The following is a 57,318-nucleotide window of genomic DNA, read 5'->3' as shown; positions in this document are numbered from 1 at the left end:
GAGCCGGGAGGCGCGCCGATGAGCCGGGCGGCGGCCGCGCCGCTCGCGGCCTACGTGCTGCACAGCTGGGACTGGAGCGAGACCAGCCTGATCGTCGAGCTGTTCACGCGCGAGCGCGGCCGCGTCGTCGTCGCCGCCAAGGGCGCCAAGCGCCCGACCTCGCAGCTGCGCCCGGTGCTGCTGCCGTTCCAGCGCATCGCCGTGCAGCTCGGCCGCACGCCGGCCGACGAGGCCGCCGAGATCCACACGCTGCGCACCGCCGAGTGGGGCGGCGGCGTGCCGCCGGTGCCGGCCGCGGCGATGTTCTCGGCCTTCTACTGCAACGAGCTGCTGATGAAGCTGCTGGCGCGCCAGGATGCGTACCCGCAGCTCTTCGACGCCTACGCCGAGACGCTGGCCGCGCTGGCCGCCGACGAGGCGTCGGCGCTGCGCGCCTTCGAGCTCGTGCTGCTGCGCGAGACCGGTCTGCTGCCCGAGCTGGGCAGCGAGACGCTGACGCTCGCGCCGCTGGCGGCCGCGCGCCGCTACGCCCTGCACCCCGAGGCCGGTCTCGTCGCCGATGCTGACGGCCTGCCGGGTGCCGACTGGGTGCGCCTCGAGGCCGCTCTGCTCGCCCACCATGGCGGCGCGCTGCGCGCCGCCTGTGCCCCGGTGAGCACCCCGCTGCGCGCCGCGCTGCGCGGGGTGCTTCACTATCATCTCGGCCATGCCCGGCTGCGCTCGCGCCAGGTCTTCCAGGACGTGCAGAAGCTCGTCGACACCGCTTCCCGATGAATCCTCTCGTCGCTCCCGAGGCCGCCGCCGGCGGCCTGACCAAGCTCTCGGTCAACGTCAACAAGGTCGCGCTGCTGCGCAACACCCGCCATCTCGGCATCCCGAGCGTGGTGCGCGCGGCCACGCTGTGCCTGCAGGCCGGTGCCGACGGCATCACCGTGCACCCGCGCCCTGACGAGCGCCACATCCGCGGCCATGACGTGCACGACCTGGCCGCGCTGCTGCGCGACTGGCCGCAGGCCGAATACAACATCGAGGGCAACCCGTTCCACAACCTGATGGCCTACGTGCGCGAGCTGCGCCCGCAGCAGGTGACCTTCGTGCCCGACAGCGAGGCCCAGTTCACCTCCGACCACGGCTGGAACCTGCCCGAGGACGCAGAGCGCCTGCGCCCGGTGATCGCCGAGGCGCATTCGTTCGGCGTGCGCGTGAGCCTGTTCATGGACCCGATCCCCGAGGCCATGGCCATCGCGCGCGAGATCGGTGCCGACCGCGTCGAGCTCTACACCGAGCCCTACGCCGCCGCCTGGGGCACGCCCCGGCAGGCCGAGGTTCTCGAGCGTTTCGCCGCCGCCGGCCGTGCGGCGCTGGCCGCCGGGCTGCAGCTCAACGCCGGCCACGACCTGAACTGCGACAACCTGCCCGACTTCCTGCGCGCCGTGCCGGGCGTGCAGGAGGTGTCGATCGGCCACGCGCTGATCGCCGACGCGCTGGAGCTGGGCCTGCCGGAGACGGTGCGGGCCTACCAGCGCGCGATCCGCTCGGCGAGCCACGGCGTGCCGGCGTGATCTACGGCATCGGCACCGACATCTGCGACATCCGCCGCATCGAGGCGACGCTGGCGCGCCGCGGCGAGCGTTTCGCCGAGAAGGTGCTGGGCGACGACGAGCTGCGCATCTTCCGCGCCCGGCGCGCGCGTGCCGAGGTGCGCGGCATCGCCTTCCTGGCGACGCGCTTCTCGGCCAAGGAGGCCTTCTCCAAGGCCGTCGGCCTGGGCATCCGCATGCCGATGACCTGGCGTGCCTGCCAGATCCTCAACGAACCCAGCGGCAAACCTTTCGTGCGGCTGTCCGGTGAACTGGCCGCGTGGTTCGCCGCGCGCGGCCTGGTCGCCCACGTCACCGTCACCGACGAGAGCGACTACGCCGCGTCCTTCGTCGTCGTCGAACGCGCCGCGGCCCCCACCGAACCCGAGGAGCTTCCGTGAGCTTTCATGCCCCCGTCGTGCTGGACATCGCCGGCACCACGCTCAACGACGACGACCGCCGCCGCATCCGCCATCCGCTGGCCGGTGGGCTGATCCTCTTCGCGCGCAACTGGGCCGACCGGCGCCAGCTCGTCGAGCTGACCGCCGAGATCAAGTCGCTGCGCGAGGACCTGCTGATCTGCGTCGACCACGAAGGCGGGCGCGTGCAGCGCTTCCGCAGCGACGGCTTCACCCACCTGCCGCCGATGCGCGCCTTCGGCGAGCTGTGGATGCAGGATGCGATGCGCGCCACCGCGGCGGCCACCGCTGCCGGCTACGTGCTGGCCAGCGAGCTGCGCGCCTGCGGCGTCGACTTCAGCTTCACGCCGGTGCTCGACCTCGACCACGGCCCCAGCCAGGTCATCGGCGACCGCGCCTTCCACCGCGACGCGCGGGTCGCGGCGCTGCTGGCCAAGAGTCTGATGCACGGCCTGCTGCAGGCCGGCATGGCGTCCTGCGGCAAACACTTCCCCGGCCACGGTTTCGTCAAGGCCGACTCGCATCTGGCGCTGCCGGTGGACCGGCGTTCGCTGAAAGCCATCCTGGCCGACGACGCCCAGCCCTACGACTGGCTGGCCGGCAGCCTGAACGCGGTGATGCCGGCGCACGTGGTCTACCCCAAGGTCGACGCGCTGCCGGCGGGTTTCTCGCGGCGCTGGCTGCAGGAGATCCTGCGCGAGCGGCTGGGCTTCGACGGCGCCGTCTTCAGCGACGACCTCAGCATGGAAGGCGCCAAGGGCGTCGGCTCGACGCTGGACGCGGCGCTGCTGGCGCTGGGCGCCGGCTGCGACCTGGTGCTGCTGTGCAACCAGTCGACGGTCGACGGCGGCGCGCCGGTCGACGCGCTGCTCGAAGGGCTGGATCGGGCGGCCGCGGCCGGGCTGTGGACGCCGTCGGCAGACTCCGAACGCCGCCGCCAGGCGCTGCTGCCGCAGCAACTGCCGCTGGGCTGGGACGATCTGATGCACGCGCCGGCCTACCGCCGGGCGCTCGAACAGCTGCCCTGAAACGGCGACGGCCGCGTCGTGCGGCCGGAAATTCGCGAATCCGGGGTCAGGTCTCGCGAGACCTGACCCCGTCGAGCAGCGGCTCGCCCGCCGAAGCGGGAAGTCCGGGGAAGTCCGGGAAGTCCGGGGTCAGGTCTCGGGAGACCTGACCCCGTCGAGCACGCGGGAGACCTGACCCCGTCGAGCGGTGGCTCGCCCGCCGAAGCGGGGCAGGTGCCGTGCCGGCCCGGTCCGGATCAGCCCGCGGCGGTGCCGGCCTCGCGGCGCTTGATCGCCGCGCCCAGGCGCTCGGCCTGGGCCATCGCGCTCAAGCCGAGCAGCAGGTGCAGCAGCTGCATCGTCCAGTGGTACTCGCCTGGCACCAGCCGCAGCTGGAAGATGCCGAAGGCGACGACGACCACACCCCAGTTGAAGGCCAGCACGGCCAGCTTGGGCGCGGCACGGAAGCCGGTGAACACCAGCGCCCACAGCGCGAGCACGAACACCGTGCCGCCGATCATGTGCAGCTGCAGCACCGGGCCGAGGCCGAAGGCATGGGCGGCGCCGAGCACCAGCGTCAGGGCACCCGCGAGGCGGGCGAGCATCAGGGCGATCTTGGTCATCTGAGGGGAAGCGGACAGAACGGGAAGTCGAGGACGGCGGTGGCCGGCACGCCCGGCGCGGCCCCGCCACGAAAGAGGGCCGCAGGCCTCACGGCCGGCGGCCCTCGTCCGAGGCCGGCGGGTCAGGCGCCGTGCTCGAACGGCAGCTTCAGCTGCGACAGGTCCTTGCGCGTCTCGACGAGCACCAGCGGGCCTTCGTCGACGACGACGACCGGCTTCGGTTCACGCGGCACGTGCACCGGCTTCGGCTCGGCGGCAATCGCCTCCTGCGCGGCGCGCACCTTGTCGGCGTCGGACTGCACCCACTGCAGGCCGGCGTCGGCGGCCAGCGCGCTCAGCGCCTCGGTCGGCAGCGCATACGGCTCGATGCGCGGCGCAGCCGGCGGCTGCGGTGCCGGCACGGCTTCGGCGACCGGGATCTCCGGCAGCTCGGCGACGGCTTCGGCCGGGGCCGGCGGCGTCACCACGGCGTCGTCGCCGATGGCGGCGTCGGCTGCGGTCGCCTCGGGCGCCACGGCCTCGCCTTCGCGGCGCTCGCGGCGATAACGGTCGCGGCCGCGACCACGGCGGCGGCCGCCTTCACGTTCACCTTCGGGCTCGCCTTCGCGCTCGTGGGCTTCGGGGAACACGCCTTCGGGCGCCGAGGCTTCGTCGACGACGGCCGGCGCGGCTTCGGCGGCCACCGGGGCGGCCTCGTCGGCCGGCGCGGCGCTGCCGTCGGCCAGCACGGTCTCCTCGATCCGGCCTTCGCCGTTGCCACGGCCGCCACGGCGGCGGCGGCGGCGGCCGCCTTCACGCGTCTCGGCGTTCTCGGCGACCGGCGCACCGTCGGCCGGCGCCAGCGCCTCGGCGGCGGCCGGCACCAGCGCGGCGGCTGCGGTGCTCTCTTCGGCACGCGGGGCGCGTTCGGCACGCGGGCCGCGGTTGCCGCGTTCACCGCGTTCACCGCGCTCGCTGCGTTCACCGCGTTCGGCACGCGGCTCGCGCGTCTCGGCGCCGGCGTCCTGCGCATCGCGACGGCCGTCACGGCGGTTCTCGCCGCGGCCTTCACGTCCTTCGCGAGCCTCCTGGCGGCCTTCGGGGCGGCCGTTGCGGTTGCGCTCGCCACGTTCGCCGCGTTCGCTGCGTTCACCACGCTCGCCGCGTTCGCCGCGGCCACCGCGGCGGCCGCCTTCACGCTTGTCCGGCGTCGCGGGCGACGCCTCGGCGGCCGGAGCCGGCGCGGCCGGTGCCGCGGCCGGCGTCGGCTCGGGCATCGTGAACATGCGCTTGATCCAGCCGAAGAAGCCGCCGCTGGCGGGCGCCGCGGCCGGGGCCGCCGGTGCTGGGGCAGGCGCCGGGGCCTGCGGTGCGGGCGTCGGCACGGCCGGCTTCACCGGCGCGGGGGCCGGCGCCGGCGGTGCCGGCTGGTCGGGCAGCACGCCCTTGATCACCGGTTCCTGCTTGCTGCGGCCCTTGTCGTTGGCGTCGCGACGGCGCGTGATGCCGACTTCCTCGTCCGGCTCCTCGACCATCGTGTAGCTGGCCTGCAGGTTCTCCAGGCGCGGGTCGTCGTGGCGCAGGCGCTCGAGCTTGTAGTTCGGCGTCTCCAGGTGCTTGTTCGGCACCAGGATGACCGTGACACGCTGCTTGAGCTCGATCTTGGTGATCTCGGTGCGCTTCTCGTTGAGCAGGAAGGAGGTCACTTCCACCGGCACCTGCACGTGCACGGCGGCGGTGTTCTCCTTCATCGCCTCTTCCTGGACCATGCGCAGGATCTGCAGCGCCGAGCTCTCGGTGTCGCGGATGTGGCCGGTGCCGTTGCAGCGCGGGCAGGTGATGTGGTTGCCTTCGGACAGCGCCGGGCGCAGCCGCTGGCGGGAGAGCTCCAGCAGGCCGAACTTGCTGATCGAGCTGAACTGCACGCGGGCGCGGTCGGTGCGCAGCGCGTCGCGCAGGCGCTGTTCGACCTCGCGGCGGTTCTTGCTCTCCTCCATGTCGATGAAGTCGACGACGATCAGGCCGCCCAGGTCGCGCAGCCGCATCTGGCGCGCGATCTCGTCGGCGGCTTCGAGGTTGGTGCGGAACGCGGTTTCCTCGATGTCGCTGCCGCGCGTCGAACGCGCCGAGTTCACGTCCACCGAGACCAGGGCCTCGGTGTGGTCGATGACGATCGCGCCGCCCGACGGCAGGTTCACCGTGCGGCTGAACGCGGTCTCGATCTGGTGCTCGATCTGGAAGCGGCTGAACAGCGGCGCGTCGTCACGGTAGCGCTTCACACGCGAGGCCGACTCCGGCATCACGTGGTTCATGAACTGCTGCGCCTGATCGTAGATGTCGTCGGTGTCGATCAGGATCTCGCCGATGTCCGCGGTGAAGTAGTCGCGGATCGCGCGGATGACGAGCGAGCTCTCCTGGTAGATCAGGAAGGCGCCCTTGCCGGCCTTGGAGGCGCCGTCGATGGCGTCCCAGAGCTTGAGCATGTAGTTCAGGTCCCACTGCAGCTCGGCGGCCGAGCGGCCGATGCCGGCGGTGCGCGCGATCAGGCTCATGCCCTTGGGGTACTGCAGCTGCTCGAGGTTCTCCTTGAGCTCCTCGCGGTCCTCGCCCTCGATGCGCCGGCTGACGCCGCCGCCCTTCGGGTTGTTGGGCATCAGCACGAGGTAGCGGCCGGCGAGGCTGACGAAGGTCGTCAGCGCGGCGCCCTTGTTGCCGCGTTCTTCCTTCTCGACCTGGACCAGCAGCTCCTGGCCTTCCTTGACGACGTCCTGGATGCGCGCGTTCTTGAGCTCGACGCCGTCCTTGAAGTAGTTGCGCGAGATTTCCTTGAACGGCAGGAAGCCGTGGCGGTCCTCGCCGTAGTCGACGAAGCAGGCTTCGAGCGACGGTTCGACGCGGGTGATCACCGCCTTGTAGATGTTGCCCTTGCGCTGTTCGCGGCCTTCGAGTTCGGTCTCGAAGTCGAGCAGTTTCTGCCCGTCGACGATCGCCAGGCGCCGCTCTTCGGGCTGCGTGGCGTTGATCAGCATGCGTTTCATCGATTCTCCCGGCGCACGTCCCGCGGGGGCGGGACGCACGCGACTCCCGCGTGCCGCTCGAGCGGCACGCGCTGCCTCGTTCGATGCAGGAGAAACGCGGAAGAACCGACTGGCGCGAAGTGCCCTGGACTGCGTTCGAACCGCGCTGAGAGAAACAGCGACGGATCAGCGGCGCAGCGTTGGCGCGTGCGTTCCGAAGGCGGCTGCCCGGGCCGGCGACGCTCCGTCGCACCGCATGTGGCGCGGCGACGCCATCGCGCCGGCCGCGCCGGCGTCTTGCCGGGGCCTCGGGGCGATAGCGAGGAGGATTGTCATGAACGGCACGTCAGCGCTGGGGTCCTGTCGGACGCGGGGTCGAGCTGGAGTGTCTCCGGGTCTCGACCCTCGGGATTTCGGGTGCCTCCAAAACGAGGCGGGTTCTTCTTCGAATCTCGGTTCGCCCGCCGCCACGCGCCGCCGGCGCGCTCTGGCGGCCGGCCCGCGCACCCGCGGCCGGGCGCTGCATCACCTGTGCTGCAGCGACCTCGGCCGCCGCAGCGCTCCCGCCGTGTTTCTGTAAGCGCCGGGTAAACTCCGGAAAATCAATCACTTACCGCACGAACGTGGAGCGCCGGATTATAGGGGCCAAAGCCGGCGATGCGCCGCCGGCGGTGCAGAGAATCACCGTCGACGAGGAATCGGCCGGCCAGCGCCTGGACAATTTCCTGCTGCGCCACCTCAAGGGCGTGCCGAAAACCCACGTCTACCGCGTCATCCGCTCCGGCGAGGTGCGTGTCAACAAGGGCCGCGCCAGCGCCGACACGCGCGTTGCCGCCGGTGACGAGATCCGCGTTCCGCCGATGCGCATCGCCGAGAAGCCGGCCGTCGCCGCGGTGCCGGCACGCGAGTTCCCGGTCCTGTTCGAGGACGAGCACCTGCTGGCGATCGCCAAACCCGCCGGCGTCGCCGTGCACGGCGGCAGCGGCGTCAGCTCGGGTGTCATCGAGCAGCTGCGCCGCGCGCGCCCCGACGCGCGTTTCCTGGAGCTGGTGCACCGCCTCGACAAGGAGACCTCGGGCGTGCTGCTGCTGGCCAAGAAACGCAGCGCGCTGACCGCGCTGCAGGACCAGTTCCGCGCCCGCGACACCGGCAAGAACTATCTGGCGCTCGTCGTCGGCGTCTGGCCGAAGAAGCTGAAGGTGCTCGACCTGGCGCTGCACAAGGGCACCGACGCCGCCGGCGAGCGCCACGTGCGGGTCGTTGCCGCCGACGCGCCGGACGCACGGCGCTCGATCACCGTCGTGCGCTCGGTGCGCGCCGTCGGCCCGTACTCGCTGCTGGAGATCGGCCTGAAGACCGGGCGCACGCATCAGATCCGCGTGCATCTGGCGCACTCGGGCCACCCGATCGTCGGCGACCCGAAGTACGGCGACTTCGCGCTGAACAAGACCGTCGCGCGCGAGAAACGTTTCGCGCGCATGTTCCTGCACGCCGTCGAGCTGGCCTTCGACCATCCGGCCAGCGGCGAGCGCATCACCTTGCACGCACCGCTGCCGCCGGAGTGCGAGACACTGCTGGCCGCACCATGAGCACACGCCGCTTCGACCTCATCGTCTTCGACTGGGACGGCACCCTGTTCGATTCCACCGCGCTGATCGTGCGCTGCATCCAGGACGCCTGCCGCGACGTCGGCGCCGCGGTGCCCAGCGACACCGACGCCGCCTACGTCATCGGCCTGGGCCTGGCCGACGCGCTGCAGCACGCCGCGCCCGGCCTGCCGCCCGAGCGTTACCCCGAGCTCGCCAACCGCTACCGCCACCACTGGTTCGCGCGCCAGGACGCGGTCGTGCTGTTCCCCGGCACGCTGGAGATGCTGCTGGACCTGCGCTCGCGCAACCACTGGATCGCCGTGGCCACCGGCAAGAGCCGCCGCGGCCTCGACGAGGCGCTGCGCACGTCCGACCTGAAGGCCATGTTCGACGGCACGCGCACTGCCGACGAGACGGCGAGCAAACCCAACCCGCTGATGCTCGAGCAGCTGATGCGCGAGTTCGGCACCGAGCCCGAGCGCACGCTGATGATCGGCGACACGACGCACGACCTGCTGATGGCGCAGAACGCGCGGGTGCCCGGCGTCGGCGTCAGCTACGGCGCGCACGAGCCCGAGGCCTTCGCCCAGTACGCGCCGCTGCACGTCGCCCACAGCACGCGCGAGCTGCACGACTGGCTGCTGGAGAACGCGTGAGCGCCGGCGCCGGCGTGGCGCTGTGCCCGTCGGCTGCGCTCGCCGAGCGCGGCGAGGCCCACGTCTGGGACGTGCTCGACGAACGCGGCCAGCCGGCGCGTGCCTTCGTGCTGCGTTTCGACGGCCGCGTCGTCGCCTACCTGAACCGCTGCGCCCATCTGCCGGCCGAGCTCGACTGGCAGCCCGGGCGTTTCCTCGACGCCGACGGCCGCTTCGTCGTCTGCGCGATGCACGGCGCGCTCTACGAGCCCGAGGACGGTCGCTGCGTGGCCGGCCCCTGCGCCGGCGGCCGGCTCGTGCCGCTGGACGTCGCCGAGATCGACGGCACGGTGACTTGGTATCCTTCGCGCGAGATCCGCCCGGCCCCGCCGGCCGACGAAAGCGCGACATGACCCCCACCGACGACACCCCGACGCCGGCGCAGCCGTCCGGCGCAGTTCCCCCTGCGCCCGCTCCCGCCCTCGCCGGCCTGGAGACCAGCCTCGAGAAGATCGCCCGCGAGCTGATGATCCAGCAGCGCGCCGACCGCCGCTGGCGCCTGTTCTTCCGTTTCATCTGGCTGGCGCTGGCCGTCGCGCTCGCCTGGGGCCTGATGCCCGAGCGCTTCACGCCGACGGCGCCGAGCCGGCCGCATACCGCGCTCGTCGAGGTGCGCGGCGAGATCGCCCCGGGCAGCGAAGCCAGCGCCGAGCTGCTGGTGTCGGCGCTGCGCAGCGCCTTCGAGGACCAGGGTGCGCAGGCCGTGGTGCTGCGCATCAACTCGCCCGGCGGCAGCCCGGTGCAGGCCGGCATCGTCAACGACGAGATCCGCCGCCTGAAGGTGCTGCACCAGAAGAAGGTCTACGCCGTCGTCGAGGAGATGTGCGCCTCCGGCGCGTACTACATCGCGGTGGCCGCCGACGAGATCTACGTCGACAAGGCCAGCCTGGTCGGCAGCATCGGCGTGCTGATGGACGGCTTCGGCTTCACCGGTCTGATGGACAAGCTGGGCATCGAGCGCCGCCTGCTCACCGCCGGCGAGAACAAGGGCATGCTCGACCCGTACAGCCCGCAGAACGAGCAGCAGACCGCCTACGCCAAGGCGATGATCGACCAGATCCACCAGCAGTTCATCGCCGTCGTGCGCCAGGGCCGCGGCAAGCGGCTGCAGGAGACGCCGGAAACCTTCTCCGGCCTGTTCTGGAACGGCGAGGAAGCGGTGCGCCTGGGCCTGGCCGACAAGATGGGCAACCTGGACTACGTCGCGCGCGAGGTCGTCAAGGCCGAGGACGTCGTCGACTACACGCCGCGCGAGAACGTTGCCGAGCGCCTGGCCAAACGTTTCGGCGCCGCGATGGGCGAGGGTGCCGTCAAGGCGATGCGCCAGGTGTCGCCGATCCACTGATCCCCGTTCCCCCGCTTCCCCGTTTCCTGTTCTCCGAGGTTGCCGATGTCCGACCGGCTTGCGGTCCTGCCCCAGTACGCCCTGCCCAAGCAGGCGCTCACCCGCCTGGCCGGCGCCTTCGCCGCGTCGCGCGGCGGCGCCGTCACCACGGCCGCGATCCGCTGGTTCGTGCGCCGCTACGGCGTCGACCTGTCCGAGGCCGCGAATCCCGACCCGGCGAGCTACGCCAGCTTCAACGAGTTCTTCACCCGGCCGCTGAAGGCCGGGGCGCGGCCGCTGGCCGGCGCGCCGCTGCTGTGCCCGGTCGACGGCGCGATCAGCCAGTTCGGCGCGATCGAGCGGGGACGCATCTTCCAGGCCAAGGGCCACGACTACAGCGCCACCGCGCTGCTCGGCGGTGACGCCGAACTCGCCGAGCGTTTCGCCGACGGCACGTTCGCGACGATCTATCTGAGCCCGAAGGACTATCACCGCATCCACATGCCCTGCGAAGGCCGCCTGCTGCGCATGGTGCACGTGCCGGGCGAGCTGTTCTCGGTGAACCCGACGACCGCGCGCGGTGTGCCGGGGCTGTTCGCGCGCAACGAGCGCGTCGTCTGTGTCTTCGACGGCGGCCCGTTCGCCGGGCCCTGGGTGCTGGTGCTGGTCGGCGCGACCATCGTCGGCAGCATGGCCACCACCTGGCACGGCGTCGTCAACCCGCCACGGCCGGGCGTCGTGCGCAGCTGGAACTACGACGGCCAGGACATCCGCCTCGAACGCGGCGCCGAGATGGGCCGTTTCCTGCTCGGCTCCACCGTCGTGCTGCTGTTCCCGAAGGCGCCGCTGCGCTTCGACCCGGGCTGGGCCCCGGGCCGCCCGGTGCGCATGGGCCAGGGCATGGCCGAGCTCGGCTGACGCGGCGCGGCCGCGCCGTCCTTCCCGCCCGAACCCGGGTCGGCGTCAGGGTCGGCGCCGCTGGCCGACGTGCGCGCTGATCCGTGTTGTGGCAAACTTTGCCCAAGCAACTATTGCAAGGGCATTGGATTGACTGCCAAACCAGCCAAGGCGTCGTTCTACAGCGGCGACAGCTACGACCCCGGCACCAGCGTCGGTTACCAGATCCTGCAGCTGGGCACGCTGATCCGGCGCGAGGTCGACCTGCGCATGGCCGAACACGGCCTGACCGATGCGCAGTGGAAGCCGCTGTTCATGCTGAGCATCGGCCGCGCCGAGACCGCGCACGAGCTGGCGCGTGTGCTCGACTGCGACGCCGGCGCGGTGACGCGCATGCTCGACCGGCTCGAGGCCAAGGGCCTGATCGAGCGTGTGCGCTCCGAGACCGACCGCCGCGTCGTGCACCTGCGCCTGACCGATGCCGGCCGGGCCGCGGCGGACATCGTCCCGCACGTGCTCGCCGACGCCCACAACGACCTGTTCGCCGGCTTCAGCCGCGACGAATGGATGCAGCTGCGCGAGCTCATCTCGCGCCTGATCGCCAACGCCAACCAGTTCGCCCCGGGGAGACCGGCCGCATGATCCGCTTCAAACCCGCCGCGGCCGCACTCGCCGCGGCGCTCGTCGCCGCCGGCTGCGCCAGCCCCGGCGACCTGCCCGCCGCCCGCACCGTGTCCACCGCCGCCGCGGCCGGCGCCACCGGCACCGCGACGCCCTGGCCCGCCGAACGCTGGTGGGCCGGTTTCGGCGACACGACGCTCGACGCCCTCGTCGAGCGTGCACTCGCCGGCCAGCCCAGCCTGCAGGTCGCCGCCGCCCGGCTGCGCCAGGCCGACGCCGCGGTCGGTGTCGCCTCGGCCGGCCGCCTGCCGCAGGTGCAGGGCACGCTGGACATGACGCGCCAGCGCTTCACCGAAAACGGCCCGTACCCGCCGCCGCTGGCCGGCTCGTACGAGTGGAACAACGGCGCCCAGATCGGCGCCAGCTGGGAGCTCGACCTGTTCGGCCGCCAGCGCGCGACGATCGCCGCCGCGCTCGGCCAGCGCCGCGCCGCCGAGGCCGAACTGCAGGCCGCGCGTGTGCTGCTGGCCGCCAACGTCGTCGCCGGCTACGTCAACCTCGGCCGTCTGGTCGAGAACCGCGAAGTCGCGCGCCAGTCGCTGGCCCAGCGCGAGCAGATCCTGGCGCTGGTGCGCCAGCGCATCGCCGCCGGCCTGGACACCACGGTCGAGCTGCGCCAGGCCGAGGGCCTGATCGCCCAGTCGCGTGTCGATCTGGAGGCGCTCGACGAATCGACCGCACGCGCTCGCCACGCGCTGGCCGAACTGACCGGCCAGGGCCCGAACGCGCTCGACGGGCTGTCGCCGGCGCTGGCGCCGCTGCGTTCGACGCCGCTGCCCGCCGGGCTGCCGGCCGACCTGCTGGGCCGTCGCGCCGACCTCGTCGCGCAGCGCTGGCGTGTCGAGTCGGCGATGCGCGAGGTCGACGTCGCCCGCGCGGCCTTCTACCCCAACGTCAGCCTGACCGCCTTCGCCGGCTTCTCCAGCCTCGGTCTGGACGACTTCCTGAAGGCCAGCTCGCGCAACCTGGGCATCGGCCCGGCGCTGTCGCTGCCGATCTTCGAGGGCGGCCGGCTGCGCGCCAACCTCGGCGCCAGGGCGGCCGAGGTCGACGCCGCGGTCGAGGGCTACAACGGCGCGCTGCTGCGCGCGCTGCGCGAGGTCGCCGACGAGGTCGCAGGGCTGCAGTCGCTGGAGCGCCAGCAGCGTGCCCAGGCCGAGGCCGGCGCCGCCGCCGACGCCGCCTACGCGCTGGCGATCCAGCGTTACCAGGCCGGGCTCGGCAACTTCCTCACCGTGCTCAACGCCCAGACCAACGTGCTCGCGCAGTCGCGCGCCGCCACCGAACTGAAGGCCCGCCACCTGGCCAGCGAAGTCGCGCTGACGCGTGCGCTGGGCGGCGGCTGGTCCGCCACCGCCGACACGCTGCCCGCGCCCGTCGCCTCCCGCTGAACCCCGAATCCGACCTCATCATGAGCGAACCGACTTCCACTCCCGCCGCCGCCGATCCGGGGGCCAAGCGCAAGCCTGCCCTGCTGGCCGCCACCGGCATCACGCTGGCCGCCGCCATCCTGTACGGCGGCTGGTGGCTGCTGACGCAGCGCCACCACGAGAGCACCGACAACGCCTACGTCCAGGGCCAGGTGGTGCAGATCACGCCGCAGGTCGCCGGCACCGTGCTCGCCGTGCTGGCCGACGACACCGACCTCGTCAAGGCCGGCCAGCCGCTGGTCCAGCTCGATCCCGCCGATGCCCGCCTGGCGCTGGCGCGTGCCGAGGCCCAGCTCGCGCAGACCGTGCGCGAGGTGCGCACGGTCTACGCCAACGACGCCACCTACGCCGCCAACGTGCGCCTGCGCGAGGCCGAGGTCGCGCGTGCCGAGGCCGAGGCCCGGCGTGCCGCCGACGACCTCGAGCGCCGCCGCCCGCTGCTGGCCAGCGGCGCCGTCGGTGGCGAGGAGATCAAACACGCCGAGACCACGCTGGCCTCGGCCAACAGTGCGCTGGCCGCCGCCCGCTCGGCGCTGGCTGCGGCGCAGGAGCAGGCCACCGCGAACCGCGCGCTGACCGAGGGCACGACGCCCGAGCAGCACCCGAACGTCGAACGTGCCGCCGCCGCGGTGCGCGAGGCCTGGCTGGCGCTGCAGCGCACCGAGCTGCCGGCGCCGATCACCGGCCAGGTGGCCCGGCGCTCGGTGCAGGTCGGCCAGCGGGTCGCGCCGGGCACGGCGCTGATGTCGGTGGTGCCGCTGGAGCAGGTCTGGGTCGAGGCCAACTTCAAGGAAGGCCAGCTGCGCGACATGCGCATCGGCCAGCCGGTGAAGCTGAGCGCCGACCTCTACGGCAGCCGCGTCGAGTACGAGGGCCGTGTCGCCGGCGTCGGTGCCGGCACCGGGGCCGCCTTCGCGCTGCTGCCGGCGCAGAACGCGACCGGCAACTGGATCAAGGTCGTGCAGCGTGTGCCGGTGCGCATCGAGCTCGACGCCCGGCAGTTGTCGGAGCACCCGCTGCGTGTCGGCCTGTCGATGGAGGCCAGCGTCGACACCGCCGACACGAACGGCGAGCCGGTGCTCGCCGCGGTGAAGCGCCCGACCAACCGCACCGCGGTCTTCGACGCCGCCGGCGAGGCCGCCGAGCGCCGCGTGCACGAGATCATCGCGCGCAACCTGGGTCGCCCGGCCAAGGGCTGAGATGAGCGCCACCACCGCTTCCGCGCCGGACGAAGGCCAGGCGCCGCGGCCGGCCGCACCGCCGCGGGCGCCGGCCTTTCCGCCGCTGCAGGGCGGCGCACGCATCGCCGGCACGCTGGCGCTGTCGCTGGCGACCTTCATGACGGTGCTCGACACCTCGATCGCCAACGTCTCGATCCCGGCGATCTCGGGTGACCTGGGCGTCAGCCCGCAGCAGGGCACCTGGGTCATCACCTCGTTCGGCGTCGCCAACGCGATCGCCGTGCCGCTGACCGGCTGGCTGACGCAGCGTTTCGGCCAGGTGCGGCTGTTCACCGCCAGCGTGCTGCTGTTCGTCATCGCGTCCTGGCTCTGCGGCCTGGCGCCGAACATCGAGTCGCTGATCGCCTTCCGCGTCTTCCAGGGGCTGGTGTCGGGGCCGATGATCCCGCTGTCGCAGACCCTGCTGCTGGCCAGCTACCCGCCGGCCAAGGCCGGCATGGCGATGGCCTTGTGGGCGATGACGACGATGGTCGCGCCGGTCGTCGGGCCGCTGCTTGGCGGCTGGCTGACCGACAACCTGTCCTGGCCCTGGATCTTCTACATCAACGTGCCGGTGGGGCTGTTCGCCGCGGCGCTGACCTGGTCGATCTACCGCACGCGCGACCCCGGGCCGCGCAAGGTGCCGGTCGACGCCATCGGCCTGGGGCTGCTGGTGCTGTGGGTCGGCGCGATGCAGATCATGGTCGACAAGGGCAAGGAGCTGGACTGGTTCGCGTCGACGGAGATCGTCGTGCTGGCGGTCGTGGCGGTGGTCGGTTTCCTGTTCTTCCTGGCCTGGGAGCTCACCGACCGGCACCCGATCGTCGACCTGCGGCTGTTCGGCCGGCGCAACTTCCTGTTCGGCACGACGGCGCTGTCGGTGGCCTACGGCGTGTTCTTCGGCAACGTCGTGCTGCTGCCGCTGTGGCTGCAGCAGTGGATGGGCTACACGGCGACCTGGGCCGGCATCGTGACGGCGCCGGTCGGCATCCTGGCGATCGCGCTGTCGCCGTGGGTCGGCAAGAACGTCGGCCGCATGGACCCGCGCAAGCTGGCCACCGTCGCCTTCCTCGGCTTCGGCCTGGTGCTGTGGATGCGCTCGTGGTTCAGCACCGAGGTCACGCCGGGCGTGATCCTGCTGCCGATCGTGCTGCAGGGCGCGGCGATGGCCTTCTTCTTCGTGCCGCTGCAGGCCATCATCTTCAGCGGCCTGAAGCCCGAGCAGATGCCGGCGGCTTCAGGCTTGTCGAACTTCGTGCGCATCACCGCGGGCGCGGTCGGCACCTCGCTGTTCACGACGCTGTGGGACCACCGCGCCTCGATGCACCATGCCCACCTCGTCGAGGCGATCAGCAGCGGCGCGCGCGACGCGACGACACAGCAGGTGCTGGCGCAGCTGGCCGCCGCCGGCCAGAGCGCCGAGCAGGCCGGCGCGACGCTGAACCGGCTCATCGACCAGCAGGCCTACACGATGGCCGTGACCGACGTGTTCTACCTGTCGGGGCTGCTGTTCGTGGCGCTGGTCGCGCTGATCTGGATGACCTCGCCGCGGCGCACGGCCGCGGGCGCCACCCCGGCCGACGCCGGGGGCGCGCACTGAACGCGGCGCGGACTCAGGTCCGCGCCGGCGCCTGCACCGGCGCGCCGGCAGCGATCGCGCGCAGGCAGTCCGGGCACAGGCAGCTCGGGTACAGCGACATCATCGTGCGCAGCGGCCGGGTGTCGAGCTTGACCTCGGTGCAGGCGCAGGGCCCGGGGCCGGCGATGCCGCAGTGGAAGGACGCACCGCAGCGCGGGCAGGTGTCGGTCTTGTCCTGGTTCATAACCATCACAGTTTCTTGAAGCGCCGGTACATCAGGGCACAGACGCTGCCGATGACGGCGAGTGCCGCCGGATAACCCCAGCGCCAGTCGAGCTCGGGCATGTACCTGAAGTTCATGCCCCAGACACCGACGAAGGCGGTGGCCACGGCGAAGATGCCGGCCCAGGCCGCCAGGCGCTTGGTGGTCTCGCTCTCCTCGATCGTCACCATCGACAGGTTGACCTGGATGGCGGTGGCCACCGTCTCGCGCAGCGCGTCGAGCGTGCCGTTGATGCGCATGAGGTGGTCCGAGACGTCGCGGAAGTACTCCTGCGTGCCGACGCAGGCCGCCGGCGTGCGGCCGCCGTGCAGGCGCAGCACCGGGTCGATCAACGGCAGCACCGCGTGGCGCAGCACTGCCAGTCGGCGCTTGACGTCGTAGAGCTGCTCGATGCTGCGGCGCGCCGCGCCGGGCTCGAAGATCTGCGTCTCGATGCCGTCGACGAGGTTCTCCAGCTCCTCGACCAGCGGGAAGTAGCGGTCGACCGCCGCGTCCAGCAGCGCGTAGAAGACGAAGCCCGGCCCTTGTGCCAGCAGCGCCGGCGCCTGCTCGCAGCGTGCGCGCACGCCGACGAAGCCCTGGGTGCCGCGGTTGCGCACCGAGACCACGTAGTTCGGCCCGGCGAAGATCGCCAGCTCGCCGACCTGCAGCTCGTCGGTGGGGCCGTACTCGACGAGGTGCACGACGGTGAACAGCATGTCCCCGTATTCCTCGATCTTCGGCCGCTGGTGGCCGTGGCGCGCGTCCTCGACGGCCAGCTCGTGCAGGCCGAACTCGCGCTGCATCGCGGCCAGTTCGTCGTCGCTGACGTCGCGCAGTGCCACCCAGACCAGGGTGCCGGGCTCGGCGAGGTGCTCGCTGATCGCCTCGACCGCGATGTCGGCGAGCTTGACGCCATGGCGGTAGGCGACGCAGTTGATCAGCATGGACGCTCGGGGCAGGGCACGTGGAAGTGTCGCACGGCCCGCGGCGCCGTCGAGAGTTCACGCTGGCCGCTGCTGGTAGCGGCTGGCCTTGACAACAGTCAGGCCGGCAGACGGTTTTGCTTGTGTCAGGGTTTTGCCTGGGCTCATAATGAGAAATATTCGCATTTGATGCCGATCATGGGCTTTGGCAACTTCTTCCGCACCCCCTCGCCGGCGCTGATGCCGGTGGCGAGTTCGCCGGCGCCGGCGAACGGTCCCGGCGCGTCGCCTGCGGCCCAGTCGCTGGACGCCGCGGCCACCGGCCTGCCGTGCCGCGTGCTGTCGGTGACGCCGCCGGCGCTGGCGCCCGACTGGGCGCGCTGGCTCGCCGAGATCGGCTTCCTGCCCGGTGAACGTGTCACCGTGACCACGCGCAGCGTCTGGGGCGGCGACCCGCTGGTGGTGCGCGTCGGCCAGTCGACCTTCGCGCTGCGCCGCGCCGAGGCCGCCTGCGTGCGCGTGGAGCCGCTATGAGCGGCTGCCACGAGACCGTCGTCCACTTCCATCCCGGCGGCCAGCTGGTCGCCCTCGTGGGCAACCCGAACTGCGGCAAGACGGCGCTGTTCAACCTGCTGACCGGCAGCCGCCAGAAGGTGGCCAACTACGCCGGCGTCACCGTCGAGCGCAAGGAAGGCCTGCTGCGCACCGCCGCCGGCAAGACGCTGCGTGTGCTCGACCTGCCCGGCGCCTACAGCCTGCACCCGCGTTCGCCCGACGAACGCGTGACGGTCGACGTGCTCTACGGCCGCGCCAAGGGCGAACGCCGTCCGGACGTCGTCGTCTGCGTCGTCGACGCGACCAACCTGCGCCGCAACCTGCGCCTGGTGCTCGCGGTGCAGCGCCTGGGCCTGCCGTGCATCGTCGCGCTGAACATGGCCGACATGGCCGCGCGCCGCGGCATCACGGTCGACGCCGAGGCGCTGTCGCGCGAACTCGGCGTGCCGGTCGTGCCGACGGTCGGCATCAAGGCCGACGGCGATCGCGCGCTGCGCGCGCTGCTCGAGGACAAGAGCCTGTGGCGTGCGCCGCAGAAGGCGCACGACACGCTGCATCTCGACGGCGATCACCACACCGTGCAGGGCATCCTCGAGCGCCTGGACCTCGACAAGGCGATGCCCGAGACCGGCAGCGACCGCATCGACCGCGTCGTGCTGCACCCCGTCGCCGGCCCGGCGATCCTGGCCTTGCTGCTGTTCCTCGTCTTCCAGGCGGTGTTCGCCTGGGCCGAGGCGCCGATGGGCTGGATCGAGGAGGCCACGGCGGCCGCCGGCGAGGCCGTCGGCGGCTTCATCCCCGAGGGCGTGCTGCACAGCTTCGTCGTCGACGGCCTGATCGCCGGCCTGGGCGGCGTCGTCGTCTTCCTGCCGCAGATCCTGATCCTGTTCTTCTTCATCCTGCTGCTGGAGGAGTCGGGCTACCTGCCGCGTGCGGCCTTCCTGCTGGACCGCCTGATGGGCGGCGTCGGGTTGTCGGGGCGTTCGTTCATCCCGCTGCTGTCGAGCTTCGCCTGCGCGATCCCCGGCATCATGGCCACGCGCACCATCGCCGACCCGCGCGACCGCATCGTCACCATCCTGCTGGCGCCGATGATGACCTGCTCGGCGCGGCTGCCGGTCTACGCGCTGCTCATCGCGGCCTTCATCCCGGCGCGCCAGGTGGCCGGCGGGCTGGAGTTGCAGGGGCTGGTGCTGTTCGCGCTCTACATGGCGGGCATCGCGGGCGCCTTCGCGATCGCCTGGGTGCTCAAGCGTTTCGGCAGCGGCAAGAGCCAGGTGCGCACGCTGATGATGGAGCTGCCCGCCTACCACTGGCCGACGGTGCGCTCGGTGGCGCTGGGCCTGTGGCAGCGCGCGACGATCTTCCTGCGCCGCGTCGGCGGCGTGATCCTGGTGCTGACCGTCGTGCTGTGGGCGCTGTCGAGCTTCCCGGCGCCGCCCGAAGGCGCGACGCAGCCGGCCATCGAGTACAGCCTCGCCGGCCGCATCGGCCAGGCGCTGGCCGTCGTCTTCGAGCCGATCGGCTTCAACTGGCAGATCAGCATCGCGCTGGTGCCGGCGATGGGCGCGCGCGAGGTCGCGGTCGCGGCGCTGGCCACGGTCTACGCCGTCGGCGACGCCGGCGACGAAGCCGGCAGCGCGCTGGCGCCGCTGCTGGCGCAGGACTGGTCGATGGCCACCGCGCTGGCGCTGATGGCCTGGTTCGTCTTCGCGCCGCAGTGCCTGTCGACGCTGGCGACGATCAAGCGCGAGACTGGCGGCTGGAAGTGGCCGCTGGTCACCGCCGGCTACCTGTTCGTGCTGGCCTACGTGGCGGCCTTCGTCACCTACCGCGCGGCGCTGGCGTTCGGGCTCTGAGGTCTGCCGGCCTGGGGTCAGGTCTCTCGAGACCTGACCCCTTTTTGCGTGTGCAGCCTGGGCAGCCTGGGGTCAGGTCTCGCGAGACCTGACCCCGTTTTGCGCGTTGTGCGCGCCAGACCTGACCTCGTCGTTGTGCGTCCGCACGCCGCCGGCTCAGCCCTTCAGCATCCCCTTGCGCTCGATGAACTCGACGACCTCGGCCAGGCCGTCGAGCGTCTTCAGGTTCGTCATCACGAAGGGTTTCGTGCCGCGCATGCGGCGCGTGTCCTCGGCCATCACCTCCAGCGAGGCGCCGACGTGCGGCGCGAGGTCGGTCTTGTTGATGACGAAAAGGTCGCTCTTGGTGATGCCGGGGCCGCCCTTGCGCGGGATCTTCTCGCCGGCGGCGACGTCGATGACGTAGATCGTCAGGTCCGACAGCTCGGGGCTGAAGGTCGCCGCGAGGTTGTCGCCGCCGGACTCGATGAACACGATGTCGGCGTCGGGGAACTTCTCCAGCAGCCGGTCCACCGCCTCGAGGTTGATCGAGGCGTCCTCGCGGATCGCGGTGTGCGGGCAGCCGCCGGTCTCGACGCCGACGATGCGCTCCGGGTCCAGCGCGCCGGCCACGGTCAGCAGGCGCTGGTCTTCCTTGGTGTAGATGTCGTTGGTGACGACGACGAGGTCCCAGCGCTCGCGCATCGTCTTGCAGAGCATCTCGAGCAGCGTCGTCTTGCCCGAGCCGACCGGCCCGCCGACGCCGACCCGCAGCGGCGGCAGCCGGCGCGTGCGGCCGGGGATGGAATGAAGCGTGTGGGTCATGCCGCAGATCATGCAGCAACCGTGCCCGCGCTCAGGACCGGAACAGCCGCGAGTACTGCGCCTCGTGCCGCGCCGACAGCACCGCCAGCATCGGCGCGAAGGCGACGCGGCCGGCGGCGTCGGCGGCCAGCGCACGGTCGGCGGCCGCCGGAAGCGCCGCGGCCAGCGCGGCGAGGATGCGCTGCGCCGCGGCCTGGCCCAGCGGCACGGCCTTCATCGCCGCCTGCACCAGGTTCTCGGCCCAGCCGAAGCCGAAGGCCAGCAGCGCCTCGCGTTCGGGCGCGCCGGCCAGCACCGCGGCGAGCGCGAAGCCGACCGGCCAGGTCGGCGCCGGCGGCAGCGCGGCCAGCGCGGCGATGCGTGCGTCGCCGGCCTGCTCGCCGTTCTTCAGCCACTCGACCAGCGAGCGCCCCATCTGCTCGGCCTGCAGCCGGAACTCGGCGCTTTCGCGGCTGGCCTGCACCCAGTCGTTGAGCTCGCGCACACGCGCCGCGTCGCCGTCGCGCCAGGCGCGCATCGCCTGCACCAGCGCGGGGCCGTCGGCACGCGCCAGCGTCAGCTCCAGCTGCGCCAGCAGCCAGTCGCGTGCACCGGCCTCGCCCTGCAGCCGGCCGGCGTCGACGGCCGCCTCCAGGCCTTCGGAGTAGCTGAAGCCGCCGACCGGCAGCGCCGGCGAGGCCAGCCAGATCAGCCGCAGCAGCGTCGGGGCCTGCACCTCAGCGGTGGCCGTGGTGGCCGCCGCCGCAGCCGCCGTGCCCGCCGCAACCGCCGTGGCCACCGCAGCCGCCGTGGGCATGCCCGTGGCCTGCCGCCGGCGCGTGTGCCGGGCCGTGGTCGTGCCCGTGATCGTGGCCGCAGCCGCTGCCATGATCGTGACCGTGGTCGTGCCCGCAGGCCGGCGCGTGCACCGGCGCCGCGGCCTTGGCGTGGTGGTGCTCGTGGCCGTGATCGTGGCCGCAGCCGCCGGTCGCGTGGTCGTGGCCGCAGCCCTCGTGCGTGTGGCCGTGGGCGTGTTGATGGCCGTGCCCGTCCGCGGCATAGGCCCCGCCTTCGGGCTCGAACGGCTCGTGCGCCTCGGCGACGTCCAGCCCCATGCGGCGCAGCATCTCGGCGAGCACGTGGTCGGGTTCGAGCTTCAGGTGCTCGTGGCGCAGTTCCAGCGCGACGTGGCGGTTGCCCAGGTGGTAGGCGGCGCGCATCAGCTCGAACGGCGCGGCGGCGCGCACGACGAGCACCGGCTGCGCCGCCGCGCCCACGCGCACCAGCGAGCCGTCCTCGGCGACGAGCACGTCGCCGCCGCGCACCACGCTGCCGCGCGGCAGGAAGACACCGAGCACACGCCCGGCGCTGTCGGTGGCGTCGAAGCGGCTCTTCTGCCGCGTGTCCCAGTCCAGCTCGACGGCCGGGGCGCGTTTGAGCAGCGCACCGGCGAGGCCGCGGCCCTGGGGAATGATCTTGTTGACGGTGAGCATCGGGGGCAATCCAGTACGGGGCGGCCAGGCCGCCCGGAGACACGCAGTCTAGCCCCCGCCGGCCGTCAGGCCGGCTGCGCCAGCGTGCTGTCCTCGGGCTCGGGCAGCGTGAAGCGGAAGGCCGCGCCAGCGCCCGGCGCGCCGTCGGCCCAGACCCGCCCGCCGTGGCGCCGCACCACGCGCGCCACCGTCGCCAGGCCGACGCCGGTGCCCGGGAACTCGCGGCTGCTGTGCAGACGCTGGAAGGGCTGGAACAGGCGGTGCGCGTGCGCGGCGTCGAAGCCGGCGCCGTTGTCGCGCACGATGAAGATGCGCTCGCCGTTGAAGACCTCGGACGTCACCTCGACCACCGGCTCCTCGGCGCGCGAGCTGTACTTCCAGGCGTTGGCCAGCAGGTTGTGCAGCGCGATGCGCAGCAGCCCCGGGTCGCCGACGACGCTCATTTCCGGCTCGACACGCAGCTCGACGTGGTACTCCGGATCGGCGTCGGCGAGCTCGGCGGCGATCTCCCAGGCCATCGCGCTCAGATCGACGGGCTGCGGCTCGAGCGTGCGCCGGCCGACGCCCGACAGCGTCAGCAGGTCCTCGGTCAGCCGCACCATGTTCGCGACGCTGTTCTCGGCGTGATGGAGGATGTCCAGCGCCGCCTCGGGCAGCGTCTTGCCGTGTTTGTGGCGCAGCAGCTGCATCACGCCGTGGATGCCGTGCAGCGGCCCGCGCAGGTCGTGCGAGGCCGAGTAGGTGAAGGCGCGCAGCTCCTCGTTGGCGTGCTCGAGCTCGGCGGTGCGCTCGCGCACCTTGTGCTCCAGCGTCTCGCGGTGCCGGCGCTCGGCCTCGGCGCTGCGGCGGATCTGCGCCAGCGCCGCCCACAGCAGCAACGTCAGCGCGGCGACGACGCCGGCCACGCCGAAGGCCAGCGTCAGCACCCGCTGGCGCCACGGCGCGAGCAGCGGATGCAGGTCCTGGCCGATGCCCACCAGCAGCGCCGGCTGCCCGATCTCGCGATAGGTCAGCAGGCGCTCGACACCGTCGATGGCGCTGGCCGCCTGCAAGGTCACCGGGCCGGCCAGCGGCCTGGGCGCGCTGAACACCGGCGACAGCGTGGACATGTCCAGCCCGGGGCGCATCGACGCGTACTGCGGGTAGCGCAGCAGCAGCAGGCCGTCGGCGCGTGTCAGCACCAGGCTGTGCGCCGGCGACAGCTCCAGCTCGCGGTAGAAGCGCTCGAAGTGTTCGCTGTCGAGCATCGCGACGGCGACCCCCAGCACCGTGCCGTCGCCGCCGACGATGCGCCGGGTCACCGGGATCACCGGTGCGGCGGCATCGCCCAGCGGCGGGCCGACGTGCAGGCGTTCGTCGCTGGCCCGCAGCGTGGCGGATAGCGTCGCGCGCAGCGCGGCCGCGTCACGCAGCACGTCGTCGTCGCCGCTGGCACCCTGCAGCTCGAGTTCGGGGCCGTAGATCGCCAGCCAGCGCGCCTGCGGCAGCAGCGCCCGCTTGCGTGCCAGCTCGCGCGGCAGGCCGTCGATCTCACGCCGCGCCAGCGCGTCGGTCGCGATCGTCTGCAGGATCACGTCGACGGCGCCGACGCTGCGGCGGACATGCTCCTCGAGTGCGCGCGTCAGCGTCGCGGCCTGTTCGGTGGCGCTGTCGATGCGGTCCCGCCGCTCCTCGCGCCCGTAGAGGATGGCTGCCGTGCAGACCAGCAGCACCATCAGGAGAAAAGCCGCCATGAGGCTCTGTTCGAGCCGGCGGTGGAAGAGATCCCGCGCAGCGGCGGGGGAGTCGTTCATGGGCCTGCCTGTTCCGCGCGGTACTGCCTGGTCGCGCCGTCGATCTTCCCCGGCAGAGGGGTGCCATCAGCGGCCGGGATTCTGCCCGGCCGGCCGGAAGTCTAGCGAGCGCAAGGGGGGGTTGCCGAGCGGATCAGGCGGGATTTCAGCGGTCGAAGTTCACGCGCAGGCCGCTGGCCGCGGGCGAGGCCTGCGAGCCCGCGCCGGCCGGTGCCGCAGCGGGGTCGACGAAACCGGCCACCGGCAGCACGCCGCGCAGCGCGTTGCAGACGACGAGGGCTTCGGCGCGTTCGACGTCGGCGCGGGTCAGCGGCCGCTCGACGGCGTCCCAGGCCGGGTCGGCCAGCAGCGCGGCCCGCTGCACGCCGGCCAGCGCGCCGTCGGCCAGCGGCGGCGTGCACCAGCGGCCGTCGAGCCTGGCGAACAGCGTGCAACGCCCGCCTTCGACGACGTGGCCGTCGGCGTTGCAGAACAGCGTGTCGAAGGCGCCGGCGGCTTCGGCCGCGCGCACGCCGGCGTCGTAGAGCGCACGCTCGGTGGTCTTGTGCGCGGCCAGCGGGCGCGGGCCGGGCAGTGGCGCATCGGCCCAGCGCAGCCGCACCGGGCCGGGTGGCAACGGTGCCAGCGGCGCGCGCACGATCGTCAGGCGGCCGTCGTGCGCCAGCGTCAGCCGCAGGCGCTGCGCCGCGCCGTGGCCGGCGGCCGCGGCGGCCTGCAGCGCACGCCGCGCCGCGGCGGCGTCGAGGGCGAAGCCCAGCGTGGCGGCGCTGGCCGACAGGCGCGCGAGGTGGCGCTCCAGCAGCGGCAAACGCCCGTCGGCTTCGGCGCGCACGGTCTCGATGAGCTCGAAACCCGGGTCCAGCCCGGTGAGGAAACGTGCCTTCAGCCGGCACTCGTCGTGTTCGTCGTCGGCGCGGCTGTCCTGCACGATGCCGGCGCCGACCCCCAGCGTCAGCGTGCGCGTGCCGTCGGCCGCGGGGGCCGCCAGCGTCAGCGTGCGGATCGCGACCGACCAGCACAGGTCACCGAGCACACGCCCGGGCGGTGGCGCGTCGACCCAGCCGATGGCGCCGCAGTACAGGCCGCGCGGCGTGCTCTCCAGCGCGGCGATCAGGTCCATCGTGTGCAGCTTGGGCGCGCCGGTGATCGAGCCGCAGGGGAAGATCGCGTGCAGCAGCGCCGCCGGCCCGATGTCGGGCCGCAGCCGCGCCTGCACCGTCGAGGTCATCTGGAACACCGTCGCGTAGGGCTCGACCGAGAACAGCGCCGGCACCTGGACCGAGCCGATCTCGGCGACGCGGCCGAGGTCGTTGCGCAGCAGGTCGACGATCATCAGGTTCTCGGCGCGGTTCTTGACGTCCAGCGACAGCCGCCGCGCCGTGTCGCGGTCGCCTTCGGGCGCGCCGGTGCGCGGCGCCGTGCCCTTCATCGGCCGCGCGGTGACGACACCGGCCTCGTGGCGCACGAAGAGCTCGGGCGAACACGACAGCAGATGTGTCGCCGGCCCGCCCGGCGGCAGCACGACGTAGGCGCCGTAGGCCACCGGCTGGCGCGCGCGCAAGGCGCGGTACAGCGCCACCGGCGCGCCCCAGGCGCGGCCGTGCAGGCGCAAGCTGTAGTTGACCTGGTAGGTCTCGCCGGCGGCGATGGCCTCGTGGATGCGGGCGATCGCGGCGCGGAACTCGTCGCGCGTGACGCTGGGCTCGAGCGCACCGACGCCGGCCGCGTCGCCGGCGCCGGGCTGGGCGGCGAGCCAGGCGTCGGCCTGCTCGCGCGACAGGCGCTCCAGGCGGCGGAACATCAGCACCCGCAGGCTGGACCCGTCGTCGGCCGCCAGCCGCGCCATGCCGGCACGCTGCAGCTTGGCGCCCCACTCGTAGTCGGCCAGCAGCAGCGCGTGCAGCCCGGCGCGCTGGTCGGCTGCGACGGCGTCCCAGGTCGTGTCCAGCGCCGCCGGGTCGGTGCAGCGGTGCTCGTGCACGAAGCCGGTGTAGAGCCGGCTCGTCGGCGACGCCGGCGTGGCGTCGCGGTCGTCGAGCAGGGCGCAGGGGAGGCTCATCGTGGGGGCAGGTACGGGCTCGGGTGTTCGTCGACCGACGGCGAGTCGTGACGCCCGCCGGCAGCGGCGACTCGTGGTCGCGCGGCGCGAGAGTGTGCCGTGCCCGGCACGCGGGCCGGCTTCAGTCGTGTTCGAGGTACTTGAAACGCGGGTCGTCGGGCGTGCCTTCGAACACCGGGTCGGCGTCGCGCCCGGGCTGCCACATCAGCACCTCGTCGATCTTCTTCGCCAGCGCGAAGTCCTTCTCGGTGATGCCCTGGGCGTCGTGCGTCTGCAGCTTCACCGTGACCGAGGCGTAGGACACCGTCAGGTCGGGGTGGTGCCAGGCGGCTTCGGCGAGGTGGCCGACGGTGTTGACGACCATCAGCGTGCCTTTCCAGCCGGCCGTCCTGTACGTGCGGCGGATCCAGCCGTCCTCGTGCTGCCAGACCGGCAGCTCGTCCTTCAGCCGGGCCTCGATCTCGTCGGCGGCGAAGGGCTCGTTCGCCGGTTTCCTGCGCCAGGTGCTCATCGTGCGTCCTCCCCGCCCCGGGGCAGGGCGGCCGGGCGCGACGATGGCACGAGGCCGGCGCCCGCGTGGGCGCCGAGGTTTATGCCCTCGTGTGCCAGGCGATACGGCATCGCTGCCTGGGCGATAGTCAAGTCCTGCTTCTCGCCTCCAGCCGCTCGATGGCCTCGCGCGCCGTGACGATGGGGATGCCTGCAATGCTGCCAAGCGGCAAGAGATCGCCTTGGTCGCCCGTGGCGATGAGATCAGCCCTGCCGGCGAGTGTTGCGGCGTCTCTGGCGTTGACACCACCACGGCCAGGCGGCGCAACTCATCCACGATGCCCTCGGGCGCGATCCCGGCCTGTTCGAGCCGGGCTGCGAAATTGCCGCGCGAGAGCACGGCGAGTAACTCGGCCAGCAGCACCTCGCTCGTGCACAGCTCGAACTCGCCGGACTTGGCACCCTCGACCAGCCGGCGCGGCAGCCCGGTGGCGATGACACCCGAAACGAGCAGATTCGTGTCGAGAACGAAGCGCACGACGATCAGCCGCCCTGTCTGCTGCGCTTCTCCTGCCGTGCCGCCGCAATCTCGGCCTCGACTTCATCCTCGGTGATCTCGGGCAGCTTCAGCGCATCCAGCCTGGCCAGCCCTTCCGTCAGCCGTTGGGCCGCGGCTGCGCGTTCCTCTCGCGCCGTCAAGAAGTCCACGAAGTCAACCACCTCGGCCACGCGGTTGGGCGGCAGCTTCTTGAGCCGCTCGATCAACTGAACTTCGATCGCTGTCATGGCGGTCCCCTTGCGATGCTCAGCGCTCTTGCTGCGCGAGCACGGTCTCGATCATCTGCGTCATGAGCCTCTGCTGCGTCTTGGGCTGCGCGCTGATGCGCTCCCTGTGCTGCAGCAGCCTCGGCGCCGGGCCTCGCCCGGCAGGCGCCTTCGCGCCGCCGGCCGGCCCGGGCAGTGCCTCGACCGGATGGACGGGTGGGGGCGGCGGGCGCGCGTTCCAAGCTTGCAGGCACTCTGCGACAGAGTATCGCGAAGTGGAGTTGCTCCGTGCTCTGCGCTGTCGTTCCAACGCCCGGCATTGCGCTGACAGGCCTTTGAAGTACCGGTCGCCGGCATCGGCGCCCGCGTGGGCCGCCGGTCGAAGCGCCCTGGTCGGTACGATCAAGCCGGATAACGAAACGCCGGCGGCCATGTCGCGACGGCTCGCCGTTCGTCGTTCGCTACGGGAGAAGTTCAGGTGGACCGCAGTCGCTGGGCTAAGGGATGGGTCTTGATTGCCGGGCTGGTGATGATTCTTCGCTTTGCCCTGTATCCGCCTGACAGGGGCGATGTGGCGGAGAACGTCCTGGCTGTGGCCGTCAGTGCATATGGCCTGTTGCTGATCGGCGGCCTGGTGTTCAAGTACGGTGTTCTTGTCGGTCTGGTCTCCGTACATCCCGATGACTCCAACGCGCGAAAAGTGCTCGCGCTCGTCGTCGGAGCGGCCTTTTACCTTGCTGGCCTGATGGCTTGGTAGCTCTTCGCTGGGGGTGACCGGAGCCAGCGTGTGACCGGGCGAAAGGCGCCGCGAACGGTCGAAGACTCTCCCGCCCCTGACACAGGCGCCGCCGCAGTCCATCGACAAGGGATGCGAGCCGTCGCCGGCTTCATCCCCGCCGCTGGATCGCCTTGAACTTCTTCGTCTGCTCGACGAGCGCACCTTCGACCGGCAGGCGTTCCATGCTGGAGGCGCCGTAGAAGCCGTTGACCTCGGGACAGTGGTCGAGGATGTACTGCGCGTCCTCGGGCTGGGCGATCGGGCCGCCGTGGCAGAGCACGATGATGTCGGGCTTCACGCGGCGTGCGGCCTCGGCCCAGGCGTTGATGCGCGGCACGCAGTCGGCCAGCGTCAGCGCGGTTTCGGCGCCGATCGCGCCGCCGGTCGTCAGCCCCATGTGCGGCACGAGGATGTCGGCGCCGGCGCGCGCCATGTCGGCGGCGCTGGTCTCGTCGAAGACGTAGGGCGTGGTCAGCAGGTCGAGCTCGGCCGCGGCGCGGATCATGTCGACTTCCAGGCCGTAGCCCATGCCGGTCTCTTCGAGGTTGGCGCGGAAGGTGCCGTCGATCAGGCCCACGGTCGGGAAGTTCTGCACGCCGGAGAAGCCGACGGCGATGAGCTGCTGCAGGAAGTGATCGCGCAGCATGAACGGGTCGGTGCCGTTGACGCCGGCCAGCACCGGGGTGCGGCGCACCATCGGCAGCACTTCCTTGGCCATGTCGAGCACGATCTCGTTGGCGTTGCCGTAGGCCAGCAGGCCGGCGAGTGAACCGCGCCCGGCCATGCGGTAGCGGCCCGAGTTGTAGATGACGATGAGGTCGATGCCGCCGGCCTCCTCGCCCTTGGCCGACAGGCCGGTGCCGGCGCCGCCGCCGATGATGGGTTCGCCGCGCGCGATCTTGGCGCGGAAGGTTTCAAGGATCTGCTGGCGGGGAATGCGTGCCATCATTGTTCTCCTGCGCCGGCCTCAGCCGGCGATCTGCTTGAAGGCTTCGACCAGCAGGCGGGCGAAGCTCGGGTCGTTGACGTGCAGCGGGCTGCGGATCAGCCGGCGGTTCTCGGTGGCCTGGAACTCCTGCTCGATGGTGTCGAACAGCGCCGCGTCGGCGGCCGGGTCCCAGAAGGGCAGGCCTTGCGCGTCGAGCATCGAGACGCCGCCCTCGGGCAGGAAGAAACGCACCGGCCCGTCCATGCGGTTGAGCTTGGCGGCGATGAAGCGCCCCATCGCGACGTTCTCGTCGACGCTGGTGCGCATCAGCGTGACGTTGGCGTTGTGCTTGTAAAGGTTGCGCTGGCGGTAGCGCTCGGGCACGGTGTCGATGGCGCCGAAGTTCACCATGTCCAGCGCGCCGCAGGAGCCGACGTAGGGCACGCGGCTGCGTGCGATGGCGTCGAACCGTTCCGGCCCGGCGCTGAAGACGCCGCCCATCAGCTCGTCGGCGACCTCGGTCGTCGTCGCGTCGATGACGCCGGCCAGCAGGTGCGAGTCGGCGAGTTTCTCCATCGACTGGCCGCCGGTGCCGGTGGCGTGGAACACCAGGCAGTCGTAGTCGGGCTCCAGCAGCGCGGTCATCGCCTGCACGCAGGGCGTCGTGACGCCGAACATCGTCAGCCCGATCGCCGGCTTCGTCGACGTGAACTCGGCGCGCTCGCGCACCATGCCGCCCATCGCGTGCGCGGCGTTGGCCAGAACACGCTGGCTGATGCGGTTGAGCCCCTGCACGTCGGTGACCGAGTACATCATGCAGATGTCGCTGGGGCCGACGTAGGGCCGCACGTCGCCCGAGGCGACGGTGCTGACCATCAGCTTGGGCACGCCGACCGGCAAGGCGCGCATCGCCGGCGTGGCCAGCGCGGTGGCGCCCGAGCCGCCGGCCGACAGCAGCCCGGCGATGTCGTCGCGGCCGCGCACCCAGTGCTCGAAAGCCTGCGCCATCGCGATCACCGCGCTGCCGCGGTCGCCGGTGAAGACCGCCGCCGCGCCGTGCGGGTGGCAGGCCGCCACCTCTTCGGCCGTGACGTCGACGCCGGCGCCGCGGCCGTGTGTCGACAGGTCGACGGTGCGTGTCGGCACGCCCATCGCGGCCAGGCAGTCGCGCAGGATGACGAGTTCACGCGCCTTGGTGTCGAAAGTGCCGGCGACGACGGCGTAGCGGGGGGCGGTCGGGTCCATGCTGCTCCTCGGGAATGGAGACGTCAGGCTGAAAATGAGACGAGTGTCTCACTGCGCGACCTGTGTTGCAATCCGCGCCAACCCGAGTCCCGCGATGCCCAAGACGACCCGTTCCTCGCTGCCCGCCCCGCCGCCGACCGTCGAAATCGAAGGCGGCATCCGCGGCGCGACACGGCGCCTGCTGCTCGACGCGGCGATGGCGCTGATCCGTGAAGGCCAGGTGCCGACGCTGCCCGAGGTGGCGCGCCGCGCCGAGGTCTCGCGCGCGACGGCCTACCGCTACTTCCCCAGCCGCAGCGCGCTGATCACCGCGGTGATCGACGTCTCGCTGGGGCCGCTGCGCAGCTTCGACTCGGACGAGCCCGACGGCCGCCGCCGCGTCGCCGAACTCTTCGCATCGACCTTCCCGCGCTTTCGCGAGTTCGAGCCGCAGATGCGTGCCGCAGTTCAGCTGTCGCTGGAGCACTGGGCGCTGGAACGCGCCGGGCGGCTGAAGGAAGAGCCCTACCGCCGCGGCCACCGCGTCGGCATCCTCGCGCACGCGATCGAGCCGCTGGCCGCCGAGCTGCCGGTGGCCTCGCTGGCGCGGCTGCACCGCGCGCTGTCGGTGCTCTACGGCATCGAGGCGCGTGTCGTGCTGAAGGACTTGTGGGGCGCGTCCGACGCCGAGGTCGACGCCACCGTCGGCTGGATGGCCGAGGCGCTGGTCGATGCCTCGCTGCGCGAGACCGCCGCCGCCGCGTCCAAGGCCGGCAAGACACGAAAGACCGCAGCATGAACGACGCACTGCCGCCGCTGCCGACGATCGCCCCCGGCCGCTACCGCCACTACAAGGGCGGCGAGTACGAGGTGCTGGGCGTCGTGCGCCACAGCGAGACGCTGCAGCCGCTGGTGCTGTACCGCCCCCTCTACGCCAGCGCCGACACCTGGGTGCGGCCGTTCGCGATGTTCGGCGAGACGGTCGTCGTCGACGGCCACGAACGCCCGCGTTTCGAGCGCGTCGGCTGAACCCGAGGTTTCTTCGGGCTCAGGTCGCGTCGCGCTCGTCGAGCGAAGCCTCCAGGTCTTCCATCGCAAGCGAGGTCTGGGACGCATCACCGCCGTTGCGGCGCGCGCGCACCACCGCCTTGCGCGTGGCCCTGCTGATCAACTTGTGCAGGTCGCGGCCCGACCAGCCCGCGGTTTGCGCCGCGATGGCGGCTGCCGTCGCGGCAACGTCGAATCCGACCGGCTTGCCGCGGAGCTCCAACTGGAGGATCGCCTCGCGCGCACCCTGGTCGGGAAGCTCGATACGAATCTTGCGGTCCAACCGCGACAGCAGAGCGCTGTCGATGCGGTCAGGATGGTTGCTGGCGCAGAGCAGGAAGACCTGTCCCTTCTTGCTGGCCACGCCATCCAGTTCCTGCAGCAGCTGGCCGACGATCTCCTGAGTGAGGGCGTCGTTGCCGCCGCCGTCGCGGGCCGGGGCGACGATGTCGATCTCGTCGATGAACAGGATGCACGGGGCCTGGGACCGTGCGCGCTCGAACAGCGCCTTGACCTTGCTGCCGGATTGGCCGAGGTAGTTGGCCTTCATGTCCGCGGTGCTGGCACCGACGAAGCTGAGCCCGGACTGGCTGGCCAGCACCCGGGCGATCTGGGTCTTGCCGGTTCCGGGCGGGCCGTACAACAGGATGCCTTCCGGCGGCGGAACGCCGAGCTTCGTCATCTGCTCGGCATCGCGAAGCTCGGCCCCGAGGCTCTCGAACTCTTCCCGCGCCGCGGCCGGCAGGACGATGTCGTCCCAGCCCTTTTCCTCGACCCGGGTCGAGCCCTTGCCGCGAACCTGACGGATGGCGGCGAGCAGGTTGTCCGGCGTGATCGTGTTGCCCAGGTGTTCGGCGACCACGGCCGCAACCAGGGTGTGCAGATCACGGCCCGACATGCCGCTGCTCTCGTTGATCACGTTGTCCGGCAGTTCAACCGCCATCCCGGCCTGCTGCAACTCGTGGCTCAGGATGCGCCGGCGAGAGCTGGCGTTCGGCAGCCCGATCTCGACCATCGCCGTGAATCGGGATACGACCGCGTCGTCCAGGATGTCCCGGCGGTTGGTGGCGCCGATGACCAGTACCTGGCCCGATGCCTGGTTGAACCCGTCCCATTCGGAGAGAAATGTCTGCACCAGTTCGTTGCCGAAGCTGTCGGTGTCGACCCCGCCGCGCCGGGCGAAGGCGCTCTCGCATTCGTCCACGAACAGCAGCGTTGGAGCTTTCTCGCGGCAACGTTGCCAGACCGCCTTGACCTGCGGGGCCGTGTGGCCGATGTGCTGCCCCTTGAGGTCGGCGATGTTGACCGACTCGAAATGGCAGCTGGCATGCTTGGCCAGCTTTCGTGCGATCAGCGTCTTCCCGGTGCCCGGCGGGCCGTAGAGCAGGATCCCCTTGGGCGACGGCTTGCGGCCCGAGACGAACAGGTCCACGAGCTTCAGAACCTGGTCCAGCGTGGGCTCGTCGATGGCGACGTCGTTCCAGTTCTGGCGGACGTCCTGCAGCGTCTTGATCCGCTGGCGCAGGGCCGCCACCCGGGAACGCTCCTGCGACCATGCCGCCGCGTGCGAGGCCAGCGTGCCGATCGCGCCGACCTGCGCCGACAGCGCCCCGCTCGCGCGCAGAGCCAACTGCTCCTGCCATTTCCACTGCGGCTTGCTGCTGCTGTCCCCCAGCGCGATCACTGCCGCCGGCGCATCGCCGAATGGCAGCCGCAGCAGGCTGTGCGGCTCGGTCTCCGAGCCTGCCTGATGCCAGGTGATCAGATTCGCGCCGAAGAGCTTCCCGTGCGCAGGATCGATGCGCCAGTTGGTCAGGATGTCCTGGTCCGGCCACGGCGCTCTCGTGGCGTTGTACGGATAACGGCTGTCGCCGCTTTCGCGTTCACCGAAGTGCATCAGGCTCAGAGGCCTGCGGCCGAACTCCAGGACGGCCTCTCGTGCCGCCTGGCTGTCGCGGTCTCCCTTGCGGACGATGCCCCATCGAACCAGGATGCCGTAGACCGCAGCCGAACTCAGGGACAGGACCAGGAAGCCGAAGATGCTGATGTCCAGAGTGAACAGGTGAGACAGAAACCTGAAGTAGCCGAAAGCTGGCATCCCGACCACGAACCCGATGACGCTCATCGTCAGCCAGGGCGTCACCGTCAGCAGCACGAACCACAGCAGCAGCCTCAGCCTGTGGTCCGCGACCAGGGCGCGCAGCTTGAAGGCATCTCCTCGGGCCGCCTTGCGCGCGTCCATCAGCAGTTCGTGCGCCAGCGAAGCGGATTCCGCCTCGACCGTCGATCGCATCCGCGCGACGGCTTCTTCGCAGGCGGGGTAATGTTTCTGGACCTCGCTCCACAAGGCCTCGCTGCGCTGCACGGCTTGCGCGAGTTCGGCTTCTGCGGCGGCCTGGCGCTGCAGGAGATACCCTCCCGGTGCGGCGGTCGTGGTTGCTGACGGCATGATCTGATTTGTTATGGATACTCTCAACAAATCGTAACCTCCTGTGTGTTCGGGCCAGCGAGGCGCGGCGCCCGGTCCGTTGGGGCCGTCCGTGACATACGCAACGGCATCGGCATGTCAGGAGGGCACCGTCGGCGTGCAGCCGCCGGGCTCATCCTCCGAAAGTCCATGAAGCACCGCCCCTACCGCATCGCGCTGATTCCCGGAGACGGGATCGGCAAGGAAGTCGCCCCCGAAGGCCTGCGCGCCGTGCGCCGCGCCGCCGAACGTTTCGGCCTGGCGCTGGAGTTCACCGAGATCGGTTGGGCGAGCTGCGACTACTACCGGCAGCACGGCACGATGATGCCGGACGACTGGAAGCAGCAACTGGCCGGCATGGACGCGATCTATTTCGGCGCCGTCGGCTGGCCGGCGACGGTGCCGGACAACGTCTCGCTGTGGGGCAGCCTGCTGAAGTTCCGCCGCGAGTTCGACCAGTACGTCAACCTGCGCCCGGTGCGCCTGTTCGACGGCGTGCCCTGTCCGCTGGCCGGCCGCAAGCCGGGCGACCTGGACTACCTGATCGTGCGCGAGAACACCGAGGGCGAGTACACCAACCTCGGCGGCACGATGTTCGCCGGCACCGAGCGCGAGATCGTCATCCAGGAGTCGGTCTTCAGCCGCCACGGCACCGACCGCGTGCTGAAGTTCGCCTTCGAGCTGGCGGCGTCGCGCGCTCGCCGGCACCTGACGGTGGCGACGAAGAGCAACGGCGTCGCGATCAGCATGCCCTGGTGGGACTCGCGTGCCGACGAGATGGCGAAGGCCTACCCGCAGGTCGCCGTCGACAAGCAGCACATCGACATCCTGAGCGCGCGTTTCGTGCTGCAGCCGCAGCGTTTCGACGTCGTCGTCGCGAGCAACCTGTTCGGCGACATCCTGTCCGACCTGGGCCCGGCGACCGCCGGCACGATCGGCCTGGCGCCGTCGGCCAACCTGAACCCCGAGCGGCGGTTCCCGTCGCTGTTCGAGCCGGTGCACGGCTCGGCGCCCGACATCTACGGCCGCAACGTCGCCAACCCGATCGCGATGATCTGGTCGGGCGCGCTGATGCTGGACTTCCTGACCGGCGGCCAGGGCGCCGGCCGCGCCGCCCACGACGCCATCGTGCGCGCCATCGAAACCGTGCTGCGCGAAGGCCCGCGCACGCCCGACCTGGGCGGCAGCGCCAGCACCACCGAGCTCGGCGAGGCGGTGGCGGCGCTGATCTGAGCCCGCCCCTTCGGGGGAGCAATTCCGCCTTGGCGGCGACCCCGGGCGCGCCGACAGTGCCGCCCAGGAGGATGGCATGGTGAAACTGTTCGACATGCGCCGGCCTCGGCCTCTGTTCACGTGCTGCGGCCAGGTCAAGGCCAAGGCCCATGACAGCCACGCCTGCGGCCCCCGCCCATGAGCACCCCGCTGCTGGCGACCGAGGCCATCGCGCTGCGCATCGCCACGGTTCGTGGCCGGCGCGTCCTGCTGGACGCTGACCTGGCGGCGCTCTACGAGGTCGAGACGAAGCGCTTCAACGAGGCGGTCCGCCGCAACCTGCCCAAGTTCCCGGCCGACTTCATGTTCCAGCTCACGACCGATGAGTGGGGAGCTCTAAGGTCGCAAATTGCGACCTTAGACGCGGCACCTGGCGGCCGAGGCCGGCACCGCAAATACCTGCCGTACGCCTTCACCGAGCACGGAGCGATCATGGCCGCGAACCTGCTGAGCAGCCCGCGCGCCATCGAGGTGTCGGTCTACGTCGTGCGGGCCTTCGTCCGCATGCGTGAGCTGGCGGCGACGCACGGCGACTTGGCCAAACGTCTCTCGGAGCTGGAACAGAAGACCGAGGCGCTGGCGATCGGCCACGACAGCTTCAGCCGCAACACGCGCCACCAGCTCAGGCAGGTCTTCGATGCCCTGCGCGAATTGATGACGCCGCCCGACCCGCCGAAGCGGCCGATCGGGTTCGTGCAGCCGGAGCACAAGAACGAGAAGGCGAGGGGAGCGGGGTAGCGCCGCCCGTCAAGGACGGCGGACGGCCCTGCAGGCCTCGCAGGCCGCGCAGCGATGTCAGCGAGCACCGGCAAAACAACTCGCGCTCCGCGATCAAGCTTCCCGCCACGGTCCGGCTCCGCCGGACCGTTGGCGGACGGCCTTGCAGGCCGCGCCGGGCCAGTGGCCCGGCTCTTCGCCAGGCGCGATCCGTCCACTGGACGGATCGCGTCCGGGCTCAGCCCTGCAGGCCGCGCAGCGATGTCAGCGAGCACCGGCAAAACAACTCGCGCTCCGCGATCAAGCTTCCCGCCACGGTCCGGCTCCGCCGGACCGTTGGCGGACGGCCCCCTCGGGGGGTAGCGAGCGTTAGCGAGCTTGGGGGCTCAAAGAAATCTCTCGAGCAGCCGCTTCGACCGCCGATCCAGCGCCTTCGCGTCGGCGATGCGGTAGCCGATGCCCTGGCTGTCGGTGATCAGCAGCGCGCTGCCGTTCAGGCGGCGGATGTCTTCCTCGCCCTTGAGCACCAGCGTCGTGCGGCCGCGGTCGGTGTCGACGGTCCAGGTGCTGGGCGTCGAGAAGGTCGAGACCTCCAGCAGGCGTTCGATGACCGGGGCGAACTCGCGCCGCGCCAGCTCTTCGTCGAGCACGGCCCGGGCCGCGGCCGGCAGTGCCTCGGGGCGATCGATCCACAGCCGTTCGCGGCCGTCGGTGCCGACCAGCGACACCGGGCCGCCGGGTTCGGACAGCGGGAAGGCGCGCACCGGCACGACGCCGACGTGTTCGACACCCTCGGCGTCGAGCAGCACCAGCCGGCCGTGGGCGTCGCGCTGCAGCGTGATGGACAGGGGAGCGTTCATCGCGTTTCCTCAGGCGGCACCGGCCGGATGCGCCGCCGGCGCGGGCGGCGGCAGCAGCGGGCGTTCGCTGTCGCTCTCGTCGACCTGGCGCAGCTGCGCCTCGTACAGCCGCCAGTACGCGCCTTCGCGCGCCAGCAGTTCGTCGTGCGTGCCGACCTCGACGATGCGGCCGCGGTCCATGACGACCAGCCGGTCGGCGCGGCGCAGCGTCGACAGGCGGTGGGCGATGGCGATCGTCGTGCGGCCCTGCACCAGGTTGTCCAGCGCCTTCTGGATCTCCTTCTCGGTCTCGGTGTCGACCGAGGACGTCGCTTCGTCGAGGATCAGGATGCGTGGGTCGATCAGCAGCGCGCGTGCGATCGAGATGCGCTGGCGCTCGCCGCCCGACAGCCCCTGGCCGCGCTCGCCGACCACCGAGTCGTAACCGTGCGGCAGGCGCAGGATGAACTCGTGGGCGTGCGCTGCGCGTGCCGCGGCGACGATCTCCTCGCGCGTCGCGTCGGGTTTGCCGTAGGCGATGTTCTCGGCGACGGTGCCGAAGAACAGGAAGGGCTCCTGCAGCACCAGGCCGATGTGGCGGCGGTAGTCGGCGACGCCGAAACGCCGCAGGTCGACGCCGTCGACCTTGATCGCGCCGTCGGTGACGTCATAGAAGCGGCAGATCAGGTTGACCAGCGTGCTCTTGCCCGAGCCGCTGTGGCCGACGAGGCCGATCATCTCGCCCGGGCGGATGTCCAGGTCCAGGCCGCGGATCACCGCGCGGCTGCCGTAGCGGAAGCCCACGCCCTGCAGCGACAGCCCGCCCTGCACGCGCTCGAGCTTCACCGGCTGCGCCGGCTCGGGCACGTTGCTGACGTGGTCGAGGATGTCGAAGATGCGCTTGGCGCCGGCGGCGGCCTTCTGCGTCACCGAGACGATGCGGCTCATCGAGTCCAGCCGGCCGTAGAAACGGCCGATGTAGGCGATGAAGGCGCTCAGCACGCCGACGGTGATCGCGTCGCGGCTGACCAGCCAGATGCCGAAGGCCCAGACGACGAGCAGGCCGATCTCGATCAGCAGCGACACGGTCGGCGTGAACAGGCTCCAGGTCTTGTTCAGCTTGTCGTTGACTTCGAGGTTGGCGCGGTTGGCGCGGCGGAAGCGCTCGGCCTCGCGCTGCTCCTGGGCGAAGGCCTTGACGACGCGGATGCCGGGAATCGTGTCGGCGAGCACGCTGGTGACCTCGCCCCAGACACGGTCGATCTTCTCGAAGCCGGTGCGCAGCCGGTCGCGCACCAGGTGGATCATCCAGGCGATGAAGGGCAGCGGCACCAGCGTCGCGAGCGCCAGCGACGGGTTGATGCTGAACAGGATCGCCGCCGTCATGCCGATCATCAGCACGTCGGTGGCGAAATCCAGTGCGTGCAGCGACAGGAAGACGCAGATGCGGTCGCTTTCGCTGCCGATGCGCGACATCAGGTCGCCGGTGCGTTTGCTGCCGAAGTAGTCCAGCGACAGCCGCAGCAGGTGCTCGAAGGTCGCGGTGCGCAGGTCCGCGCCGATGCGTTCGCTGACCAGCGCCAGCAGCCAGGTGCGCATCCAGCCGAGCGCCCAGGCGACGAGCGCCGAGGCCAGCAGCCCGGCCAGCAGCATCCAGACCAGGTGGGTGTCGATCTGCTGGCCGTTCTGGTACGGGATCAGCACCTCGTCCATCAGCGGGATCGTCAGGTACGGCGGCACCAGCGACGCGGCGGTGGAGGCCAGCGTCAGCACGAAACCGAGCAGCAGCTGCCACTGGTAGGGCTTGGCGAAGCGCCACAGCCGCAGCAGCACCCAGGTCGACGGCGGTGCCGCCGACTCGACGCCGAAATCGGTCTCCTCGGGCTCGGCGTCGTCGTCCGGGTCGGCTTCGCCGCTGGCCAGGCGGCGTTTCTGGCGCTCGAACAGGCCGAGCAGCTTCAGCGCCGCCGGGTCGCGGCCCAGCGTGTAGCGCCAGGCGGCCAGGCGGCCGTCGGCGTCGTGCAGCGAGAGCTGGCCGACGCCGCCGTGGTCGGCGTGCTGCAGCGTCAGCGACGGCGTCAGCGGCCAGGCGCGCCAGGTGTCGGTGCCCGCGTCGCGGGCCAGCAGCCGGCGATCGGTGAGAACTATTTCGCCGGACGCGAAGCGCTCCTTCGCGTCCAGGTCAACGTCCAGGCCGGCCAGCGCGTTCTCCCCTCGTTCGAGCGGTGCGGAGGGCACCGCGGCGAGCACAGGAGACGGATCGGTTGAAGGCATGAGAGGGTAGCGGCGAGCGCGGGATTGTCGCGTAACGCGCCAGCCCGGCTCCGCGCCGACCGGCCGCCGCCACGAATTCACGCCGCATGTCGCTCCGGAGCGAAAAACGCACGAACACGATGAAGATCTTCGACGACATCCGCCTGCTGCGCGTCACCTATCTGCGCGGCCCCAACCTCTGGACCTACCGCTCGGCGCTGGAGGTCTGGCTCGACCTGGGCGAGCTGGAACAGCATCCGTCGGACCAGCTGCCCGGTTTCGTCGACCGATTGCTGGCGCTGCTGCCGGCGCTGGAGGAGCACCACTGCGGCGTCGGCGAGCGCGGCGGCTTCATCCAGCGCCTGCGCGGCGGCACCTGGATGGGCCACGTGCTCGAGCACGTCGTCATCGAGCTGCTGAACCTGGCCGGCATGCCCACCGGCTTCGGCCAGACGCGCAGCACGTCCAAGACCGGCATCTACCGCATGGTCTTCCGCGCCCGTGACGAAGCCGTCGCACGTTGTGCGCTGCAGCAAGGCCACGCGCTGCTGATGGCGGCGATCAACGGCCGCGAGTTCGAGGTCGCCGCCGCCGTGCAGGCCGTGCGCGACGCCATCGACCGCGCCTACCTGGGCCCGAGCACGGCGCACATCGTCGCCTCGGCCACCGAGCGCCGCATCCCGCACCTGCGCCTGAACGACGGCAACCTGGTGCAACTCGGCCACGGCAAGCGCCAGCACCGCATCTGGACCGCCGAGACCGACCGCACCAGCGCCATCGCAGAAGGCATCGCGCGCGACAAGGACCTGACCAAGCGCCTGCTGGCCGCCGTCGGCGTGCCGGTGCCCGAGGGCCGCGTCGCCGCCAGCGCCGCCGACGCCTGGGACATCGCCGAGGACGTCGGCCTGCCGGTGGCCGTCAAGCCCAGCGACGGCAACCACGGCCGCGGCGTCACGCTGGACCTGCGCACGCGCGACCAGATCGAGGCTGCCTTCGCCGTCGCCGACGCCGAAGGCAGCGAGGTCATCGTCGAGCGCTACATCCCCGGAGACGAGCACCGCCTGCTCGTCGTCGCCGGCCGGATGGTCGCCGCCGCGCGCGGCGAGGCCGCCTGGGTCGTCGGCGACGGCCGCAGCACGGTCGTCGAGCTCGTCGAGGCCCAGCTCAACAGTGACCCGCGCCGCGGCGAGACCGAGGACCACCCGCTGGGCCGCATCCGCGTGCGCGAGGACGGCGCGATCCTCGTCGACCTGCGCCGCCAGAACCTCGATCCCGACGACGTGCCGGCCGCCGGCCGCCGCGTGCTGATCCAGCGCAACGGCAACGTCGCCATCGACTGCACCGACGAGGTCCACCCCGACTTCGCGCGCATCGCCTCGCTGGCGGCGCGCACCGTCGGCCTGGACATCGCCGGCATCGACCTCGTCGCGCAGGACATCACGCGCCCGCTGCGCGGCCAGCACGCCGCCGTCGTCGAGGTCAACGCCGGCCCCGGGCTGCTGGCGCACACCAAGCCGGCGGTTGGTTCGCCGCGCCCGGTGGGCCAGGCGATCATCGATCACCTGTTCCCGCCCGGCGACGACGGCCGCATCCCGATCGTCGGCATCGCCGGCGGTGACGCGGCGACGCCGGTCGCGCGCCTCGTCGCCTGGCTGCTGCAGCTGTCGGGCCACCACGTCGGCCTGGCCTGCCGCGACGGCCTGTTCCTCGACACGCGCCGCATCGACGAACGCGACGCGACACGCGGCGACATCTCCGAGCGCCTGCTGCTCAACCGCGAGGTCGACGCCGCCGTGTTCGAGAACGGCGCCGCGACGATCCTCGACGAAGGCCTGGTCTACGACCGCTGCCGCATCGGCGTCGTCACCGACCTCGACGGTGCCGCGGCGCTGGAGCGCCACGACATCCACGCCGCCGACGACCTGCCGCGGGTGCTGCGCACGCAGATGGACGTGGTGCTGGCCGACGGCATCGGCGTGCTCAACGCCGACGACGCCCGCATCGCGGCGCTGGCCGAGCACTGCGACGGCGAGGTCACGCTCTACGCCACCGACGCCGCCGCGCTGGCCGATCACCGCGAACGCGGCGGCCATGCCGTGCTGCTGCGCGAAGGCCGCCTCTGGCTCTGCGAAGGCCACGCCGAGACGCCGCTGAACGTGCGCGGCCGCTCGCCGCTGCCCGCCGCCGTGCTGCTGCCGGCCGTCGCCGCCGCCTGGGCCTTCGGCCTGGCGCCGGCGCTGCTGGCCGCCGGCCTGGACACCTTCGACCCGCAGACCCCTGCCGACATCCGCTGAGGACGCCATGGACGTCACCCGCATCCGCGCGCTGCGCGGTCCCAATCTCTGGAGCCGGCACACGGCGATCGAAGCCATCGTGCGCTGCACGGCCGAGGAGTCGGCGATCGAGGCCGGTTCGGCGCTCGAACGCCGGCTGCGCGAGGCCCTGCCCGAGGTCTCGCCGGTGCGTCCGGTCGGCACCCACGAGCCGGTGACGATGGCGCGCTGGCTCGAGCGTCTGGCGCTGGCGCTGCAGGCGCGCGCCGGCTGCCGCGTGTCGTTCTCGCGCACTGCCGCGGCGCCCGAGGCCGGCGTCTACCAGATCGTCGTCGAGTACACCGAGGAGAAGGTCGGCCGCCGCGCGCTGGAGCTCGCGCAGCAGCTGCTGGCCGCGGCCGTCGCCGGCGAGGCCTTCGACACCGAGGCCGCGGTGGCCGAGCTGCGTGCCATCGACGAAGACGTGCGCCTGGGCCCGAGCACCGGCTCCATCGTCGCCGCCGCGCTGGCGCGCGGCGTGCCGTACCGGCGCCTGACCGACGGCAGCCTGGTGCAGTTCGGCTGGGGCGCACGCATGCGCCGCATCTGGGCCGCCGAGGTCGATTCCACCGGCGCGGTGGCCGAGTCGATCGCCCAGGACAAGGATCTCAGCAAGCGCCTGCTGGCCTCGGCCGGCGTGCCGGTGCCGCGTGGCCGCCCGGTCACCGACCTCGAGGACGGCTGGGCCGCGGCGATGGAGATCGGCCTGCCGGTCGTCGTCAAGCCGCGTGACGGCAACCAGGGCAAGGGCGTGACGGTCAACGTCACCGACCGCGCCCAGTTCGAGGTCGCCTACCGCACCGCCGACGAGATCGGCGAGGTGATGGTCGAGCAGTTCCTGCCCGGCCACGACTTCCGCCTGCTGGTCGTCGGCGAGAAGCTGGTCGCCGCGTCGCGCCGCGATCCGCCCTACGTCATCGGCGACGGTGTGCACAGCGTGCGCGAACTCGTCGACGCGGTGAACGCCGACCCGCGCCGCGGCGACGGCCACGCCACCGCGCTGACGCGCATCCGCCTGGACGACGTCGCGCTGGCGCGGCTGGAGCTGCTGGGCCTGTCGCCCGAGGCGGTGCCCGCCAACGGCCAGAAGGTCGTGCTGCGCCACAACGCCAACCTCAGCACCGGCGGCAGCGCCACCGACGTCACCGACGACGTGCACCCCGAGGTCGCCGCGCGTGCGGTCGCCGCGGCGCGCATGGTCGGGCTGGAGATCTGCGGCGTCGACGTGGTCTGCGAGAGCGTCGGCGTGCCGCTGGAGCAGCAGCGCGGCGGCGTCGTCGAGGTCAACGCCGCGCCGGGCCTGCGCATGCACCTGGCGCCGAGCTTCGGCAAGCCGCGTGCGGTCGGCGAGGCGATCGTCGAGCGCCTGTTCCCGGCCGGCCAGGACGGCCGCATCCCGGTCGTCGCCGTCACCGGCACGAACGGCAAGACCACCGTCTCGCGCCTCATCGCGCACCTGTTCAACGCCGCCGGCTACAAGGTCGGCATGACCAACACCGACGGCGTCTGGGTCGACGGCCACCAGATCGACAGCGGCGACTGCAGCGGCCCGAAGAGCGCGCGCAACGTGCTCGCCCACCCGGACACCGAAGCCGCGGTGCTGGAGACCGCACGCGGCGGCATGCTGCGCGAAGGCCTGGGCTTCGACCGCTGCCAGGTCGCCGTCGTCACCAACGTCGGCGCCGGCGACCATCTCGGCCTGAACTACATCACGACGGTCGAGGACCTGGCGGTGCTCAAGCGCGTGATCGTGCAGAACGTCGCCGAGAGCGGCTACGCGGTGCTCAACGCCGCCGACCCGATCACGCTGCAGATGGCGCAGCACTGCCCGGGCGGCGTGATCCTGTTCGCCGTCGACGGCCACCTGCCGGCGATGGTCGCGCACCGCGCCCAGGGCGGGCGCACGGTGTTCGTCGACGGTGACGCGATCGTCGCCGTCAACGGCTCGGCGCGCGCCCGCGTGCCGCTGCGCGAGGTGCCGCTCACCCGCAACGGCACGATCGGCTTCCAGGTCGAGAACGCGCTGGCCGCCGTGGCCGCCGCCTGGGGCTGCGGCCTCAGCTTCGACGCCGTCAGCGCCGGTCTGGCCAGCTTCGTCAACGACGCGCACAACGCGCCGGGGCGCTTCAACGTCATGGACTACCGCGGCGCGACGGTCATCGCCGACTACGGCCACAACGCCGACGCGATGCGCGCGCTGGTCGGCGCCGTCGAGGCGATGCCGGCTCAGCGCCGCTCGGTCGTCATCAGCGCCGCCGGCGACCGCCGCGACGAGGACATCCGCGAGCAGACGCAGATCCTGGGCGCCGCCTTCGACGAGGTGCTGCTGTACCAGGACGCCGCCCAGCGCGGCCGTGCCGACGGCGAGGTCATCGCGCTGCTGCGCGAAGGCCTGCGCGGCGCGCCGCGCACGCGCCGCGTCGAGGAGATCCACGGCGAGTTCGTCGCCATCGACCAGGCGCTCGCGAACCTGCAGCCCGGCGACCTGTGCCTGGTGCTCGTCGACCAGGTCGAGGAAGCGCTGGAGCACCTGGCGCGGCGCATCTCCGAAGCCTCGGAGCCGGTCGCGGCCTGAGACACTGGTCGGGGCCTGTCAGCGAGCACGCGTAGCCGCCGCTGCTTTGCCCATCAAGCTTCCCGCCACGGGCCGGCTTTGCCGGCCCGTCGGCGGACGGCCTTGCAGGCCGCGCCGGGCCAGTGGCCCGGCCCTTCGCCAGGCACGACCCGTCCACAGGACGGGTCGCGTCCGGGCTCAGCCCCCTGGGGGTAGCGAGCGCTAGCGAGCTTGGGGGCTAAAACAGGAAATAGCGCTGGGCCAGCGGCAGCACCGTCGCCGGCTCGCAGGTCAGCAACTGGCCGTCGGCCCGCACCTCGTAGGTCTGCGGGTCGATCTCCATCTTCGGCAGCCAGCCGTTGTGCACCATGTCGCCCTTCCTGACGCTGCGGCAGCCCTGCACCGCGGCCAGGCGCTTGGACAAGCCCAGCTGGTCGCCGATCTCGGCTTTCAGCGCCGCCCGGCTGACGAAGGTGAGCGAGGTCGCGGCGCGGGCGCCGCCGAAGCTGCCGAACATCGGCCGGTAGTGCACCGGCTGCGGTGTCGGGATGCTGGCGTTGGGGTCGCCCATCGCCGCCACGGCGATGAAGCCGCCCTTCAACACCAGGCTGGGCTTGACGCCGAAGAAGGCCGGCTTCCACAGCACCAGGTCGGCCCACTTGCCGATCTCGACCGAACCGACCTCATGCGCGATGCCGTTGGCGATCGCCGGGTTGATCGTGTACTTGGCGACGTAGCGCTTGACGCGCTGGTTGTCGTTTCGGGCGTTGTCGCCGGCCAGCGCGCCGCGCTGGACCTTCATCTTGTGCGCCGTCTGCCAGGTGCGGATGATGACCTCGCCGACGCGGCCCATCGCCTGGCTGTCGCTGCTCATCATGCTGATCGCACCCAGGTCGTGCAGCACGTCCTCGGCGGCGATGGTCTCGCGGCGGATGCGGCTCTCGGCGAAGGCCAGGTCCTCGGCGATGCCGGCGTCGAGGTGGTGGCAGACCATCAGCATGTCCAGGTGCTCGTCCACCGTGTTGGCGGTGTAGGGCATCGTCGGGTTGGTGCTGCTGGGCAGGAAGTTGGCTTCGCCGGCGACGCGCAGGATGTCCGGTGCGTGGCCGCCGCCGGCGCCTTCGGTGTGGAAGGCGCAGAGCGTGCGGCCCTTGGTCGCGGCGATCGTGTCCTCGACGAAGCCCGACTCGTTGAGCGTGTCGCTGTGGATCGAGACCTGGGTGTCGGTCGCTTCGGCGATGTCCAGGCAGTTGTCGATCGCGCTCGGTGTCGTGCCCCAGTCCTCGTGCAGCTTCAGGCCGATGGCGCCGGCGGCGATCTGCTGGCTCAGCGCCTCGGGCCGGCTGGCGTTGCCCTTGCCGAGGAAACCGAGGTTCATCGGGAAGGCGTCGGCCGCCTGCAGCATGCGGTGCAGGTTCTCCGGCCCCGGCGTGCAGGTCGTCGCGAAGGTGCCGGTGGCCGGGCCGGTGCCGCCGCCGAGCATCGTCGTGACGCCCGAGTTCAGCGCCTCGTCGATCTGCTGCGGGCAGATGAAGTGGATGTGGCTGTCGATGCCGCCGGCGGTGACGATCATCCCCTCGCCGGCGATGATCTCGGTGCCCGGGCCGATGACGATGTCCACGCCGGGCTGCACGTCGGGGTTGCCGGCCTTGCCGATCGCGGCGATGCGGCAGCCCTTCAGGCCGATGTCGGCCTTGACGATGCCCCAGTGGTCGATGATCAGCGCGTTGGTGATGACGCAGTCGGCCGCCTCGTGGTGGCCGGGGCCGTTGACCGCCTGGCCCTGGCCCATGCCGTCGCGGATGGTCTTGCCGCCGCCGAACTTCACTTCCTCGCCGTAACCGCCGGCGCGCAGCGTGTAGTCGGCCTCGACCTCGACGATCAGCTCGGTGTCGGCCAGTCGCACGCGGTCGCCCAGCGTCGGGCCGTACATCTCGGCGTAGGCGCGCCGTCCGATGCTCGTGCTCATCACAAGCCTCCCTGGATGACGCCGCGGAAGCCCCAGACGCGGCGCTCGCCGCCGTAGGGCACCAGCTGCACGGTGCGCTGCTGGCCAGGCTCGAAACGCACCGCGGTGCCGCTGGCGATGTCCAGCCGCAGGCCGCGTGCCGCGGCGCGGTCGAAGCTGAGCGCCGGGTTGGTCTCGGCGAAGTGGTAGTGCGAGCCGACCTGGATCGGCCGGTCGCCGGTGTTCTCGACGACCAGGGTCAGCACCGGGCGGGCGGGGTTGAGCGTCAGCTCGCCGTCGTCGATCAGCAGTTCTCCGGGGATCATCGCCGTCCTCATGCGATCGGTTGGTGCACGGTCACCAACTTGGTGCCGTCGGGGAAGGTGGCCTCGACCTGGATCTCCGGGATCAGCTCGGGCACGCCGTCCATCACCTCGTCGCGGCAGAGCACCTGCTTGCCTTCGCTCATCAGCTCGGCGACGGTGCGGCCGTCGCGTGCGCCTTCCAGGATGGCCGCGGTGATCAGCGCGATCGATTCCGGCACGTTGAGCTTCAGCCCGCGCGCCTTGCGGCGCTCGGCCAGCAGGGCCGCGGTGAAGACCAGGAGCTTGTCTTTTTCTCGGGGAGTCAGGTCCATGCGCGCCTCGCCTGCAAGTCCGGCGCCATGTTACGGCTGGTGCGCTTCTTGATTGCCGGTGCCCGATGAACCCGCTGGCCGACACCGCTGCCGCCCCCGCCGAAGCGCCGCAGCGTGTCGTCAAGACACGCCGCGACTACAACGCCTGGGTCGCGCGCGAGACGATCGAGGACTACGCGCTGCGTTTCACGCCGCGCTCGTTCCGCCGCTGGAGCGAGTGGCGTGTCGCCAACACGGCCTTCGGCGCCGCGTCCTTCCTGATCCTGGAAGCCGTCGGCGCGACGCTGCTGGTGCAGTACGGCTTCGCCAACGCGGCGTTGGCGATCCTGGCCACCGGCCTCGTGATCTTCCTCGCCGGCTGGCCGATCAGCGTCTACGCCGCGCGCCACGGCGTCGACATGGACCTGCTGACGCGTGGTGCCGGCTTCGGCTACATCGGCTCGACGATCACCTCGCTGATCTACGCGAGCTTCACCTTCATCTTCTTCGCCCTCGAAGCGGCAGTGATGGCCTACGCGCTGGAGCTGGCCCTGGACATCCCGCCGGCGCTGGGTTACCTGCTCTGCGCGCTGGTCGTCATCCCGCTGGTGACGCACGGCGTCACGGCGATCAGCCGGCTGCAGGTCTGGACCCAGCCGCTGTGGATCGCGATGCTGGTCGTGCCCTACGTCTTCGTCTTCCGTGCCGAGCCCGATCTGCTGGCCGGGCTCTCGGCCTATGGCGGCGAACACGGCATCACCGGCTTCGACGGCCTGGCCTTCGGCGCCGCGACCACGGTCGGCATCGCGCTGATCACGCAGATGGGCGAGCAGGCCGACTACCTGCGTTTCATGCCGGAGAAGGCCCGCCGTGGCGGCTGGCGCTGGCACCTGGCGGTGCTGGTCGGCGGCCCGGGCTGGGTGCTGCCGGGCGTGCTGAAGATGCTGGGCGGCGCGCTGCTGGCCTATCTGGCGATCACGCGCATGGTGCCGCTGGAGCGCGCCGTCGACCCGAACCAGATGTACCTCGCGGCCTACGAGACGGTGTTCTCCGACTACGGCGTCGCGGTCGCGGTGACGGCGGCCTTCGTGCTCGTCTCGCAGCTGAAGATCAACGTCACCAACGCCTACGCCGGCTCGCTGGCCTGGAGCAACTTCTTCTCGCGCCTGACGCACGCCCACCCGGGGCGTGTGGTCTGGATGGTGTTCAACACCGGCATCGCGCTGGTGCTGATGGAGATGAACGTCTTCCAGGCGCTGTCGCACGTGCTCGGGCTGTACGCCAACGTCGCCATCGCCTGGATGATGGCGGTCGTCGCCGACCTCGTCGTCAACAAGCCGCTGGGCTGGTCGCCGCCGGGCATCGAGTTCAAGCGCGCCCATCTCTACGACATCAACCCGGTCGGTGTCGGCGCGATGGGCATCGCCTCCGCGTTGTCGGTGGCCGCGCACCTGGGCGCCTTCGGCGAGCTGGCGCAGGCCTATTCGGCGGCGATCGCGCTGGTCACGGCCTTCGTCTGCTCGCCGTTGATCGCCTGGGCGACGAAAGGCCGCTACTACCTCGCGCGCACCAGCACGTTGCCGGCCGGCGCGATCCCGATCGTGCCCGAGCCGGCCGCCGCCGACGGCCGCTACGCCCGGCTGCGCCACCGCTGCACGGTCTGCGAGCGCGAGTACGAGAGCGAGGACATGGCCTTCTGCCCGGCCTACCAGGCGCCGATCTGCAGCCTGTGCTGCACGCTGGACGCACGCTGCCACGACCTCTGCAAACCGCGCGCGAAGCTGTTCGCGCAGTGGCGCGCGCTGCTCGGCCGGCTGCTGCCGGCGCGCATGGCGCCGCAACTCGACGCGGGTCTTGCCGACTACCTGCTGCTGATGGGCCTGGTGACGCCGGCGCTGGCGCTGGTGCTGGGCATCGCCCACCGTCAGGCGCTGCGCCTGCTGGGCGATCAGGCCGCTGCGCTGGGGCCGACGCTGGCCCAGGGTTTCGTCTCCAGCTTCCTGCTGCTGTGGATCGCCGCCGGCGTCGGCGTCTGGTGGGGCGTGCTCGCGCACCGCAGCCGCGCGGCGGCGCAGGAGGAGTCCAACCGCCAGACGCTGGCGCTGCAGCGCGAGATCGAGTCGCACGCACGCACCGACGCCGCGCTGCAGGCCGCACGCGAGGAAGCCGACCGTGCCCGTGGCCACGCCGAGGCCGCCAACCGCGCCAAGAGCCGCTACATCACGACCATCAGCCACGAGCTGCGCACGCCGCTCAACAGCATCCTCGGCTACGCCCAGCTGCTGGAGGAGGACGAGGCGATGCCGGCGCACCGCCGCCAGGCGGTGACCGTGATCCGCCGCGGCGGCGATCACCTCCTGAGCCTGATCGAAGGCACGCTGGATATCGCGCGCATCGAGTCCGGCAAGCTGGCGCTGGAGGTGAGGACCATGCGCTTCGCCGACGGCCTGGCCGAGATCGCGCGTTTGTTCGAGCTGCAGGCCGCCGGCCGCGGCCTGGCCTTCCGCTTCGCCGTCGAAGGCCGCCTGCCGGCCGTCGTGCGTGCCGACGAGAAGCGGCTGCGCCAGATCCTCATCAACCTGCTGGGCAACGCGATCAAGTTCACCCAGGCCGGCCAGGTGACGCTGCGGGTGGCCCACCAGCGCGAGATGGCGCGTTTCGAGATCGAGGACACCGGCCCAGGCATGACGGCCGACGAGCTGGCGCGGGTCTTCGAGCCTTTCGAGCGCGGCTCGGCGGCCAGCGGCCAGTCGGTCGGATCCACCGGGCTGGGGCTGACGATCGCACGCATGCTCTGCGAGCTGATGGGCGGCGAGATGACGGTGGCCAGCGAGCCCGGCCGCGGCACGACCTTCCGCATCCGCCTCTTCGTGCCCGAGGTCGCCGTGGCGGCGCCCGAGGTCGACGCGCTGCGCGCGCGCCGCGTCGGCTACGAAGGCCGGCGCCGGCGCGTGCTGGCGGTCGACAACGAGGAAGCCGACCGCCGTCTCGTCGCCGACCTGCTGCAGCCGCTGGGTTTCGAGGTCGAGGGCGCCGCCAGCGGCGAGGCCGCGCTCGCGCGCCTGGCCGCCGACGCGCCCTACGACGCCGTCTTCATGGACCTGGCGATGCCCGGCATCGACGGCTGGGAGACGATCCGCCGGCTGCGCGCCGCCGGCCACGGGATGCCGCTGGCGGTGGTCTCGGCCAACGCCTTCGACAAGAAGCTGGACAACGACGTCGGCCTGCCGGGCGAGGACTTCCTCGTCAAGCCGGTGCGGGTCGGCGAGCTGCTGGACTGGCTGGGTGTGCGCCTGGGGCTGGAATGGCGCTACGGCGCCCGCGTTCCCGAACCGGCGCCGCCGCCGCCGCCGGCCGATGCACCGCTGCCGCCACCCGAGCTGCTGCGCCCGCTGCGCGACGCCGTCGGTCTGGGCCACGTGCGCGGCGTCGCGCGCCAGCTCGACGCCATCGAGGCCGCCGACCCGGCGCACGCCGGTTTCGCCGCGCGCATGCGGCTGCTGGCGCGCCAGTTCAACTACGAGACGATGAACGACATCCTGAACAAGGCCCTCGATGAACCCCGAGCCGCCTGAGCCCCCGCGCCTGGACGCACCCGACGCCGCCGACGTCGTGCTCGTCGTCGACGACGTGCCCGAGAACCTGGCGCTGCTCAACGACTCGCTCGACGAGGCCGGCTACACGGTGCTCGTCGCCACCTCGGGCGAGGCGGCGCTGACGCTGGCCGTGCGCGCCCAGCCCGACATCGTGCTGCTCGACGCGGTGATGCCGGGGCTGGACGGCTTCGAGACCGCGCGCCGGCTGAAGGCCGACCCGGAGACGGCGCCGATCCCGATCGTCTTCATGACCGGGCTCACCGAGACCGAACACGTCGTCGCCGCCTTCGGCGCCGGCGGCACCGACTACGTCACCGAGCCGATCCGCCCGCGCGAGGTGCTGGCGCGCATCGCCGCGCACCTGCACCAGGCGCGCAGCCAGCGCCAGGCGCGCAACGCGCTCGACGCCTTCGGCCACGCGACGATGGTCGTGCGCGAGCGCGACGGCCGCCGGCTGTGGCAGACGGCGCTGGCGCGGCGCATGCTGGCCGAACACTTCGGCGGCGAGGACACCGACACCCCGCCCGAGCTGATGGCCTGGGTCGCACGCGAGTCGCTGCGCCGCCGCGCCGGTGCCGAGCCGGCCGGGCTGACGGTGGCCCGCGGCGCACGCCGCATCGCCTTCGCGCTGCACCCGATGCCCGACGACGGCGGCGAGCCGGTGCCGGGCGAATGGCTGGTCGTGATGCGCGAGAGCGACGACGCGGCGATCGTCGAGGCCATGTCGCTGGCGCTGGAGCTCACCGCGCGCGAGGCCGAGGTGCTGTACTGGGTGGTGCAGGGCAAGACCAACCGCGACATCGGCGACATCCTCGGCACCAGCCACCGCACCGTCACCAAGCACCTGGAGCACGTGTTCGAGAAGCTCGGCGTCGAGACGCGCACCGCCGCGGCGGCGCTGGCGATGGCCCGGGTCAAGCAGCTTGGTCGCGCCAACTGAGGCGTTCGTCGCACCACGCTTGACCTCCGTCGCGCCCGGCCCCAACACTTTGCAGTTCCGCCGGGCCGACCCTTGCCGCCGCCCCGGGTTCCGATCCACCGCAGAATCCCCGTGCGGCCGTCGAGGCCGCGCCCGCCACACCTTGAAGATGCACACCTTCGTCGCCGGCGCCGTCTGCGCCGCAGCCGTCTCGATGGCCGCCTCCGCGATGGCGGCCAAGCCCGCCAGCCGCGTGCGTGCCGACATCCCGGCGCAGTACCGCTGGGACTTCAGCCCGATCTACGCCAGCTGGGAGGCCTGGGAGGCCGGCATGCGCGAGATGGACCAGCGCATCGACGCCTTCGCCAAGCTGCAGGGCACGCTGAAGAACGGCCCCGACGCGGTGCTCGCCGCCTACAAGGCCTACGACGAGATCGGCCAGCTGCAGTACCGCATCTACCGCTACCCGCAGCTGCAGCGCGACACCGACACGCGTGACCAGAACGTCGCCGGCCGCTTCCAGCGGGTCGGCGCGCTGTTCGCCAAGTTCGACGCCGCCAGCGCGTGGTTCACGCCCGAGCTGCTGACGGTGCCCGAGGCGACGATGCGCGAGTGGCTGGACAAGACGCCGGCGCTGAAGCCGTACCGTTTCCCGATCCTCGAGAACTTCCGCCGTCAGGCGCACGTGCTCGACGAGAAGGGCGAGCGCCTGATGGCGCTGGCCTCGCGCGCCAACCGGGCGCCGAACGCGATCTACAGCGAGCTCAGCACCTCGGACATCAAGTTCCCGACGATCCGCCTGTCCGACGGCAAGGAGCTGACGCTGTCGCCGGCCAACTACCAGGCCCTGCTGTCCGAGAGCACGGTGCAGGCCGACCGCGCCGCCGCCGCCGCCGCGCACGTCGGCACCTACGGCCAGACCGCGCACACCTACGCCGCGATCTACGAAGGCATCCTGCAGCGCGACTGGTTCGTCGCCCGTGCGCGCAACTTCCCGACGACGCTGGACGCGGCGCTCGACGAGAACGCGATCCCGCGCCAGGTCGTCGAGACGCTGATCGAGGTCGCGCGCCAGGGCACCGGCCCGCTGCAGCGTTACGCCAAGCTGCGCCAGCGCCTGCTGGGGCTGCCCAGCTACCACCTGTACGACCAGTTCGTGCCGGTGTTCCGCAGCGACAAGGCCTGGCCGTACGAGGAGGCGCGCCGCCAGGCCACGGCCTCGATCGCGCCACTGGGCCAGGGCTACGTGCAGCGTTACCAGAAGGCCATCGCGCCGGGGCGTGTCGACGTCTACGAGAACGACGGCAAGCGCAGCGGCGCCTACAGCGCCGGCGTCTACGGCGTCGGCCCGTACATGCTGCTGAACTACAACGACACGCGCGACGCGATGTTCACCTTCGCCCACGAGGCGGGGCACGCGATGCACACGCTGCTGTCGACCGAGCACCAGCCGTACGCCACCGCTGACTACACGATCTTCGTCGCCGAGGTCGCCTCGACGACCAACGAACGTTTCCTGCTCGAGCACCTGCTCAAGCAGACCACCGACCCGAAGGAGCGTTTCCTGCTGCTGCAGGAGGCCGTCGACGCGATCGTCGGCACCTTCTACACGCAGGTGCTGTTCGCCGACTTCGAGCTGCGTGCGCACCAGCTCGTCGAGCGCGACGAGCCGGTGACCACCGAGGTGCTGAACAAGCTCTACGCCGGCCTGCTGAAGGAGTACTGGGGCGACGCGATCACCCACGACGAGTTCTACCAGTACACCTGGGCGAGCATCCCGCACTTCTTCAACTCGCCCTATTACGTCTACCAGTACGCCACCTGCTTCGCCTCGTCGGCGCAGCTGTTCAAGGCGATGACCGAGGGCCCGAAGGCCGGGCGCGAAGCCGCCGTCAAGCGCTACCTGGAGCTGCTGTCCTCGGGCGGCAACGACCAGCCGATGAAGCAGCTGCTCAAGGCCGGCGTCGACCTGACGCAGCGCCAGACCGTGCAGGCCGTCGTCGACCAGCTCGACGAACTGGTCACGCGCATGGAGGCCGAGGCCGCCAAGCTCGCCCGCTGAGCCGGGCTGGCCGATCCGGCGGGCGCCTCCTGCGCGGCCCGCCGGATTAGGGAGGCGGCTGCGGCCGCCGACCGTGCGCTTGTGCGGCGTCACGGTCCTCTGCATCTGAAAGCCTAGGTTGTGTTTGGTCACAACTCACCGGGGCGATCAGATGAAAGCGCACGGACTCAACGGGTTCCACCGGATCGTCTGGAGCACGGCCCGCAACGCCTGGGTCGTCGTCGCCGAGATCTGCCGCAGCCGGGGCAAGGCGGCCACCGGCTCGCCGGCACGGGCCCGCACGGCGAGCGCGCTGCGGCGTCTGGCCCTCGCCGGCTGCCTGGGTGCGGCGCTGCCGGCGGCCTTCGCCGCCGATCCGCCGCCCCCGCCGCCGCAGCCGGGCAAGACCTCGGTCGTCGATGACGTCGTGCGCAACCCGCTCACCGGGCTGGACGTCACGGTCACCGAACTCGTGCTCGACCCGGCCGGCACGCCGACCGCCGGCAGCGTCGCCTACGTCCGCACCTCCGACGGTTACGTCTTCGTCGTCAAGGAGGTCGGCGAGCTGCTGTACGGCCCCGGCGCGAGCCCGCAGGCGCTGACGATCCTGGCCCGCGACGCGGCGGCCAATGCCGTGACGCTGACCTTCGAGCCGCAGGCGCCGACGCCGCGGACGGCGACGCTGGAGATCGTGCAGCCCTGGGCCGAGCTGCAGGCCGAGTTCAGCGGCGGCGGCGACACCGGCTCCACCGACGTCGACCCGGTCGACGTGGTCACGAGCGGCGGCATCCAGGTCGTGCTGCGCGGCAGCAACGGCGGCACCGGGCGCACCGGCGCGCTGTTCGTGCCGCCCGGCGACGGCGGCCACGGCGGCCCCGCCGGCGACCTGACACGCACCTTCGCCGGCATCGACGTCGACGCGAACAACCGCATCGGCCTGGAGGTCGGCACGGTCGGCGGCAGCGGCGGCAAGGGCGGCGACGCCTGGTTCTCGTTCTGGAACGGCGGCAAGGGCGGCAACGGCGGCGCTGCCGGGACGGTCAACGTCACGCTGGACGGCGACGTGACGGTCACGCTGAGCGGCGGCGCGAAGGACCTGCCCGGCGTGTTCGCCTTCAGCCAGAGCGGCCAGGCCGGCGCCGGCGGCGACGCCAACGCCGCGCCCGGCGGCGGCGTCGGCGGGGGCACCAGCGTCGGCGGGGCGGTGAACTTCACCCACCGCGGCCGCATCGTCACCCACGGGCAGGGCGCGACCGGCCTGTCTGCCTTGAGCGTCAGCGGCACCGGCGGCGGCGGCGGTGGCCAGTGGGGCCTGGGTGGCCAGGCCGGCAGCGGCGGGGCGGCCGGCAACGGCGGGCCGGTCGTGGTGCTCAACGTCGGCGAGCGTGACGGACTCGGCCGCTACACCGGCGGCATCGTCGACACCGACGGCGACTTCGCGCACGGCATCCTCGCGCAGAGCGTCGGCGGCAGCGGCGGCTGGTCGGGCTCGTCGGGCAACCTGTTCGTGACGCTCGGCAGCTCGGGGGCCGGCGGCGGCACCGGCGGCACGGTCAGCGTGTCCAACAGCGGGCTGGTGCGCACGCGCGGCGACTTCGCGCGCGGAATCTTCGCCCAGAGCGTCGGCGGTGGTGGCGGTGGCGGCGGCGGCACCTGGGGCCTGGCCGCGCTCGGCGGCACCGGCCAGAGCGGCGGCAGCGGCGTCGACGTCAGCGTCACGCAGGCCGCCGGCGGGCGCATCGAGACCGGCTACCGCGACCCCGGCGACACGTCGCCGGCGCGCCCGGGCACCGGCTCCGACGGCATCTTCGCGCAGTCCATCGGCGGCAGCGGCGGCAGCTCGTCGAACGCCAGCGGTCTCGTCGGCATCGGCGGCACCGGGGCCAGCGGCGGCGGCGGCGGCAAGGTCACCGTCACCAACGCCGGCAGCATCGTCACGCACGGCGACCATGCACGCGGCATCGTCGCGCAGAGCATCGGCGGCGGTGGCGGCGACGGCGGCAGCGCCGGGGGCCTGGTGGCCGTCGGCGGCAGCGGTGCCGGCGGCGGCGCCAGCGACATCGTCACCGTGACCCACAGCGGCAGAATCGTCACCGAAGGCGACGACGCGCGCGGCATCGTCGCCCAGTCGGTCGGCGGCGGCGGCGGCAACGGCGGCAGCGCCGGTTCGGTCGGCGTCTTCGGCGGGGTCGCCGTCGGCGGCAGCGGCGGCGGTGGCGGCCAGGGCGGCACCGCCCGGCTGGTGCTCGACGGCGGCAGCGTCGAGACGGCCGGGGCGCGCTCGGCGGCCGTCTTCGTGCAGTCGGTCGGCGGCGGCGGGGGCAGCGGCGGCGGCGCCGTGCAGGCCAGTGCCGGTTTCGGCGCCGCGGTCTCGGTCGCGATCGGCGGCCGCGGCGCCGGTGGCGGCCGGGGCGGCGACGTCGAACTCGGCGGCGGTGCGCCGGCGGTCGTCGTCACCGGCACGCCCGACGCGGCGGAAAGCGCCCGCCGCGGCATCGACTCGCCCGGCGTGCTGCTGCAGAGCGTCGGCGGCGGGGGCGGCAGCGGCGGTTACGCCGTCGCGGCGTCGGCATCGGCCGGGCCGGTCGCCGGCTCGCTCAGCCTGGCGATCGGCGGCCGTGGCGCCGGTGGTGGTGACGGCGGGCTCGTGACCGTCGGCCGCTTCGTCGACGACACGCCGGCGGTGTTCGACGCCGGCGACCGCCTCGTCGAGACCGGCTTCACCGGCTCGGTGACGACCGGCGGCGAACGGTCGGCCGGCTTCATCGCGCAGAGCGTCGGCGGCGGCGGCGGCCACGGCGGCCTCGCCGTCGCGGCGGCCGCGTCGCTGTCCGAAGGCTTCAGCGCCAGCGTCGGTGTCGCGCTCGGCGGAGGCGGTGCGGGCGGCGGCGACGGCGGCAAGGTGCGGGTCGGGCTGCTCGCCGACATCGACACCGACGGCGCCAACGCCACCGGGCTGCTGGTGCAGTCGGTGGGCGGCGGCGGTGGCAACGGCGGTGGTGCGGTCAGCGCGACGCTGGCCGCGTCGGGCAGCGGCGCGGCCGGCGCCTCGGTCGCGCTCGGCGGCAGCGGCTCCGGTGGCGGTGCGGGCGGCGAGGTCGTGCTCGTCACCGCGCGCGACGCCGAGCGCGGCTCGGTGACGACCGGCGGCGAGAACTCGACTGCCATCCTCGCGCAGTCGGTGGGTGGCGGCGGCGGCAACGGCGGCTTCTCGGTCTCGGCGGCGCTGTCGGCGGCGGGCTCCGGATCGGTGTCGGTCGGCTTCGGCCTCGGCGGCGACGGCGGTGGGGGTGGCGACGGCGGCGCGGTCAACGCGCGGCTGCAGTCGGACGTCACGACCACCGGCCTCAACTCGGGCGGCGTGCTCGTCCAGTCGGTCGGCGGCGGCGGCGGCAACGGCGGGCTCAACGTCAGCGCCGCCGGCGCCGCGGCTGCCACTGGCTCCGGCGGCCTCGCCGTCGGCCTCGGCGGCGACGGCGGCACCGGCGGCCGTGGTGGCCGGGTGACGGCCGACTACGACGGCACGCTGCAGACCTCGGGCGAGAACGCGGCCGGCGTCATCGTGCAGTCGGTGGGCGGCGGCGGCGGCAACGGCGGCGTCAACGTCAGCGGGGCGTTCGCCGCCGCCAAGGCCTCGGGCGCGCTGGCGGTCGGTGTCGGCGGCGCCGGCGGCGCCGGCAGCGTCGGCGGCGACGCCTCGAGCCAGGTCAGCGGCAGCGTCACGACCGGCGGCGACCGTTCGGCCGGCGTGCTGACGCAGAGCGTCGGCGGCGGTGGCGGCAGCGGCGGCATGAACGTCGCCGGCGGCGTCTCCGCGTCGCTGGACGGCGGCGGCGCGCTGGCGGTCGGGGTCGGCGGCTTCGGCGGCCAGGGCGGTGCCAGCGGCACCGCGACCAGCACCGTGCTGGCCGACGTCACGACGCATGGCGAGCATTCGGCGGCCATCCTCACCCAGAGCCTGGGCGGCGGTGGCGGCAGCGGCGGTACCAACGTCGGCGGCGCGCTGAACCTGAGCAAGTCTTCCGGCGGCGCGCTCGGCGTCGGCGTCGGCGGTTTCGGCGGGGCCGGCGGCGATGCCGGCGTGGTGACGAGCACCGTCGGTGGCCCGGCGGCGGGCCCGCGGGTCGTCACCTTCGGTGCGGCGTCGACGGCGATCGTCGCGCAGTCGGTCGGCGGCGGGGGCGGCAACGGCGGCGTCAACGTCTCCGGCGCAGTGAACCTGACGGGCCAGTCCGGCGCCGCGATCGCGGTCGGCGTCGGCGGCTTCGGGGGCGGCGCCGGCGACGGCGGCGAGGTCACGCTGGACGTGCACGCCGATGTCTCGACCTGGGGCCGCGACTCGGCCGGCCTGCTGGCGCAGTCGGTCGGTGGCGGCGGCGGCGCCGGCGCGACCAACGTCAGCGGCGCGCTCGGCTTGACGTTGTCGTCCGGCGCGAGCAGCGGCTCGGTGTCGATCGGCGTCGGCGGCTTCGGCGGCGGTGGCGGCGCCGGCGATGCGGTCTCGCTGCACTACAGCGGCACGCTGGTCGCGAGGCCGTCGCTGGCGTTCGGGGGCGACCCGCGGTCCTGGGCCCTCGACACCACCGGCGGCGCCAACGGCATCGTCGCCCAGAGCGTGGGCGGCGGCGGTGGTGACGGCGGCACCAACGTCGCCGGCGCGCTGCAGTACGGGCCGAGTGCCGCGGGCGGCAGCGGCTCGGGTTCCGGCTCCGGTTCGGGCTCGGGGTCGGGTGGCAGCGGCGTCTCCGGCGCGCTGGTGGTCGGTGTCGGCGGCTTCGGCGGC

Annotated in this window: 45 protein-coding genes (1 of these 45 cut by a window edge); 26 read left to right on the top strand and 19 right to left on the bottom strand. The window is 72.1% G+C overall.

Annotated elements, in window-relative coordinates:
- The first annotated feature begins 18 nt into the window (after positions 1-18).
- From recO to nagZ, 4 genes are read left to right on the top strand one after another with little or no spacing between them, the layout of a single operon-like run.
- Positions 19-774, top strand: a complete 756-nt coding sequence (recO, locus tag LOC65_RS01615) for a DNA repair protein RecO (RefSeq protein WP_009856433.1) — start codon at positions 19-21, stop codon at positions 772-774.
- A complete protein-coding gene (locus LOC65_RS01610) occupies positions 771-1,562 on the top strand; it encodes a pyridoxine 5'-phosphate synthase (RefSeq protein WP_009856432.1) in 792 nt (263 codons plus the stop codon). The genes recO and LOC65_RS01610 overlap by 4 nt, the downstream gene beginning before the upstream one ends.
- Complete coding sequence (acpS, locus tag LOC65_RS01605) at positions 1,559-1,981, top strand: holo-ACP synthase (protein ID WP_009856431.1); 423 nt, start codon at positions 1,559-1,561, stop codon at positions 1,979-1,981. The genes LOC65_RS01610 and acpS overlap by 4 nt, the downstream gene beginning before the upstream one ends.
- Positions 1,978-3,027 (top strand): beta-N-acetylhexosaminidase, encoded by a 1,050-nt coding sequence (gene nagZ, locus LOC65_RS01600; RefSeq protein WP_230246381.1) that lies wholly within the window; start codon positions 1,978-1,980, stop codon positions 3,025-3,027. The genes acpS and nagZ overlap by 4 nt, the downstream gene beginning before the upstream one ends.
- Before the next feature lie 236 nt (positions 3,028-3,263).
- Here nagZ and LOC65_RS01595 read toward each other — a convergent pair whose 3' ends face one another.
- Positions 3,264-3,629 carry a hypothetical protein gene (locus LOC65_RS01595; protein ID WP_009856429.1) on the bottom strand — a complete coding sequence of 122 codons (366 nt, stop codon included), beginning with the start codon at positions 3,627-3,629 and terminating at the stop codon, positions 3,264-3,266.
- A gap of 122 nt (positions 3,630-3,751) precedes the next feature.
- Positions 3,752-6,646, bottom strand: coding sequence for an Rne/Rng family ribonuclease (locus LOC65_RS01590; RefSeq protein ID WP_230246380.1), 2,895 nt, complete (start codon positions 6,644-6,646; stop codon positions 3,752-3,754).
- 650 nt (positions 6,647-7,296) lie between these two features.
- Here LOC65_RS01590 and LOC65_RS01585 point away from each other — a divergent pair.
- The 9 genes from LOC65_RS01585 (at position 7,297) to LOC65_RS01545 (ending at position 16,061) form a co-directional block, all read left to right on the top strand.
- On the top strand, positions 7,297-8,214 hold the full coding sequence (locus tag LOC65_RS01585) for an RluA family pseudouridine synthase (protein ID WP_230246379.1): 918 nt from the start codon (positions 7,297-7,299) through the stop codon (positions 8,212-8,214).
- The gene (locus LOC65_RS01580) at positions 8,211-8,870 is read left to right on the top strand and encodes an HAD family hydrolase (RefSeq protein ID WP_230246378.1); all 660 of its coding nucleotides are present in this window, start codon (positions 8,211-8,213) and stop codon (positions 8,868-8,870) included. Before LOC65_RS01585 ends, LOC65_RS01580 begins: the two co-directional genes overlap by 4 nt.
- The gene (locus LOC65_RS01575) at positions 8,867-9,262 is read left to right on the top strand and encodes a Rieske 2Fe-2S domain-containing protein (protein WP_009856811.1); all 396 of its coding nucleotides are present in this window, start codon (positions 8,867-8,869) and stop codon (positions 9,260-9,262) included. Before LOC65_RS01580 ends, LOC65_RS01575 begins: the two co-directional genes overlap by 4 nt.
- Positions 9,259-10,254 carry a S49 family peptidase gene (locus LOC65_RS01570; protein ID WP_230246376.1) on the top strand — a complete coding sequence of 332 codons (996 nt, stop codon included), beginning with the start codon at positions 9,259-9,261 and terminating at the stop codon, positions 10,252-10,254. The genes LOC65_RS01575 and LOC65_RS01570 overlap by 4 nt, the downstream gene beginning before the upstream one ends.
- A gap of 45 nt (positions 10,255-10,299) precedes the next feature.
- On the top strand, positions 10,300-11,151 hold the full coding sequence (asd, locus tag LOC65_RS01565; RefSeq protein ID WP_230246375.1) for an archaetidylserine decarboxylase: 852 nt from the start codon (positions 10,300-10,302) through the stop codon (positions 11,149-11,151).
- Between the two features lie 129 nt (positions 11,152-11,280).
- Complete coding sequence (locus tag LOC65_RS01560) at positions 11,281-11,772, top strand: MarR family winged helix-turn-helix transcriptional regulator (protein ID WP_009856808.1); 492 nt, start codon at positions 11,281-11,283, stop codon at positions 11,770-11,772.
- Positions 11,769-13,202, top strand: coding sequence for an efflux transporter outer membrane subunit (locus LOC65_RS01555; protein ID WP_230246373.1), 1,434 nt, complete (start codon positions 11,769-11,771; stop codon positions 13,200-13,202). The genes LOC65_RS01560 and LOC65_RS01555 overlap by 4 nt, the downstream gene beginning before the upstream one ends.
- 20 nt (positions 13,203-13,222) lie before the next feature.
- Positions 13,223-14,440, top strand: coding sequence for an HlyD family efflux transporter periplasmic adaptor subunit (locus LOC65_RS01550; RefSeq protein WP_009856806.1), 1,218 nt, complete (start codon positions 13,223-13,225; stop codon positions 14,438-14,440).
- Position 14,441: 1 nt separating this feature from the next.
- A complete protein-coding gene (locus LOC65_RS01545; protein WP_164963154.1) occupies positions 14,442-16,061 on the top strand; it encodes a DHA2 family efflux MFS transporter permease subunit in 1,620 nt (539 codons plus the stop codon).
- A 13-nt stretch (positions 16,062-16,074) separates the two neighbouring features.
- Here LOC65_RS01545 and LOC65_RS01540 read toward each other — a convergent pair whose 3' ends face one another.
- Positions 16,075-16,284 carry a cysteine-rich CWC family protein gene (locus LOC65_RS01540; protein ID WP_009856804.1) on the bottom strand — a complete coding sequence of 70 codons (210 nt, stop codon included), beginning with the start codon at positions 16,282-16,284 and terminating at the stop codon, positions 16,075-16,077.
- Positions 16,285-16,289: 5 nt separating this feature from the next.
- Positions 16,290-17,249 carry a magnesium and cobalt transport protein CorA gene (locus LOC65_RS01535; RefSeq protein WP_230246371.1) on the bottom strand — a complete coding sequence of 320 codons (960 nt, stop codon included), beginning with the start codon at positions 17,247-17,249 and terminating at the stop codon, positions 16,290-16,292.
- Between the two features lie 177 nt (positions 17,250-17,426).
- On the opposite strand from LOC65_RS01535, the gene LOC65_RS01530 reads away from it, so the two are divergent.
- Positions 17,427-17,762, top strand: a complete 336-nt coding sequence (locus LOC65_RS01530) for a ferrous iron transport protein A (protein WP_404947958.1) — start codon at positions 17,427-17,429, stop codon at positions 17,760-17,762.
- The gene (locus LOC65_RS01525; protein WP_230246369.1) at positions 17,759-19,642 is read left to right on the top strand and encodes a ferrous iron transporter B; all 1,884 of its coding nucleotides are present in this window, start codon (positions 17,759-17,761) and stop codon (positions 19,640-19,642) included. Before LOC65_RS01530 ends, LOC65_RS01525 begins: the two co-directional genes overlap by 4 nt.
- Positions 19,643-19,798: 156 nt before the next feature.
- On the opposite strand, the gene ureG is transcribed toward LOC65_RS01525, so the two are convergent.
- The 7 genes from ureG to LOC65_RS01490 form a co-directional block, all read right to left on the bottom strand.
- On the bottom strand, positions 19,799-20,446 hold the full coding sequence (gene ureG / locus LOC65_RS01520; protein WP_009856800.1) for an urease accessory protein UreG: 648 nt from the start codon (positions 20,444-20,446) through the stop codon (positions 19,799-19,801).
- Positions 20,447-20,477: 31 nt separating this feature from the next.
- Positions 20,478-21,242 (bottom strand): urease accessory protein UreF, encoded by a 765-nt coding sequence (locus tag LOC65_RS01515; RefSeq protein ID WP_230246367.1) that lies wholly within the window; start codon positions 21,240-21,242, stop codon positions 20,478-20,480.
- The gene (ureE, locus tag LOC65_RS01510) at positions 21,163-21,918 is read right to left on the bottom strand and encodes an urease accessory protein UreE (protein ID WP_230246366.1); all 756 of its coding nucleotides are present in this window, start codon (positions 21,916-21,918) and stop codon (positions 21,163-21,165) included. Before ureE ends, LOC65_RS01515 begins: the two co-directional genes overlap by 80 nt.
- Before the next feature lie 65 nt (positions 21,919-21,983).
- Complete coding sequence (locus tag LOC65_RS01505) at positions 21,984-23,711, bottom strand: ATP-binding protein (RefSeq protein WP_029718505.1); 1,728 nt, start codon at positions 23,709-23,711, stop codon at positions 21,984-21,986.
- 145 nt (positions 23,712-23,856) lie between these two features.
- Positions 23,857-25,770, bottom strand: a complete 1,914-nt coding sequence (gene pabB, locus LOC65_RS01500) for an aminodeoxychorismate synthase component I (protein WP_230246365.1) — start codon at positions 25,768-25,770, stop codon at positions 23,857-23,859.
- 121 nt (positions 25,771-25,891) lie between these two features.
- The gene (locus LOC65_RS01495; RefSeq protein ID WP_164963157.1) at positions 25,892-26,281 is read right to left on the bottom strand and encodes a 4a-hydroxytetrahydrobiopterin dehydratase; all 390 of its coding nucleotides are present in this window, start codon (positions 26,279-26,281) and stop codon (positions 25,892-25,894) included.
- Positions 26,282-26,802: 521 nt separating this feature from the next.
- On the bottom strand, positions 26,803-27,045 hold the full coding sequence (locus tag LOC65_RS01490) for a DUF2281 domain-containing protein (RefSeq protein WP_230246364.1): 243 nt from the start codon (positions 27,043-27,045) through the stop codon (positions 26,803-26,805).
- A gap of 457 nt (positions 27,046-27,502) precedes the next feature.
- On the opposite strand from LOC65_RS01490, the gene LOC65_RS01485 reads away from it, so the two are divergent.
- The gene (locus LOC65_RS01485) at positions 27,503-27,781 is read left to right on the top strand and encodes a hypothetical protein (RefSeq protein WP_230246363.1); all 279 of its coding nucleotides are present in this window, start codon (positions 27,503-27,505) and stop codon (positions 27,779-27,781) included.
- 130 nt (positions 27,782-27,911) lie between these two features.
- Here LOC65_RS01485 and LOC65_RS01480 read toward each other — a convergent pair whose 3' ends face one another.
- On the bottom strand, positions 27,912-28,748 hold the full coding sequence (locus tag LOC65_RS01480; protein WP_230246362.1) for a phosphoenolpyruvate hydrolase family protein: 837 nt from the start codon (positions 28,746-28,748) through the stop codon (positions 27,912-27,914).
- Between the two features lie 21 nt (positions 28,749-28,769).
- On the bottom strand, positions 28,770-29,975 hold the full coding sequence (locus tag LOC65_RS01475; RefSeq protein WP_230246361.1) for a Tm-1-like ATP-binding domain-containing protein: 1,206 nt from the start codon (positions 29,973-29,975) through the stop codon (positions 28,770-28,772).
- A gap of 94 nt (positions 29,976-30,069) precedes the next feature.
- Between LOC65_RS01475 and LOC65_RS01470 the strand changes: the two genes are divergently transcribed.
- Positions 30,070-30,753: a TetR/AcrR family transcriptional regulator gene (locus tag LOC65_RS01470; RefSeq protein ID WP_230246360.1), complete on the top strand. Its 684-nt coding sequence runs from the start codon at positions 30,070-30,072 to the stop codon at positions 30,751-30,753.
- Entirely contained in the window at positions 30,750-30,983 is a 234-nt protein-coding gene (locus tag LOC65_RS01465; protein ID WP_230246358.1) for a DUF1653 domain-containing protein, read from the top strand. Before LOC65_RS01470 ends, LOC65_RS01465 begins: the two co-directional genes overlap by 4 nt.
- A gap of 19 nt (positions 30,984-31,002) precedes the next feature.
- Here the strand turns inward: LOC65_RS01465 and LOC65_RS01460 are convergent, their stop codons facing one another.
- Positions 31,003-33,450, bottom strand: coding sequence for an AAA family ATPase (locus LOC65_RS01460; RefSeq protein ID WP_230246356.1), 2,448 nt, complete (start codon positions 33,448-33,450; stop codon positions 31,003-31,005).
- A gap of 168 nt (positions 33,451-33,618) precedes the next feature.
- Here LOC65_RS01460 and LOC65_RS01455 point away from each other — a divergent pair, with 168 nt between their 5' ends.
- Together LOC65_RS01455 and LOC65_RS01450 are read left to right on the top strand one after the other, a co-directional pair.
- Entirely contained in the window at positions 33,619-34,701 is a 1,083-nt protein-coding gene (locus tag LOC65_RS01455) for a tartrate dehydrogenase (RefSeq protein WP_230246354.1), read from the top strand.
- Positions 34,702-34,878: 177 nt separating this feature from the next.
- A complete protein-coding gene (locus LOC65_RS01450) occupies positions 34,879-35,478 on the top strand; it encodes an ORF6N domain-containing protein (RefSeq protein WP_009856791.1) in 600 nt (199 codons plus the stop codon).
- A 365-nt stretch (positions 35,479-35,843) separates the two neighbouring features.
- On the opposite strand, the gene LOC65_RS01445 is transcribed toward LOC65_RS01450, so the two are convergent.
- The gene (locus LOC65_RS01445) at positions 35,844-36,317 is read right to left on the bottom strand and encodes a DUF1854 domain-containing protein (protein WP_230246352.1); all 474 of its coding nucleotides are present in this window, start codon (positions 36,315-36,317) and stop codon (positions 35,844-35,846) included.
- Positions 36,318-36,326: 9 nt separating this feature from the next.
- The gene (locus LOC65_RS01440; protein ID WP_255718980.1) at positions 36,327-38,570 is read right to left on the bottom strand and encodes an ABC transporter ATP-binding protein; all 2,244 of its coding nucleotides are present in this window, start codon (positions 38,568-38,570) and stop codon (positions 36,327-36,329) included.
- Between the two features lie 119 nt (positions 38,571-38,689).
- On the opposite strand from LOC65_RS01440, the gene cphA (LOC65_RS01435) reads away from it, so the two are divergent.
- Both cphA (LOC65_RS01435) and cphA (LOC65_RS01430) read left to right on the top strand, forming a co-directional pair.
- A complete protein-coding gene (cphA, locus tag LOC65_RS01435; RefSeq protein ID WP_164963164.1) occupies positions 38,690-40,843 on the top strand; it encodes a cyanophycin synthetase in 2,154 nt (717 codons plus the stop codon).
- 7 nt (positions 40,844-40,850) lie between these two features.
- Complete coding sequence (cphA, locus tag LOC65_RS01430) at positions 40,851-43,436, top strand: cyanophycin synthetase (RefSeq protein ID WP_230246351.1); 2,586 nt, start codon at positions 40,851-40,853, stop codon at positions 43,434-43,436.
- A 217-nt stretch (positions 43,437-43,653) separates the two neighbouring features.
- On the opposite strand, the gene ureC is transcribed toward cphA (LOC65_RS01430), so the two are convergent.
- The 3 genes from ureC to LOC65_RS01415 are packed head-to-tail and all read right to left on the bottom strand — an operon-like array spanning position 43,654 to position 46,000.
- Positions 43,654-45,384, bottom strand: a complete 1,731-nt coding sequence (gene ureC / locus LOC65_RS01425; protein ID WP_230246350.1) for an urease subunit alpha — start codon at positions 45,382-45,384, stop codon at positions 43,654-43,656.
- Positions 45,384-45,689, bottom strand: a complete 306-nt coding sequence (locus LOC65_RS01420) for an urease subunit beta (protein WP_230246349.1) — start codon at positions 45,687-45,689, stop codon at positions 45,384-45,386. Before LOC65_RS01420 ends, ureC begins: the two co-directional genes overlap by 1 nt.
- 8 nt (positions 45,690-45,697) lie before the next feature.
- The gene (locus tag LOC65_RS01415) at positions 45,698-46,000 is read right to left on the bottom strand and encodes an urease subunit gamma (protein ID WP_230246348.1); all 303 of its coding nucleotides are present in this window, start codon (positions 45,998-46,000) and stop codon (positions 45,698-45,700) included.
- A 65-nt stretch (positions 46,001-46,065) separates the two neighbouring features.
- Here LOC65_RS01415 and LOC65_RS01410 point away from each other — a divergent pair, with 65 nt between their 5' ends.
- From LOC65_RS01410 to LOC65_RS01395, 4 genes are all read left to right on the top strand, one after another.
- Positions 46,066-49,554: an ATP-binding protein gene (locus tag LOC65_RS01410; protein ID WP_230246347.1), complete on the top strand. Its 3,489-nt coding sequence runs from the start codon at positions 46,066-46,068 to the stop codon at positions 49,552-49,554.
- Positions 49,535-50,515, top strand: a complete 981-nt coding sequence (locus LOC65_RS01405) for a response regulator (RefSeq protein WP_230246345.1) — start codon at positions 49,535-49,537, stop codon at positions 50,513-50,515. Before LOC65_RS01410 ends, LOC65_RS01405 begins: the two co-directional genes overlap by 20 nt.
- A gap of 148 nt (positions 50,516-50,663) precedes the next feature.
- Positions 50,664-52,556: an oligoendopeptidase F gene (gene pepF / locus LOC65_RS01400; protein WP_230246587.1), complete on the top strand. Its 1,893-nt coding sequence runs from the start codon at positions 50,664-50,666 to the stop codon at positions 52,554-52,556.
- A gap of 151 nt (positions 52,557-52,707) precedes the next feature.
- Positions 52,708-57,318 carry the 5' end (the start) of an ESPR-type extended signal peptide-containing protein gene (locus LOC65_RS01395; RefSeq protein WP_230246344.1) on the top strand. Its footprint extends 6,399 nt past the window's final position, so only the first 4,611 of its 11,010 coding nucleotides appear in the window; the start codon lies at positions 52,708-52,710; its stop codon lies beyond the right edge, outside the window.

This window comes from Rubrivivax sp. JA1055 (assembly GCF_020966565.1).
GTDB classification, from domain to species: domain Bacteria; phylum Pseudomonadota; class Gammaproteobacteria; order Burkholderiales; family Burkholderiaceae_C; genus Rubrivivax; species Rubrivivax benzoatilyticus.
Note: the sequence above shows the minus strand (reverse complement) of the source record. Positions and strands in the feature narration are given on the sequence as shown.

Bases quoted from the DNA above. Each gene is read 5' to 3' on its own strand.
- LOC65_RS01545 (WP_164963154.1), top strand. From the start codon at position 14,442: ATGAGCGCCACCACCGCTTCCGCGCCGGACGAAGGCCAGGCGCCGCGG.
- LOC65_RS01540 (WP_009856804.1), bottom strand. From the start codon at position 16,284: ATGAACCAGGACAAGACCGACACCTGCCCGCGCTGCGGTGCGTCCTTC.
- ureE (WP_230246366.1), bottom strand. From the start codon at position 21,918: ATGCTCACCGTCAACAAGATCATTCCCCAGGGCCGCGGCCTCGCCGGT.
- pepF (WP_230246587.1), top strand. From the start codon at position 50,664: ATGCACACCTTCGTCGCCGGCGCCGTCTGCGCCGCAGCCGTCTCGATG.
- LOC65_RS01515 (WP_230246367.1), bottom strand. From the start codon at position 21,242: ATGCCCACGGCGGCTGCGGTGGCCACGGCGGTTGCGGCGGGCACGGCG.
- LOC65_RS01405 (WP_230246345.1), top strand. From the start codon at position 49,535: ATGAACCCCGAGCCGCCTGAGCCCCCGCGCCTGGACGCACCCGACGCC.
- pabB (WP_230246365.1), bottom strand. From the start codon at position 25,770: ATGAGCCTCCCCTGCGCCCTGCTCGACGACCGCGACGCCACGCCGGCG.
- LOC65_RS01455 (WP_230246354.1), top strand. From the start codon at position 33,619: ATGAAGCACCGCCCCTACCGCATCGCGCTGATTCCCGGAGACGGGATC.
- LOC65_RS01440 (WP_255718980.1), bottom strand. From the start codon at position 38,570: ATGCCTTCAACCGATCCGTCTCCTGTGCTCGCCGCGGTGCCCTCCGCA.
- asd (WP_230246375.1), top strand. From the start codon at position 10,300: ATGTCCGACCGGCTTGCGGTCCTGCCCCAGTACGCCCTGCCCAAGCAG.
- LOC65_RS01570 (WP_230246376.1), top strand. From the start codon at position 9,259: ATGACCCCCACCGACGACACCCCGACGCCGGCGCAGCCGTCCGGCGCA.
- LOC65_RS01555 (WP_230246373.1), top strand. From the start codon at position 11,769: ATGATCCGCTTCAAACCCGCCGCGGCCGCACTCGCCGCGGCGCTCGTC.
- LOC65_RS01535 (WP_230246371.1), bottom strand. From the start codon at position 17,249: ATGCTGATCAACTGCGTCGCCTACCGCCATGGCGTCAAGCTCGCCGAC.
- LOC65_RS01445 (WP_230246352.1), bottom strand. From the start codon at position 36,317: ATGAACGCTCCCCTGTCCATCACGCTGCAGCGCGACGCCCACGGCCGG.
- cphA (WP_164963164.1), top strand. From the start codon at position 38,690: ATGAAGATCTTCGACGACATCCGCCTGCTGCGCGTCACCTATCTGCGC.
- LOC65_RS01480 (WP_230246362.1), bottom strand. From the start codon at position 28,748: ATGGCACGCATTCCCCGCCAGCAGATCCTTGAAACCTTCCGCGCCAAG.
- LOC65_RS01420 (WP_230246349.1), bottom strand. From the start codon at position 45,689: ATGATCCCCGGAGAACTGCTGATCGACGACGGCGAGCTGACGCTCAAC.
- ureG (WP_009856800.1), bottom strand. From the start codon at position 20,446: ATGACCCACACGCTTCATTCCATCCCCGGCCGCACGCGCCGGCTGCCG.
- LOC65_RS01460 (WP_230246356.1), bottom strand. From the start codon at position 33,450: ATGCCGTCAGCAACCACGACCGCCGCACCGGGAGGGTATCTCCTGCAG.
- LOC65_RS01550 (WP_009856806.1), top strand. From the start codon at position 13,223: ATGAGCGAACCGACTTCCACTCCCGCCGCCGCCGATCCGGGGGCCAAG.
- LOC65_RS01530 (WP_404947958.1), top strand. From the start codon at position 17,427: ATGGGCTTTGGCAACTTCTTCCGCACCCCCTCGCCGGCGCTGATGCCG.
- cphA (WP_230246351.1), top strand. From the start codon at position 40,851: ATGGACGTCACCCGCATCCGCGCGCTGCGCGGTCCCAATCTCTGGAGC.
- LOC65_RS01470 (WP_230246360.1), top strand. From the start codon at position 30,070: ATGCCCAAGACGACCCGTTCCTCGCTGCCCGCCCCGCCGCCGACCGTC.
- LOC65_RS01580 (WP_230246378.1), top strand. From the start codon at position 8,211: ATGAGCACACGCCGCTTCGACCTCATCGTCTTCGACTGGGACGGCACC.
- ureC (WP_230246350.1), bottom strand. From the start codon at position 45,384: ATGAGCACGAGCATCGGACGGCGCGCCTACGCCGAGATGTACGGCCCG.
- LOC65_RS01415 (WP_230246348.1), bottom strand. From the start codon at position 46,000: ATGGACCTGACTCCCCGAGAAAAAGACAAGCTCCTGGTCTTCACCGCG.
- LOC65_RS01410 (WP_230246347.1), top strand. From the start codon at position 46,066: ATGAACCCGCTGGCCGACACCGCTGCCGCCCCCGCCGAAGCGCCGCAG.
- LOC65_RS01525 (WP_230246369.1), top strand. From the start codon at position 17,759: ATGAGCGGCTGCCACGAGACCGTCGTCCACTTCCATCCCGGCGGCCAG.
- LOC65_RS01595 (WP_009856429.1), bottom strand. From the start codon at position 3,629: ATGACCAAGATCGCCCTGATGCTCGCCCGCCTCGCGGGTGCCCTGACG.
- LOC65_RS01450 (WP_009856791.1), top strand. From the start codon at position 34,879: ATGAGCACCCCGCTGCTGGCGACCGAGGCCATCGCGCTGCGCATCGCC.
- recO (WP_009856433.1), top strand. From the start codon at position 19: ATGAGCCGGGCGGCGGCCGCGCCGCTCGCGGCCTACGTGCTGCACAGC.
- LOC65_RS01490 (WP_230246364.1), bottom strand. From the start codon at position 27,045: ATGACAGCGATCGAAGTTCAGTTGATCGAGCGGCTCAAGAAGCTGCCG.
- LOC65_RS01475 (WP_230246361.1), bottom strand. From the start codon at position 29,975: ATGGACCCGACCGCCCCCCGCTACGCCGTCGTCGCCGGCACTTTCGAC.
- LOC65_RS01590 (WP_230246380.1), bottom strand. From the start codon at position 6,646: ATGAAACGCATGCTGATCAACGCCACGCAGCCCGAAGAGCGGCGCCTG.
- LOC65_RS01505 (WP_029718505.1), bottom strand. From the start codon at position 23,711: ATGAACGACTCCCCCGCCGCTGCGCGGGATCTCTTCCACCGCCGGCTC.
- LOC65_RS01465 (WP_230246358.1), top strand. From the start codon at position 30,750: ATGAACGACGCACTGCCGCCGCTGCCGACGATCGCCCCCGGCCGCTAC.
- LOC65_RS01495 (WP_164963157.1), bottom strand. From the start codon at position 26,281: ATGAGCACCTGGCGCAGGAAACCGGCGAACGAGCCCTTCGCCGCCGAC.
- LOC65_RS01610 (WP_009856432.1), top strand. From the start codon at position 771: ATGAATCCTCTCGTCGCTCCCGAGGCCGCCGCCGGCGGCCTGACCAAG.